The sequence below is a fragment of the Pseudodesulfovibrio thermohalotolerans genome (assembly GCF_021353295.2).
Lineage (GTDB): Bacteria > Desulfobacterota > Desulfovibrionia > Desulfovibrionales > Desulfovibrionaceae > Pseudodesulfovibrio > Pseudodesulfovibrio thermohalotolerans.
Genome location: NZ_CP120635.1, coordinates 1137568 through 1192994 on the forward strand (window position 1 = coordinate 1137568; position 55427 = coordinate 1192994).

Consider the following 55427-nt stretch of genomic DNA (forward strand, 5'->3'; position numbering starts at 1 on the left):
TGAAAGGCTTCTGCCGGGTGTGCAAGGTCTGCGACGGCCGGGCCTGCGCGGGCGAGGTGCCGGGCATGGGCGGCCTGGGAACGGGCGCGTCCTTCAAGGCCAACGTGGAGGCCCTGGAAGGCTTCAGGCTGAATATGCGGCTGCTGCATGACGCGGCCGAGCCCGATACGTCCACGACGCTGCTCGGCATCGACATGTCCATGCCGGTCATGGCCGCTCCCATCGGCGGGGTGTCCTTCAATATGGGCGGCGGCGTATCCGAAGAGGACTACATCGACGCGGTGGTCGGCGGTTGCAAGGCGGCCGGGGTCATCGGCTGCACCGGCGACGGCGTGCCGCCCTTTATTCACGAGGCCGGGTTCGCCGCTATCGCGAAGAACGACGGCCACGGCATCCCGTTCATCAAGCCCTGGGAGGGCGGGGAACTCGACGAGAAGCTGGAGAAGGCCCGCGCCACCGGCTGCTCCATGTTCGGCATGGACGTTGACGCCGCCGGACTGATTACCCTTCGCCAGATGGGCCGCCCGGTCGCGCCCAAGCCCGTTGCCGAGCTGGCGAAGATCATCGACAAGGTGCACGGCTGGGGCGCGAAGTTTGTCCTCAAGGGGATCATGACCCCGGACGAGGCCGCGTTGGCCGTTGAGGCCGGAGCCGACGCCATAGTGGTCTCCAACCACGGCGGCCGCGTGCTCGACCACACCCCCGGCACGGCCGAGGCCCTGCCCGACGTGGCCGAGAAGGTGCACGGCGACATCACCATCCTGGTGGACGGCGGCATCCGCACCGGCGCGGACATCCTCAAGATGCTCGCTCTGGGCGCGAACGGCGTGCTTATCGGCCGTCCGGTGTCCGTTGCGGCCGTGGGCGGTTTGCAGGAAGGGGTCGAGAAATACTTCGAGACCATCAGAAGCCAGCTCTCCGGGGCCATGGTTCTGACCGGCTGTGCGGACATCGCGTCCGTGGACGCCAACGTCCTGTTCTAAAGGAGGCTTCGACCCGTGATAACCACCTACCTGCTTTACATCTGTCTCGGCGCGGTCGCCGGGGTCCTGGCCGGATTGCTCGGCATCGGCGGGGGCCTGGTCATCGTGCCCATGCTCAACTTCGCCTTCGAATGGCAGAACTTCCCGGTGGAGCACATCCAGCACGTGGCGCTCGGCACGTCCATGGCCACGATCATCTTCACCTCCCTGTCGTCCATGCGCGCCCACCACAAGCGCGGGGCCATCAACTACAGCGCCTTCTGGCGGCTGGCACCCGGCATCATCGTCGGAACGTACTTCGGTTCCTGGGTCGCATCGCTGCTGTCCACCCTGTTCCTGAAGGTGTTCTTCGGCCTGTTCCTGTATTACGTGGCCACGCAGATGCTGTTGAACATCAAGCCCAAGGGTGAGCGCGAGCTGCCCGGCTATAAGGGCACCTTTGCGGCGGGCAGCGGTATCGGCGTCTTCTCTGCCCTGGTCGGCATCGGCGGCGGCACGCTGACTGTCCCTTTCCTGTCCTGGTGTAACCAGACCATGCATACGGCCATCGCCACGGCCGCGGCCGTGGGGCTGCCCATCGCTCTGGCGGGGACGACGGGATACGTGGTCAACGGTTGGTCTGTGGCGGGGATTCCCGGCCCGCACATCGGTTATGTGTACATTCCGGCCTTGCTCGGCATCATCGTGACCAGCACGCTGACCGCGCCCTTCGGGGCCAAGCTGGCGCACAGTCTGCCCGTGACCAAGCTCAAGAAGATCTTCGCGATCCTCCTGTTCCTGGTCGGCACGCGAATGCTCTGGAACGCCTTGGCGTAATCCGGGACGGACTCCAGGGGGCGACCGTTCGTCTCCATCCCGATCGTTTCGGGATCAGGCAAAAAGAAAGGGACTGCGATGCAGTCCCTTTTTCATTGCGGGCGGGGCGGCGGATTACAGGCCGTGATCCCTTTGGTGCGCGTCCAGCACGTTGTCCACATGGACGAGCTTTTCCTCGATTTTGCCGGGCTTGATCGTGTAGCGGGTGACGGTCCATTCGAGCTGGTCGATGAACTCCACGTGCCCGTAGCCGTTTTCGGGCAGGTTGTCGCGCACGGCTTCGATGAAGTCGTCGATGAGGATGTAGTGGCCCTCGTGGTCGACGCGCAGGACGTCGCCGTTGTAGTCCACCTGTTCGAAGGGGATCAGGTCCTTTATTTTTTCGAATATTTCAGGACTGATGCGATGAAAATCGCCATAGACGCGGACATCTTCCATGCTCTTACTCCATTGGGGAACGTGATGGGCAGGAATTAGGCATTCAGGCCCAGGCGGTCAACCAGGAAGCGGGATTTTTCTTCGAGATCGGCCCAGAGCATGGCCTGGTTCTCCCGGCCCAAACGGTCCAGTTCGTCGTCCGTGTACTTGGTGTCCAGCTTGAGCTTGTTGCCCATGACCTGGCCGATCTGTTTGGCCGTCTTGGATTTGGCCAGGGACGAGTGCTGCACATGGCGCACGGCCAGGCCGCCCACGTACAGGGCCGGGGTGCCGTCGAGGCTCGCGCGCAGGTCGCGGTCGAGGTCGTCGAACTGGGACGGGGTGTAGCGCAGGTCGAAGGGGCCGGTGCGTTTTATGGAGCGCATGTTGACCAGATGGCAGCAGCCCGACACGGATAGGCAGGGCCGGGTGTAGGTGAACATCCCGGTGTCGGGACTGCCCGCGCAGTTGTCGTGGACCGGCACCCGGTTTGGCAGCGCGTCGGGTTCGCCCTCGGGCGGCCGCACGGGAAAGATGTTGTAGTCCGCGGATTGCAGTCCGAAGGGCGGGACCGCCGCAGTGATCCGGCAGCCCACGGCCCCAAGGTCGTCGCGCCCCCGCGTCGGGCCGAGCAGCCGCAGAAGCCAGTCTTCGGGCAGGACGATGTCGTCGTCCAGGAATGCCGCCCAGCGCGCCTTGCGCACCTCGGGCAGGGACAAGAGCCAGTTGCGCGCGGCGGGCGCGCCCACGTTGACCGGCAATGTCTCGATATGGAATCGGTCCGCGTCGAACCGTCGGGCCGCTTGAGCGAGGACCTGGCCGGTGTGGTCGGAGGACCCGTTGTTCAAGGCGAAGACCCTGGCTCGGCCGATCTCGCTGCGCAGAAGGGATTCCAGCGTGTCAGCCAGGAGGTCCGCTTTGTTCCAAGAGTAGAGCAGCACGGCGGCTTCTTCGCAGTCCTCGGGGGATGCCGTGGGCGCGGGGCGGAAAAGATCGTGGAGCTTGAGCGTCAGATTGACGTGCCACGGGATGGCCTGCCACAGCCCGGCGAGCGCGCCCTTGGCCTCTCCGGTGCGGCCCATCCGCAGCAGCAGTTCGCCGCCCGCGTAGGCACGCCACAGTCCCCAGAGGTTCGGGTCGAGGCTCTCGACCACCGGCAGGGCTTCCTCGGGCGGCAGGCAGTGGAAAGCCCGGTCCGCCTCGAAACGCGCCCGCAAAGGGAGGGCGGCCTCGGGCCAATGGACCATGTCCAGGGCGGCCTTGGCGATCTCCGGCCTGCCCATGTGGATGAGGTCCCGCCAGATGTGGTTCAGCCAGCCAAGGCCCTTGGTCGGGTCGCTCAGGACCACGGCCAGGAAGCGCAGAATCAGGCTTCGGTCGTCCTGGCGGGCCAGTTCATGCCATGCGTCGGCGGCCTCACCTTCGCCGGGCTGCGCGGATTCGGCTGCCAGGATCATGAGGCGGGTCAGGGCGCGGTCCGCCCTGAGCCCGAGGTTCACGGCCTTGATCGCCCATCGGGCCAGGTCCGGATGCAACGGGTGCGCCTGCATTCCCCACAGGGCCATGCCCATGGCCGCGCTTCGGCAGCCCGGGTTTTCTTCGCTCAGGATGAACAGGCCGGGCAGCAGACCGGCCAGGGAGCCGGGCAGGCCCATGCCCAGTTGCCAGCCGGAAAAATGGCGCGCAAAGGCTGGCTGGACCGGGGCGCAGGACGGCAGGGTGCGGGGAATGGCGAATCGATTCATTATGGTTGCCGTTTAGCAGAAATGGGGGGACGGGGCCAGTCGGCCGGTCGGCCGGTCAGCCGGTTGGCGGCGCGAGTTTTTCGAGGTCGTCGAGGATGATTCGGGCGGCGCGGAGGGGCGCGCCGGGGTCGCCGACCATGGTGCGCAGGACGTTGAGCCCGTCCTTGACCTCCCGGTAGGCTTCGGGATCGTCCAGCCAGTTCCGGGCCGTTCGGGCCAGGTTCTCGGGCGAGGCCTTTTTACCGATGAATTCCGGGTAGATTTCTTGGCCCAGGATGAGGTTGGGCAGGGAGATGAATTCGACGTTGACGAGCATTCGACCCACCAGCTCGGACAGGGGAGAGACCTTGTAGGCCACCAGGACCGGGGTGCCGATGAGCGCGGTTTCCAGCGTGACGGTGCCCGAGGCGGCCATGATGAACTTGCACGACCGGAAGGTCTCGTACCGTTCGTCCGGGGAGACGAAGGAAACCGGGATGTCGTCGGGCCACAGGGACCGCAGCAGGGATTCGTCCATGCCCGGTGCGCGGACCAGGACATATTCGAGGCCGGGGTGGTCGGCGGCCAGCAGCCGGGCTGTTTCCGCGAATACCGGGAGCAGGGACGAGACCTCCTTGGTCCGGCTGCCGGGCAGCAGCCCCACGCGGTTTTCGTCGGGCCGCACTGCGTCCAGTCTGTCCAGGGGCAGCACGTCCATGAGCGGGTGTCCCACGTAGTCCACGTCCATGCCGTATTTCGCGTAGAAGTCCCTTTCGAAGGGCAGGATGCAGATGACCTTGCGGACGAACTTGCGCAGGAATTCGGCCCTGCCCGAACGCCACGCCCATATCTGGGGACTGATGTAGTAGTAGACCGGGATGCCGATTTTTTTGGCTATCCGGGCGATGCGGAAATTGAACTCCGGGCAGTCCACAAGGATGATGGCCCCGGGCCGGATGGCCTTGAGCTCGCTCTTGATGACCCTTAGCAGCTTGAGGATACGCGGCAAGCCGCCGAGAATCTCGGTTATCCCCACCAGGGAAATCTCGCGCATGGAGTGGCGGGGCCTGAGGCCCTCCGCTTCCATGGCCGGACCGCCCATGCCCGTGAAGGAGACGCCCGGGTCCGCCTGCCGGAGCGCTTTCATCAGTTCCGCGCCGTGCAAATCGCCGGAGGCTTCGCCCACGCTGAACCAGATGGGGCCTGATGGATTGCCTTTCTGCATGGACAGTTAGTAGCCCATGTGCGGTCCGGCCGCAAGACGAACCGGGGAATGCGCCTCTCCGGGGTTGCCATGGGGGCCGTTGCCCTGTACTACTCACACGCACACGTGAACCCTAGAACGAGGTTACATATATGATGAAAGTCGGAGTCGTCGGCCTGGGTTGGATGGGCAGAGTGCATCTGCGCAACTATACCGAAATGGCGGGCGTGGAAGTTGTCGGAGTGGTCGACGTCGATCCAAAGGCGCGCGAAGAGGTTGAAGCACAGTTCGGCGTGAAGGCCTTTGCCTCCTTGGACGAGCTGCTTGCGCACGACCTGGACGCCATGTCCATCTGCGTGCCTACCAGCCTGCACCATGAGACCGGTCTCAAGGTCATGGACAAGGGCATCAACGCCATCATCGAGAAGCCCCTTGCCGCCACCGCGGCCGAGGGCGAGGAACTCGTGGCCAAGGCCAGAGAAAAGGGCGTGGCCCTTATGGTAGGACACGTGGAACGCTTCAACCCGGCGGTTTCCCGGGTCAAGGAGCTCGTCGGCGACGACGTCATTTCCATCCAGATCGAGCGCGTGGGGCCGTATCCGCCGCGTATTCAGGACGTGGGCGTCATCAAGGACCTCGGGTCCCACGACATCGACCTCATCCGCTACCTGACCGGCTCCGAGTTCAAGACCGTGTACGCGGTCTCCTCCACCTCGCTGGGCAAGCACGAGGATTCCGCCCTCATCACCTGCGAGATGGAAAACGGCGTGCTCGCCAACATCACTACCAACTGGGTCACCCCCTACAAGGGGCGCAAGATCAACGTGGCCTGCGAGTCCAAGTACATCGCGGCCAACCTGATTACCCAGGAGGTCAAGGAATACTCGGCCTTCTCAACCTACGACAAATCCTACTCCGTGCGCGAGTGGCCGCTCATGTTCCGCGAGCCGGTCAAGGCCGAACTGACCGCCTTCCTCGACGCTCTGCGCAACGGCACCCCGGTCCCCATCACCGGAGAGGACGGCCTCGAAGTGCTCAAGACCTTTGAGCGCATCTTCGACTGCCTCGACAAATAGCGACCGGCAAGACAGACAATGCGAAAGCGCCCGCTTCCACGAAGCGGGCGCTTTTTTGCGTTATAAGGCTTCCGGCATTCGGCCGGACGGCGCCTTCGGTCAGGGCGTTTCCCGTGCTATTTCCCGGCCACGGAGTTCTTGTCGGGGGTGGGCTGCTCGGCGGGCGCGGGGACCGTGATGTAGTCCACCACGCCTGAGAGTCCGTTGACCTCGGAGGCGATGGCCAGGGCGGCGGTTTTTTGATGGTAGTCCTTGGCGTTGCCGATGAGCACGGCGTGACTGCGGATAACCTCCACGCGGAGATCGGCCCCCTCAAGCCGCCTGGTTTCGGCCAGTCGGCCGCGCAGCTCCTTGAGCAGTAGCTCGTCTCGGGCCGCGTCTCGGGCGGCCGTTCTTGACGGAGCCGCCGGGTAGAATTTGCAGGTGATGATTTTGACGCCTTCCACGGTGGCCGCCGTGCGGATGGCGTAATTCGCCTGATTGCGGCTTTGCATCTGGCCAACGAGATAGGCTCTGCCCTCGAAGACGTGTGCGGAGATATGGATGCCGTTCAGCTCAAGCCGCTCGCGCAGCCTGCGTTCGACCTGGACGTCGCGGACTATGTGCAGGCTCCCGCCGTCAATATTGTCGCGCGGCAGGTACTCGTTGGCCATGACCGCGGCGTCGTAGCCGGTCATGGCGCCTCCGGCCACTTGCACGGCGGGGTAGAGCGCGCACCCGGCGAGGAGCGCGGAAAGGAGGACGGCCAAAGCCGCCTTGTATGTGATTTCGGGCAGCATTGACCCTAAAGTATAGTCGAATATCTAGAGGTTGTCTAACACAATCGCAGCAATCATCCCTTGATGGCCAGGATATGAATCAGCCCCGCGATGGATTGACGGTCGATTATGTGGAATTCGGGCAGCCGTTCTTTGATGTCGTCCCAGTGGGTCGCGCGGATGGCCAGGATGGCCTTGTCGTGCCTGCCCAGTTCCTCGACGAGTTTGTCGTAGTTGTCGTACTCCGGGTAGTCGTGCCCCGCGTAGTAGGAGTAGATGCCCGAGTAGACCCGGGCCGAGAAGGGCGCGTAGCCGTGCTCTATGTAGTCCCGCAGGATCAGGGCCTGGCGGCGGGGGCTCATGGCGTCGTTCAGGGAGGGGGCGGCAAGCAGACCTACCGGATATATCCACAGGATCATGGCCAGCGCGCAGGTCGCGAGCGCGGCGCGGAATCCCTTGGCGCGCATGGAGAGGATGGCCGCGCCGCCGAGAATGAGCGTTCCGGCGCAGATGCCCATGCCGCGCACGGGCACCGGGATGGGGATGAGGTCGCCCGCCAGGAGCAGGACCGAGCCGAGCACGATCCACAGGCCGCCCACCAGCGTCCAGAGTCTGGCGGCCCGGGCCGCACTCATGGTCCGCAGGTCGTCGGCGATGAGGATGGCCAGCGGCGGGAACATGGGCAGGACGTAGATGAACACCTTGCCGCTCAGGCTCGAAAGAAAGGCGAATGTGACCGCGAACATGATCCAGAGCAGGGTCTTGGGGCCCGCCTGCCGCCGTCCGCCCCACAGGGTTCCCCAGAAAGAGAGGGAGAAGAGCCGTTTCACCGGAGCGGTAAACAGGGCCAGGGTCCAGGGCATCCAGGCCAGCGGGAACGCCGCGAAATACCACCAGAACGGTTCACGGTGATGGAAGGTGTGCGTGGCCCTTTCGAGAATCTGCTTGCCGAGTACGGTGTTGATGAGGAAGGCCGGGCCTTCGGCCAGCACCACGCCCGCCACCCATGCGGCGATCATGCCGAGCATGACCAGGACGCCGAGGGCCGTGCGCCGCGAGAGCAGGCGTCGGGCCTCGCCCTTGAAGAGCAGGAACAGGGAAATGTTGACCAGCGGGAACAGGAAGCCGAGCGGGCCCTTGACCAGGGTGGCCGCTCCGGCCAGGGCAAAGCCCACGACCGGCCACCAGCCTTCGTTCTTGCCGGTGTACGCGCGGTAGAAGACGGCGTGGCTCAGGATAATCAGGGCCGCGAACAGCAGGTCCATGCGCGAGTAGTGCAGCAGGGCGGCGACCATGAAGGAGGACAGCAGAATCAGGGTGGACGCCAGGGAAGTGGTCTTGTCGAATTTCAGCATCCGGGCCAGGGCGTAGGCGGCGAACAGGAAGAAGAGGCCGGACAGGGCCGCGCCCAGGAAGAAGACCTCTGGCGTATTGAACGGGGTCAGCTTGTCGAGCAGCCAGAGGAACCAGAAATAGACCGGCGGCTTGTCCGGGTACGCCTGGCCGTTGAGGGCCAGGACCATCCACTTTCCATTGAGGGCCAGGTTGTTGTAGGCGTCGGCGTAGCGGACTTCGTCGGAGAACCACAGGGCGCGGTTGTTCAGGGCGAACCAGGTTTGGGCCAGCACGGCCAGGGTCATGGTCAGCCAGGGGTGATTTTCAAGTCGGGTCCAGATGGTGCGAAGCGCGCTCATGTCATGATCTCCTGAAAAGCGAGGATTCGGCGATGATTACGGCGGCGAAACCGCCCACGCTGCCGAGCAGCCAGCCGAAGAAGACGTCGGTGGGATGGTGCCAGCCGAGATAGATGCGGGAGAATCCGGCCAGGCCGACGAACAGACCGAGCAGGACAGAGACCGCCGTGCGCGACGAACGCAGGGCCAGCGGCAGGGTCCAGCCGGTTATTTCAGTGGTGTGCCCCGAGGGCAGGGATACTTGGGCGTATCGGCCGGAAAGGGGTGCGTACCAATGGCCTTCGCCGGGGCGGGGCCTGCCGATGACGTATTTGGTGAAGTGCACGGCCAGTCCGGCGACCAGTCCCTGCACCACGAGCAGGACGAGCACGAAGCGGAGCTTTTCGCGGTCGCCCGATCTCCAGGCGAAGAAGAGCATTGCCGCGTAAAATACGTAGAAGACGGGGTTGCACCAATTGGTGACGAGCCGCATGAACGCGGCGAGCCCGGCATGGGCGGCGCGGTGGTCCTTGAAGAACAGGGCCACGTCGCTTTCGTTCGCGAACCCGGCCCAGATGACGGCCAGGATAATCAGGAGCGGCGCGGAGTAGAGCGCCCAATGCTTCAGGGGAGTACAGCTCATGCGGGTTTATAAGCCATCGGGGGAGCCCAGGCAAGCCGGGCCGGGCGCGTCCCTAGGACTCGCCGTCTCCGTCGGATGGGTATGGTTCGTGGGTGTAGCGGGCCCAGATTTCGGGGCTCGCGTTCAGTTCCTTGAGAATATCGGTCAGGGCCTTGCCTTCCTGTTTCCAGTACTTGTCGGCGTTGTCCGAGCATTCAAAGGGGATGACCAGGGTGCCGTCCTCGGTCAGAAAGGGTTTGTTCTCGTCCATGGCGGGGGACTATTCCATGGAACCGCCGCAATGACAAGCGCCGGTTGCGGCGGTCGATTCATCCGTGTTCGCGGGAAGTTGGGTGCGCCACGCCCGGATCAGGCCACGGCCTGTTCGTTCGGGGGCAGGCAGACCTTGCGGTCGATCTCGCGGACCTTCTTGAGGACGTTTTTGCTGATGCGCTTGAATTCGCCCAGGTCCTTGGCTTCGTAGGCGAACTTGGCCCGGGTCAGTCCGGCAAGGTCCACGATCTCGTTGAACAGATACGGAGCGTAGAGCGGGTCCTGTTTGATGAACAGCTCCATTCGGTTCAGCGCTTCGTGCACGCTCTTCTGGTTCGCCTTGAGGTTCTTGAAGAGCTTGGCGAGGTGCTTTTCCATGTTGTGCAGGGAGGAGGTCCACATGGGCGAGCGCGGGTCCATTCGCAGGGGCGGCGCGTTGTGTTCACAGGCGCGGAGATCGCCCAGGAACCGTTCCACCGCGCCCGGGGCCGAGGCCAGAACGCCTTGCGAATAGGCCGTCTCCACGTCCACGACCTTGGTTCCCTCGATGGGAACGCCGCCGCCGTAAAGATTGTAGACCGGGAAACCGGATTGTTTGAGGTCGTCCTCCAGTTCGCGTTTGGCGGTCATGTACTGCACCGTGGTCAGGATTTCCTCACCACTCATGTTCCTGGTGGTTTGGTGCCAGGAGCGCAGGCGCATACTGGTGGTGTGGTTGTGGTGGCCGCCCGAGTGGGACCGGCCGTTGATCCAGGCGTAGTCCTGCCCGGCCAGGAGCAGATGGGAGACGCCGCAATAGCGCAGGAAGCGCGACAGGGTGACGGAGACATTGCCGCCAGCGTCCAGGACCAGGTCGCGTTCCTTGAGGACGTAGGTGCCCACGCCGCCCACGGTCCACAGGGGCAGGGTAGGGCCGGGGTACCGCTTGAGGATCATGGGATCGATTTTCGTGGAATAGATGAGCGGCACGTCCTGGACGAAGTCCGGGTCCAGCCTCTCGAACACCTTGAGCATGGACCCGTCGTAGTCGATGGCTGCGCACAGGTGCGGCTTGATGCCGAGCGTCTGGAGGGACGGGATGGTTTGCAGGGCGCAGGTGTAGAGCACATGCCCCATCTTTTCCTTGAGCAGAGGAGCCATGGTTTCCAAGGAAGGCCCTGCGCCGAGGATGACTGCGCCCACGCCCGCGCCCCGGCCTTCCATGGGCTTGAGGCTGCCGTCGCGCATGGCCTTGGCGAAGTTGTCGATCTCGTTGCGGACCATGACGTCCTGGCGATGGCGCAGGGTGGACAGCTCCAGGGAGAAATTCTCAAGCTTGTTCTTCAGCCAGGTGGACCAGCGGGCGTATTCCGGCCCGAGCTGGCGGCTGGGGATGTCGCTCTTGAGATGGATGCTGCCGTAGACGAATTGCAGATCCAGGTTGCGGACCACTTCGGACAGGAACCGTTCGTCCGGAATCATCACGTGGAGCTTCTTGCGCTCGAAGAAAGGGCGGTAGTCGGTCTGCCCCAGGCAGGCCAGGAGCATTTCCGGCCGAGGTTCGAGGAGCATGACCTTGTGCGTGTCCGGTGTGTTGGCGAGCACGTGATTCACGCCGTACCCCAGGTTGGAGCCGACGACGAAGGTGGCCGAGGTCGTCGCCTTCTCGGGCGTCGTCCAATTGCCGTACAATCCTTGCGGGGGGAGTGATTCGAGTATTCCCTTGCCGCTTTCCATACGCCAGTCGAGCAGGCCGAATTCGTTGATGAACAGGCTGTTTCGCAGTTTGTCTTCATCGAAGGGACGGGAGGAAAGCCACTGGAAAATGGGATTTCCGGTGCGTTGCAGGTATTCGATGTTGTCTTTCAGAAACGGGTACGGATTCATGGCACGGCCTCTCATGCTCAAAAAATGGACGGTGACGAGGAGAAAATGCAGATTGTATGCCAGTTGCGTCATGCTTGTTTTTGACCTAGGGTGCGGACATCGATTTCCAATCCAAACCACATGATTTCAGGGCGCTGCGATGAACAAGAACCTGCTCGAACTGATCGGCGACACACCGCTGGTGGAGATACGCCGCCTCAATCCCAATCCGAACGTCAGGATTTTGGCCAAGATCGAGAGCCGCAATCCCGGCGGTTCCATCAAGGATCGCGTGGCCGCTGCCATGATCGAGGCGGCGGAGAAGTCGGGCGAGCTGACCGGCGACAAGATCATTATCGAGGCCACCTCCGGCAATACCGGCGTGGGGCTGGCCATGGTCGCGGCCATCAAGGGCTATCGCATCAAGCTGATAATGCCCGAGACGGCGAGCGAAGAGCGCAAGATGATCATGGCCGCCTATGGCGCGGAGCTGGAGTTGACCCCCGGCCATCTGGCCACCGACGGGGCCATCGAGCAGGCCTACCGCTATGCCCGCGAGGAGCCGGACAAGTACGTGCTCATGGATCAGTACAACAACCTGGCTTCCATACGGGCGCACTACATGGGCACCGGGCTTGAGATCTGGAATCAGACCGGCGGCGCGGTGACGCACTGCGTCATGACGCTTGGCACCTCGGGCACGGCCATGGGTATCGCGAAACGGCTGCACGAGATGGGCGACGTCTACGTGGCCGCCGTGGAGCCTTATGCGGGCCACAAGATTCAGGGCCTCAAGAACATGCTCGAATCCTACCCGCCGGGCATCTACGACAAGAACGCGCTGGATGAGGTTCTGCACGTCGAGGACGAGGTCGCCTTCGAGAACTGCCGCAGGCTGGCGCGCGAGGAGGGCATCTTCGCGGGCATGAGCTCGGGCGCGGCTCTCGGCGGCGCCTTGCAGTTGGCGGAACGGCTGGACAAGGGGCTCATCGTGGTCATCTTCCCGGACTCGGGCGAGCGATATCTGTCCACCCACCTCTACCGTCGGCGGTCCGGCAGCGGGGTGACGATTTTCGACATGGCGTCCAACGCCGACAAGATGCTCAATACCGGCAACGGGCTGGGCGCGTACACCATGGGGCCGAGCCTGGACAACCCGGACGGCCTGGATTCCTGGCGCAGGCTGGCGTTGCTCGATGTGTTCATCAGGCATCTGGCCGGGCGGGGCGTGGAGGCTGTCGGCGTGGCCGGGTTGACCGACATGGACGACCGGACCCTTGTCGCCGCCCGCGAGGAGGGCACCGACCGCGCCTCTCTTGCCGAGGCGCGCCGCGAGGCTATTCTGGAGCGCGGCCGGGCCATGGGGCTGTCGGACTCCCTGAGATTTCCCCTGTCCTCGGCGAGCAACGAGACCGCTTTGAATTTGTGCCGGAAGCTCCTGGGCAAGGGGCTGGCCTACGAGAAGCTGCGGTCCGTCTATTTCGACGTGTTTCGCGACAAGCGGTACGGCGAGATCGGCACCGTGGACATGGACAAGGTGTCCGGCGGTCGCACCGTGGACCTGGACGCCTACGTCAAGGACAATCCCCTCGACTTCACGCTGCTCAAGCGGGCCTCGCTCATGGACCTGAAGCGCGGCGAGGTGCTGGAGACCCAGTGGGGCAACGTGCGTCCGAGTTGGTTTCTGCAACACGCGGCCATGGCCCTGGACGAGGCCGAGCGCACGGATGTGATGATCGGCTCGGACAAGCACCGCTTTCCGCACTTGGAGAACCTGCGGGCCATCTGGTCCACGGCCGGTCGCGAGGTCCAGGCGTGGATGGCCTGCCAGCAGACTTCGGAAGGCGAGGGCGAGACCCTGGCGACCGTGGCCGAAAAGCTTGGCGGCTACCGCGCGGCCCGGCTCTGGCTGCTGTCCGTGTCAACCCGCAAGCCGCTGTGCGCGTCCGACGACAACCTTTCCATGTGGGCGCGCAACTGGCGCCGCATTCAGGAGGGCGCGGCAGCCCTGACGCTCGCTCTCGGCGCGCGTGGCGACACGGTGCCCAGCGATGTGAATCAGGCGGTATTCGATCTCAAGGCGGCCTTCAAGACGGCCATGGACGACGGCCTCAAGCTCCATACGTTCTGGCCCGCCCTGTTCAAGTTTGTCAAACAGGTCAATCACTGGACCGCGAGCGACGAGCTTACCGGCGCGGCGGCCGCGATCTGCCTCGACGAGCTTAAGGCCGTCGACGCCATCCTCGCCATCCTCGACCCCGCCCAGATGCCCGTTCCCCTCTCCGACCTCCCCGTCGAGGTCCAGGGCATGGTCGCCGACCGCCAGAAGGCCCGGGACGCCAAGGATTTCGCGCTGTCCGACCAGTTGCGCGACAAAGTCGCGGCGGCAGGCTTCCGAGTGGAAGACACCGGCGGCGCGCCGAGGGTGTTCAAGGCATAGGGATTATTTGCGATAGAAAAGCAGAGGGCCGTCCGAAAGGGCGGCCCTCTGCTTTCTATGAGAATTGACTGTCGACGTTATAATTTTGAATTATAGTTGTAGCTTTTTTGCGTATTCGTTTTGCATGACATTTTTTGTACTTTAATCCGGAACCGCAAGGACAAGGACTACCAGGACCACAACCATTCTTGACAGAAATTTCAAGCTCGTTTTTCCACATCAATAGCCAGTCAATAATTTCTGCTTCTTTGCCAGAGAATTCTCTAATTGGTCGAAATGATGTCTCTCCATAATTTGTGATGTTATAAAACGCGTCGATAATTAATATATAATCATCAACGAGCCTATTATTTGATATATTTTTCCTTATGTTGTTTTCTTGTCTATTCTTGTAAACTTTTTTGGTGTCAGGTAGAAATAAATTTCATTTTCTCCATCTCTATTAGGCGTGATATCGACATAATCGCCTGTTTCAGATTGCCAAATTGCATGGAATTCAGCTTCAATAAAAATTTTTGGCATTATCCATATTTTCCATCCATATATTGTACTTCCACCATTTTGTTCAATTTTTTTTTTGAACATTTAAGAAGCATTCATCAATGAGGGCATGTTTTTCTTTTTGTATTTTAATAAAAAAAGGCCTCTCAGATGATATTTCGGAACAGAAATTTTTGACTTCCTTAGTTATGCTAGGTGGTACTATTTCCATAATGTGTGCCCTTGAATCTCTGTTTTTTTGATGAAATGATTTTATTTGACTTAATGGAGAAATCACATCGCTTTCTATTGGACATTATGGGTAGCATATAGTTTGAAAAATATATAGGACTATATGTAGTTGGAAATTTATGAAGCCGAAGGCGCAAAATGGGATGGAAGGGTGCGAACCCTTCCCCGCCGGAGGCGAAGTCATTCGACAATTGCCGCGCAGCGGACTTCAAATCTTGATTTCCTCCTCCTCTCCGCAGTCAAAAAAAGAGCCGCCCCATTTGGAACGGCTCCTTTGCGTTTCGCGAAATGCGTGGCTAGTCAAACAGATACAGGAATTCACCATACCCCTCGGCTTCCATTTTATCCTTGGGGATAAAGCGCAGGGCGGCGGAGTTCATGCAATAGCGTTGGCCCGTGGGCAGCGGACCGTCCGGGAAGACGTGGCCCAGATGGGAGTCGGCGGCCTTGCTGCGCACCTCGGTGCGGGGCTGGAAAAGACGACGGTCCACCTTTTCCACGAGGTTCTCCGGGACCAGCGGCTTGGTGAAGCTCGGCCAGCCCGTGCCGGAATCGTATTTGTCCGTGCTTGAGAAGAGCGGCTCGCCACTGACCACATCCACGTAGATGCCGTCCTCGTGGTTGTCCCAGTATTTGTTGTCAAAGGGCGCTTCCGTGCCCTCATGTTGGGTGACCTGGTACTGGAGGGGCGTCAGGGTCCGCTTGAGCTCGGCGTCGCCGGGCTTGGTGAATGTGTCGTCGGAGGCCGGAGGTTCGGGCGCGGTGCGGCGGGCCGCCTCGATGACGTCGTCGGCCTCGTCGCCCCAGTGCTCGCTCACGAACCTGTCGCGGCCGGAAAAGCGGCGGTAGGTCTTGTAGCGCACCGGGTTGAGGCCGGAATATCCCTGGTGGTAGCCTTCGGCCGGATAGAAAGTGGTGAACTCGATGACGGGCGTGACCACGGGGCTGTCAAACCGGCCGGACGCGTCGAGAGCCTGTTTGGAGGCTTCGGCGATCTCCCTTTGTTCCTCGTTGTGATAGAAGATGGCCGAGGTGTATTGGAACCCCCGGTCGCCGAACGAGCCGCCGTCGTCGGTGGGGTCGAAATGCCGCCAGTAGTGGTCGAGGACCTGGCTGTAGCTGATCCGCGACGGGTCGAAAGTGACCTGCACCGACTCGCGGTGGCTGGTAAGACCGCTTGCCACCTGTTCATAGGAAGGGGTGGCCTCCACGCCGCCTGCATAGCCCGAAACGGCCTTTATCACGCCGGGCAATTTCGCCATGTCGGATTCGATGCACCAGAAGCACCCGCCGGCCAGGGTGGCCGTTTCTTGTTTCAATCTGCCGTTATCAGCCATTTTCACTTCCTCCGATGAAAAGGATGGGGTCGGTCCGAAGCCGAGTTGCAGGCCCAGGACCCCGATCAGAATTATGAATGCGAACTTGCGCTGCATGATTGTCTCCGTAATGGATATTAGTAGCCATTATCGAAATAGACTAGGTATAATTCCCGGCAAGTCAATGGCGTATGGTGGATGCAATGAGCGGACTGGGCCAATGGGAACCATTATTTTTGCCAGAAAAAGATGGATTTTTGGCTTGTTTTGGGGCAGTGGCATTGCTTCGTGGCGACAGGATGTGCATAGTGGGCGTGTCAGGCCGTCGGCCGCGAACGAATTTCGCATTCAATCACATTAAGGAGAGACCATGCCTAACCAGAACTACACTCTTTTCAGCGGCGGCGCCCAGGGTGCCGAGAACCAGTTCGGCAAGCTCGCCGAGTATTACGGCCTGTCCGAAGTGAACTACACCTTTGAAGGCCACCGCATCGAGCGCACCCGCGGCGTGCGCGTTCTGACCGATGAGGAACTGACCCAGAAGGACGTCAGCCTGACCTACGTTTCCAAGCTCCTGAACCGCAAGTTCACCAACGCCGAGAAGATGCGCAAGGTTCTGCAGACCATCATGTGGCAGGTGGATTCCAGCCAGCAGATTTTCGTTATCGGAACCATTCTGGATGACGGCACGGTCAAGGGCGGCACCGGCTGGGGAGCCGAGTTCGCCAAGATCTGCAACAAGGAGCTGTACGTTTTCGATCAGGCCAAGGACGCCTGGTCCAAGTGGGAGCACGGCGCCTGGGTCGAGGCCAAGGCCCCGGTCGTCACCGCCGGTCATTTTACCGGCACCGGCACCCGCTTCCTGGAGGAAAACGGCAAGAAGGCCCTTGAGGATCTGTTCTCCCGTTCCTTCAAATAGAGCCTTTCAGACGAACATGAAAAAGGCGGCCCGGATAGTCCGGGCCGCCTTTTTTTATTGCGTTCGAATCGAATTACATTTCGAGCTTTTTCTTGGCCTTCTTTTTGGACTGCGAGTACTTCTTCACGTCGATGTTGTACTTCTTCACCTTGTAGTTGACGATCCGATAGGACACGCGCAGGTCGCGGGCGGATTGCAGCATGTTGCCGCCGGTCTTCTTCAGCGAATCGACGAGCAGCTCCTGCTCGAACTTGGCCACGGCCTCGCCGAAGGAGAGGTTGGTGCCCGTGGCCGAGCTTTCCGCCGACTGAAGGGTGGGCGGCAGGTGGTAGGTGCGGATGACCTGCTCCTCGCAGAGCAGGACCGCGCGCTCCATGCAGTTCTTCAGCTCGCGCACGTTGCCTGGCCAGTGGTACATGACCAGCAGCTCGATGGCGGGCGTGGAGATGCGTTTGACCTCCTTGCCGTATTCGTCGGTGAAATCGGCCAGGAAGTGTTCCGCCAGGGGAAGGATGTCCTCCCGCCGCTCCTTGAGGGGCGGAATGAAGATGGGGAAGACGTTGATGCGGTAGTACAGGTCCTCGCGGAACTGGCCTTTTTCCAGCAACTCCTCCAGCGGCTGGTGGGTGGCACAGATGAGGCGCACATCCACTGTGATGGTCTGCTCGCTGCCGACCCGCTGAATCTCCTTTTCCTGGATGGCCCTAAGCACTTTGGCCTGGGCGTCCATGGACAACTCGCCTATTTCGTCCAGGAACAACGTGCCCTGGTCGGCAACCTCGAACAGGCCGCGTTTGGTCTGAAAGGCTCCGGTGAAGGCGCCTTTCTGGTGGCCGAACAGCTCGGACTCGATGAGCTCTGACGGCAGGGCCGCGCAGTTGAGCTTGATGAGCGGCTTGTCCGCGCGCGGGCTGGCCTGATGGATGGCCTCGGCCAGCAGCTCCTTGCCTGTGCCGGATTCGCCGCGCAGCAGCGCTGTGGCACGGCTCGGGGCCACCTGTGCGGACTGGCGCAATACCAGCCGCATGGCCTTGGAGGCGGCCACGAAGTCCTTGGGCGGGGTCGCTTCCGCGCCGCCCGCCATAAGTCCCTGGGAGAGCAGGTGGTTCTGGGTGGCCATCTCCTCCTGCAACTGCGCCACGTGACCGGCGATGATGCCCGCCACCACTTCAAGGAAGTCGCGGTGGGCGGCCATGTCGTCAGCCGGGATGAGGGGCACGTCCACGGACAGCGCGCCGATGACTTCGGACTCGTCCGAGCGGACGTTGATGACCGGGACGCAGATGAAGCCGAGTTTCCTCAGCTCCTCTTCGCTGCGGCCGAACGCCTTGTTCAGGAACTCGGGATCATCGGACATGCGAGGCACGCTGATGGACTGCCCGGAATTGAAGACCCGGCCGATGATGCCCCGGCCCGGCGAGTATGTGACGTCGTCGGACTGCGCGGGGCTGTAGGTCAGCGAGAGCTTCAGATTTTCGGTCTTGGGGTCCATGATGACCATGAACGCCCGGACGTATTCCATGTCCAGGGCCAGAGTCTTCAGGAGCGAGTTGAGCGCTTCCTCAAGGGTTTGTTCCTGCCTCAAGGATTCCTGAATGGTCTTCAGCGTGTGCAGATAGCCGAGATCGGAGTGGTCCTGCGTGTAGGTTGCCATTTGTATTCTCTAAGCTGTTAGCGCTTTGACGCCGAGCTCCAGCGCTTTGAGGTTCACGGCCTGAAGCTTTGCCGGGAGGTTGGCCTTGATGGCGGCCTCCAGGGCCTCGGGTCCGAAGGGCAGTTCACCGGCCGCGCAAAGCGCGCCGAGCATGGCGATGTTTCCGGACTGCACCGCGCCCGCTTCGAGGCCGATGGACTGGTTGGCCATGAAGTACGCTTTGCTTGTGCAGGCCTGAACGGCTTTTTTGATGTCGTCGATGGTCGGGCAGTCCTGCTTGCCCATGGCAACGGACAGGGGCGGCATGAACTCGGTGGACGAGACCACCAGGCCGCCCTGACGCAGATAGGGCAGGGCGCGCATGGTTTCCATGGGCTCGAACCCGAGCAGGATGTCGGCTTCGCCGTGCCCGATCTTGGGCGACTTGCACCCGATGAGGACGGTGGATTCGACCACGCCGCCGCGCTGGGCCATGCCGTGAATCTCGCCGGAGGTCACGGTCAGTCCCTGGCTGAGGACGGTCTTCGCCAGCAGGGTGGTTGCGGTCAGGGTGCCCTGGCCGCCCACGCCGGTCATGAATATGCGGATTTTCTTGGTATCGGGCATGATTAGCTGCCTCTCTTCTTGGCTTTGATGTGTCCGCAGACCTGGAGGCAGAGCATGCAGCCGTTGCACAGGATGGGGTTGACCGCGGCCTTGCCGCCTTCCTTGTACATGGCCGGGCACGCCAGCTTGTCCAGACAGTCGAAACGGCCGGTGCAGGATTCGGACACATAGGCCACCTGCGGAGCGACCTTCTTGTAGACCCGGCGGGTGAAGAGCGGGCAAGGCTCCTTGGCGATAAGCACGCGCACGCCGGACATTTCCTTGAGTTCTTCCATGGCGGCCATGGTCTTCTTCTGGTTGAACGGATTGACCGTGCGTACCTCGGCGACGCCCAGGCCTCGCACTGCGGACTCGATGTCCAGCGGATGGTCGTTGTCGCCGAGAACGGTCCGGTCCACGCCGGGGTTCGGCTGGTGGCCGGTCATGGCCGTGGTCCGGTTGTCCAGGATGACGATGAGCACGTCATGGGAGTTGAAGACGGCATTGGCCACGCCGGTCAGGCCGGAGTGGAAGAAGGTGGAGTCGCCGATGAAGGAGACCACCGTCTGGCCGGACGCCTTGGCCAGTCCGCCGCCCGCCGAGATGGAGGAACCCATGCACAGCAGAAAATCGGCGGTCTGCAACGGAGGCAGCAGGCCGAGGGTGTAACAGCCGATGTCCGAGGAGTAGACCGCGTCGTCGCCGAAGACCTTGCGGGCGGCGTAGTAGGTGCCGCGGTGCGGGCAGCCCGCGCAGAGGTTCGGCGGACGGCCGGGCAGATCGGGCAGGGAGCATTCGCAGGTTGGCACCGGCGTTTCGCCGAGCCCCTCGCGGATGACGTTCTCCACCATGGTGACGTTGAATTCGCCGTTGCGGGGCAGCACTTCCTTGCCCTTGATCTCGATGGACAGGCCATTCTGCTGGGCCAGGACGCGGAGATCGTTCTCCAGGACCGGCTCCAGCTCCTCGACCACCAGGACCGTGTTCACGGACTTGAGGAAGTCGAGGCACAGGCGTTCGGGCAGGGGGTTGGTGAAGCCGAGTTCCAGAACCTTGACCTTGTCGGTCAGGCCGGAGTTCTCCAGGGCGTCGGCCACGTAGGCTCGGCTGATGCCGGAGCAGACGATGCCGAAGCCGCCGGTGCCGGTCACGGTGTTGTACGGGGAGTTCTCGGCCTCTTCGCGCAGGGCTTCCATGCGTTCCATGAGGCGGATGTGCATGGGCCGGGAAAAGGCCGGGATGGGTACGAAATGAGACGGGTTGCGCTTGAAGCCCTCGGGCTTGGCCGGGGCCGGAGCCGGGCCGAATTCGACCGGGCCGCGCAGATGGTTCACGCGGGTGGTGGTGCGCAGCAGCAGCGGCGCGCCGTGCTTCTTGGAAATGCGCAGGCCGTCGCGGGCCATGTCCTTGGCCTCCTGGGCCGAGGCGGGCTCCAGCACGGGCATACCGCCCAGCCGGGCGTAGATGCGGTTGTCCTGCTCGTTCTGGCTGGAGTGACAGCCGGGATCGTCGGCGGACAGAAGCATCAGGCCGCCGGGCGCGCCGACGTAGCACAGGGTCATGAGCGGGTCGGCGGCCACGTTTACGCCCACGTGCTTCATGGTGCACATGGACATGGCGCCGCCCAGAGTAGCGCCGCCCGCGACCTCCAGGGCGACCTTCTCGTTGACCGAGTACTCGAAGTAGTAGTTGCCGTCGGGCGAAATGCGGTAGAGCGTGTCGGGCACTTCGCTGGAGGGGGTACCGGGGTAGCAGGTCACCACCTGGATGCCCGCTTCAACGGCGCCGCGCACGATGGCTTCGTTGCCGAGGAGCAGATGGGTGTCGCCGGGGGTGTCACCCAAGAGCGGATTTGCCATTTTGCCTCTCCTGCGGCCGGACGTCTTCGCGTTCGGCCTCTTTTTTGATTGAAGATTGGTTATTCGTTTTCCAGCTGGGAAATTTTGTACTCGATGAAGGGCTTGTCGCCGATCTTCTCGCTGTCCAGCTTCTTGTAGGCGGCCAGAGCCTCGGCCTTGTCGCCGGCGGCTTCGGCAGCCAGCGCGAGCTGACGGTAGACCGGCACCGTGTATGCCTCGGAGGCTTCCTGGGCCAGTGCCTTCATTTCCTTGAGGGCGTCGGCGCCGTGTCCGGCCAGGGTCATGGCCTTGGCCTTGCCGAGGCGGGCGACGAACTTCATCTCGCCGTCGGTCAGGCCGATCAGGTCGTTCCAGTAGCCTTCGGCTTTGGCGTACTCGCCCATGGTCATGGCGGTCTGGGCAGCCTCAAGGGTCACGGCGGGCCGGACCGAGGACGGGACGTCGCCGAGCATGGCTTCAAGTTTGGCCAGCCGGTCGGCCCCGGTGGCGGAAACCAGGATGTCGCCGAGCTTTTCCTGGGCGGTGGCGGTCGTGCTTGAATTGTAGGCCTTGAAGCCCGCGTAGGCGGCGGTCACGACCAGGATGACGCAGACCGCGGCGATGAGCTGCTTGCGGTACTTGAATGCGGCTTCGAGAACGGGGTGCAGGGATTCGGGGGTGCGCGCCTCGATATCGGCCAGCACGTCGGGTTGGACGGGATTGGTTGCAGCCATGGTTTTGTCATGCCTCCATGAGGGTGATTTTCTAGATGGGCGGGCCGGGAATCGAGGCCCGGCAACGCAGAGGGCTTGATAAGCAAAATTGTAAAAAAGGTCAAAGCCTATTTTGGAAATAGGACGGAATTCCGCCAAATAACAGGCAGCGGAAACGGGCGGTTTTTGCAAAAAATAACAAAAAAAGTAAATTGATCTGGTGCAGTCAAACCAAAGCGTATTCGGTGGATGAACACGGGAATTGACTTTGGCCCCCGCCCGAGGTTAGCAAAATGAGCCTGCCGGGACTGAATTTCATTCGTCGGCGGACGACATTTTTCAAGGAGATCGAACATGGATATTCGCGAACAGATGGTGGAGATGGGCAAGCGCGCCAAGGCGGCGTCGCGCAAGCTTTCCGCGTCCTCGGGCAAGGCCCGGCAGGACGCCTTGCTGATTCTTGCCGACCTGCTCGAATCCGAGGCCCCGGCCATCGGGGAGGCCAACCGGCTCGATCTCGACGCTGCGGCGGAGCGCGGTCTGGACAAGGCGCGCGTACAGCGGTTGACCATTTCCGAGAAGGTTCTCAGCTCCATGATAAAGGGATGCCGCGACGTGGCGGCCATGGCTGACCCCGTGGGCGAGATCGAGTCCATGGTCAAGCGGCCCAACGGGATGCTTGTGGGCCGTATGCGCGTGCCTCTCGGCGTGGTGGCCATGATTTACGAATCCCGTCCCAACGCCACGGTCGACGCGGGCATTCTCTGCCTCAAGGCGGGCAACGCGGTGATTCTTCGCGGCGGCTCCGAGGCGTTTCATTCCAACAAGTGCCTGGCCGGACTCATGCACCGCGCCCTGGAGCGGGCCGGGCTGCCTCGCGACGCGGTCCAGGTGCCGCCCACCACGGACCGCGCGGCCGTGACCGAACTGCTCAAGCTGGAGGAGTACATAGACGTGGTCATCCCGCGCGGCGGCGAGGGGCTCATCCGCGCCGTGACCAGCCAGGCGACCATGCCGGTGCTCAAGCACTACAAGGGCGTGTGCCATATATTCGCCGACGCGGGGTGCGACGTGGCCAAGGCCGTGCCCATCGTCGAGAACGCCAAGATGCAGTATCCGAGCGGCTGCAACGCCTTGGAATGCCTGCTCGTCCACAAGGACGTGGCCGACGAGCTGCTGCCCAAGGTGGCGGAGGCCATCGGTCCCAAGGGCGTGAAGTTCAAAGCGTGCCCCGGCTCCCTGCCCCTGCTCGGCGAATACGCCGAGCCCGCCGAGGATGCGGATTGGGGTTTCGAGTTCCTGGATCTGGTCATGGCGGTCAAGATCGTGGATGGACTGGACGAGGCCATGGATCACATCGCCTGCTACGGCTCCAACCACACGGAGGCCATCCTGTCCGAGGATTACGCCCACTGTATGCGCTTCATTCGCGAGGTGGACGCCTCCCTGGTGGTGGCCAATGCGACCACCCGTTTCAACGACGGGGCCCAGCTTGGCCTTGGGGCGGAGATCGGCATTTCCACTTCCAAGCTCCACGCCTACGGTCCCATGGGCATCAAGGAATTGACCAGCGCCAAGTTTGTCCTGCTGGGCGAAGGGCAAATCCGCGAATAGCCGGTTTGGGCGTATATTGATGTATTGATCGGGCCGCCCTCTGGGGCGGCCCGTTTTTTTGGCCGCCGGAGACTCCCGGGCAGGGACAGGTGCGCCTGTTCGGCTTGCGGGCTGGGCCCAACGGAGTTATCGTCATAAAATAAAGGAGATCGGCAGTGAAGATCGGCATACTCGGCGGCAGTTTCAATCCGGTGCATACCGGCCACGTGCGCATGGCGGTGGAAGTCTACGAGCAGCTCGGCCTGGACAGGGTGGAGCTGGTTCCGGCCGCCGAGCCCCCGCACAAGCGGAGCGGCGACCTGCTCTCCTTCGATCTGCGGCTGGATCTGGTGCGTAGGGCCATTGAGGGCATTCCCGGGCTGGGCGCGAATCCGCTGGAGGCGGAGCGGTCCGGCCCGTCGTTTACCTGCGACACGCTTACCTGCTACCGCACCGAGCGGCCCGAGGTCGAACTGCATTTCATTCTGGGCGCGTCCACCTTTCTGGAACTGCGCAATTGGCGTCGCGGGCTGGAAATCCCGACTCTGGCCTCACTTGTGGTGGTCAACCGCTGGGAGGCGGCGGACGCGGTGGGCGGATTCGTGGCCGAACAGTGGCCCGAGGCGGCCGCTGAGGACGAAGGCGTGTGGAGGCTGCCCGGCGGCAACGTCATTCGGTTGCTGGATATCCCCCGTTTGGACATCAAGGGAGGGCACATCCGACGCCGCTGGCTGGATCGCCGTAATTTGAGCCTGCTCGTCCCGGACGGGGTGCGCAGCCTGCTGGAGGAGCGGGCGGACGAAATCGCGCAGTGCTGGGGCGAACGCCGTCCGGCCTGATTGGAAGCCGGGCCGTTTTTTTCTTTTCTTGAGTGGGCGCGGTCGCGCTCTTACCGAATGCTGTCGTTGCCGAGCGAGGCCCGGACCGCGTCGAGGACCGTCTCCGGCGTGGTCTCGGTCATGCACTCGAAGCCTTTGGTGCATTGCCTGGCCCCATGCAGGGAGCAGGGGCGGCAGGGCAGGTCCCGTTCCAGGACAACATCTTTCGGCCCGGCCGGATAAAATCCCCAAGCCTTGGCCGTGGGGCCGAACAGGGCGACCACGGGCGTGGACACGCCGCAGGCCAGATGCATGGGGCCGGAATCGCCGGTGACCAGCAGGTCGGCTTCATGGAGCAGCCCGCAGGTCTCGCGCAGGTTCGTGGCGTTGGTCAGGTCGCGCTCATGCCCGTTGCGAAGCGGTTTTTCGTTTCTGCCCACCACGAACCAGTTTATTCCGACTGTGTCCAGCAGGGCGCAAAGCCGAAGCCAGTTGTCGGCGGGCCATTGCTTGGCCGGGTGGGTGGCGTAGGGGTGTAGGGCGACCAGCGGTTCGTTGCCCGCGATAGGGGCGAGCCGTCGGGCCGCGTCGGCCTTCTCGGCCTTCGTCAGGTAGATGCGCGGCAACACGGCTTCAGGCGCGGGTGCGGTCTCATCCAGCGCCAGGGCGTACCGTTGGGGGACGTTGAGGGCTTCGAGTCTGCGGCGGAACCGTTCGGCGCGGGTGCGTTCGAACAGGCGTCGGGTCACGCCGAATTTCGGGTAGCGGCGCACGTCTCCATGCCAGCGCAGGGCGAGCAGGCGGGAACGCAGGGTGCCGTGCAGGTCCACTAGGGCGCTTCCGGCATACTGGCGGGCCAGCTCGCCGGTGTGGCGAAACCATCCCGCGTCGGTCAGGTCCGCCTTGGACAGGCCCACGGTTCCCGCCACGGCGGGGTGGTTTTCCAGCAGGGGCAGGTTCGACTCCCTGGTCACGAAAATGAATGAGGTTCCGGCCGTTTCGTGCCAGTGGGCCAGGACGCCCGTGGCCAGCGCCACGTCGCCCATGTGCCCGAGGCGGAAGGCCACGGCGGGTTGCTCTGTTGCGCGTGAATCCATGCCCGTCCTGTTCGCCTCAATCGTCTTGGAAGTCAAGCCTGTTGCGTGTTGCGCCGGTCCGTGGCATCTGGTACATCCATCGGTAAGGTACAGTGTTCGATCCTCTCGTTTCCAGGAAGTGACAAGATTCATGGTTGAACTAATTCTCGCCGTCGGCGTGGCTGTCTTCGTGTCAGCGTTTTGTTCCGTGGCCGAAGCGGCTCTTTACTCCATGAGTTGGGCCGATATTCAGAAGCTCAAGGACAGTGGCCGCAAGTCCGCGCTTTTGCTTCATAGTCTTCGTTCGAAGATAGATGAGCCCATCACGGCCATTCTCACGCTGAACACCTGCGCGCACACCGCCGGAGCCGCCGTGGCCGGCTGGGCCTGGGCAAAATTGTACGGCGACGACACGCTTTGGCTCTTTACACTTTGCTTTACAGTAATTATTCTCATTTTCACGGAGATCATGCCCAAGACGCTGGGCGTGCTCTATTCGGACATTATCGCTCCGCCCCTGGCGCGTCCCCTTCGGGGGATGGTCTGGTTGTTCAGGCCGGTCATCGCCGTCATGGGAGTGCTGTCCAAGGCGATTAAACGCCGGGAGTCCAAGCCGGATCACACCGAGGACGATATTCGGGCCATCGTCAGCCTGACGCGTCGTTCCGGGGTGATAAAACCGTACGAGGAGACCTCCATTCGGAATATCCTCTCCTTGGACTGCAAGACGGTGCGGCAGATCATGACACCGAGGACCGTGGTTTTCACCCTGCCCTCGGACATGACCGTGGCCCAGGCCCGGGAGGAGCACCCGAATTGGCCCCACAGCCGTATCCCGGTCTTTGACGAGGACCCGGAGGATATTGTGGGCGTGGTTTATCGGCGGGTGGTGCTCGAAGCCCTCGCCGACGACAAGGACGAGCTCAAGATGGTCGACATCATGCGGCCGGTGCGTTTCGTCCTGGAGACCATCACCCTGGACAAGCTCCTGGTGCAGTTCCTGGGCAGCCGCCTGCATCTGGCTGTGGTCCTGGACGAGTACGGCGGGGTGGCCGGGGTGGTCACTTTGGAGGATGTCCTCGAAGAGATCCTCGGCAGTGAAATAGTTGACGAGACCGACCAGGTGGTGGATATGCGGGAACTCGCCCGTATGCAGAGGGATGAACTGACCCGCGCCCGCAACGGTTCGGCGGAAGAAAAATAGAATCAGCCGCGCTCCGCGCAAGGAAACATATGGCCAAGAGTTCCAACAAGATCGTGTACGCCGTCGCCCTGGTGTTGTTCCTGGGCGGCCTTTCCTATCTCATCTTTTCCGGCCTGACGCAGGATTCGGTCTATTTCCTTAATGTGACCGAGGCCCTGGCGCAGGATCGGGCCGAGATCGGCAACGCCCGCCTGTTCGGCAAGGTGTCGCCCTCCGGGCTGGCCATCGCCGACGGCAAGCTCGGGGCCGATTTCGATCTGGTGGACAAGATGCAGGGAGACAAGGCCCTGCGGGTGCAGTACAAAGGCGCTTTGCCGGACACCTTCAAGGCGGATGTCGAGGTCATCGTGGAGGGGAAATTCTCCCCGGACGGACAGGTCTTCATGGCGAGGACCCTGGTTACCAAGTGCCCTTCAAAATACGAAGAGCAGAGCAAACAGATGGAGATGCAGAAGGGACAGGCAGGTTAGTGAAATCTTTTTCACATGATTGCACCCCGGTTTATTCCTCTCTATCCCCGTTGAACTCTCCGAAGAAGCCGAGGGCCGTAGGGACACCGGAACCTCGGCCCGCTTGTCGAACTTGTCGTAAGGAGCCTCTATGCATCTGACCGGATACGTCGGTTTACTCTTTTCCCTGCTCGCCTTTCTTTTTCTCGCCGGGTTTTCCGGCTTCGCCGCCTGGTCCAGGAGGAAGGAAGCGCTGAACGTTATCGAGCGGGGGCAGTTCATCGCCGCTTGCGGCGTCATTTTTTCCACGCTCATCCTGCTGGTGGCCCTGACCTCCAGGGACTACTCCTTCCGCTACGTCTACAACAACGTGGACAACGCGCTGTCCTTCGTCTACACCCTGACCGCCCTGTGGGGCGGACGCGAAGGATCGCTCCTGTGCTGGGAGTTGATTATCGCCATATCCGGCATGATCTTCGTGGCCACGCCCGGCTACAAGTCGCTCGGGTCCGACACCAAGCTCTATTTCTGGACGTTTTTCCTGACCGTGCAGGGCTTTTTCCTGCTCCTGCTCACCGGCTGGTCCAATCCGTTCATCGAGATCATCCCGGCTCCCGGCGACGGGCGCGGCCTCAACCCGCTCCTGCGCAACCCGGGCATGATTTTCCATCCGCCGCTTCTGTTCATGGGATTCGCCCTCTACACCATACCGGCCTGCGCAGCCCTGGCCTCGTCCATCGCAAGCGAGAAGAAATCGTGGATTAAAGTGGTCCGCAACTGGAACATCCTTTCCTGGGTCTTCCTGACCGCGGGCATCATTCTGGGCGGCTGGTGGTCCTACATGGAATTGGGCTGGGGCGGCTACTGGGCCTGGGACCCGGTCGAGAACGCCTCCCTGATTCCCTGGTTCGCGGGAACGGCCGTGTTGCATACGGCCATCATCGAGTCCCGGCGCAACGCCTTGCAGCGGACCAACGTGTTTTTGATGTCCCTGACTTTCATCCTGTGCATCTTCTCCACCTACCTGACCCGGTCCGGTGTCATTGACTCGCTGCACACCTTTGGCGAGTCCGGCGTGGCCCAGCCCCTGTTCTGGGCCATGGTCTTCTTCCTGGTCCTGACCCTGATGGTCGTCTTCCTGTCCGAGCGGCCGACTCATCGCTCCCTGTCGGACTTCGTCAGCCGCCAGGGGATGCTGGTCATCGCGGCCTGGTTCCTGCTGGCGCTCGGCATGGTGGTCGCTCTGGGGACCATGTGGCCGGTTATCAGCCGGTTGTGGACCTCTTCGCCCATGGGGCTCGACGCCCATTTCTACAACCGCGTCTGCCTGCCGTTCATGGGGCTGCTGGTGCTCATCTTCTGCTTTTGCCCCTGGCTGGGCTGGAAGGGCGGCGTCCGCAACATGAAGGGGCTCGGCGCGGTGGGCGCGGTGCTGGTCATCGCCTTTGCCGGATTCTACCTGTCGGGCATGACCAACGTGCTGGCTGCCTTGACCGCCGCGGCTTCGGTGGCCGCCATCGCGGGTATCATCCTGCTGTTCTTCCTGTATCCGACCATGCGATCCTCGCGTCATTCCTGGGGCGCCTACGGCGTTCATCTCGGGCTGGTGCTGATGGCGCTCGGCGTGGCCTTCTCCGGGCCGTACAAGACCGAGCGCGAAGTGGTCCTGGCCCAGGGCGAGTCCATGGAGATCGGCGAGTTCACCGTGACGTACGCCGGTTTGCATGAGGACCGCAATGTGGGCGACATCCTGGCCCGGGCCACGGCCACCCTCGTGGTGTCCAGGGACGGCCGCGAGGTCGGTATGCTCAAGCCCGACAAGCGCATCTACAAGAACTTCACCAACCAGCAGTTCGCCGAGGCGTCCATTCTTCCGAGTTTCGGCGACGAGTTGTACGCCACGCTGCTCGGGCTTACCGAGGACGACAAGGCGAGCTTCAAGATCAGCGTCAACCCGCTTGTCAACTGGATCTGGATCGGCGGCACGATAATGTGTCTGCTCGGTTTCCTTCTGCTCCGGCGTTTGCCCCGGCCCGGCGAGGTCAGGTAGATGAGCGATTCGGGCAAACCGCTGCTCGCAGTCAAGCGGGCGGCGAAGTTCTACGGGAACAAGCTTGTTTTCAAGGAGGTCTCCTTCGAGGTCCTGCCCGGCAGGATTCTCCTCGTCGCGGGCCCCAACGGAGCGGGCAAGTCCACGCTCATGCGCATCATGGCCGGATTGAGCAAGCCGTCGGCGGGCGAGGTGACGCTTAATCTCGAACCCGAGGATATGGCCTACCTCGGTCACGCCACCTTCATCTATCCCGGTCTGACCGCTCTGGAAAACCTGCGGTTTTGGGGGGCTATGTACGGCCTGTCGCCTTCCCGCGACGAGCTTCTGGCCCTATTGGCCAGGGTGGGGCTTGAAAGGGCGGCCGAGGAAAAGGCGGGGTCGTTCTCGCGCGGCATGGCCCAACGGCTCAATTTGGCGCGTATCTACCAGGCTGACCCGAAGCTCATCTTTCTTGACGAACCCGGCACCGGCCTCGACCCGGCCTCCTTGCGACGGCTGCGCGAGGAGATCACCTCCCTGCGCGACCGGGGTGTGTCCGTGGTCTGGATCAGCCATCACGTGACCGAGGACGCGGCCCTGGCCGACGACGTCCTTGCGCTGGGCGGCCGCAAGGTGGAATACTTCGGCCCGGCTTTGGGCTTCGTGGCGGAGGGCGCATGTTGAGGCGCACGGTTCTCATTGCGAAGAAGGACCTCAAGCTTTCCTTGTCCGGAGGGCAGGGACTGGTTCAGGCGGTCCTGCTCGGCCTGTTGCTGATTTTCCTGTTTTCCCTGTCCAAGCCGCTGGACGGAGCCATCTCGCCCCAGGCCGCGGGCGCGATCTTCTGGTTGGCGTCGGCCTTCGGGCTGGTTCTGGTCTTCAATGACCTGTTCTCCATCGAGGAGGCCAACGGCGCGCGCATCGGCATTCTGGCTTCGCCCGCGCCGGTCCATGCGGTCTGGCTGGGCAAGGGACTGGCCGGGTTCGGCCTTTTGTTCGTTTCGCAGCTTGTGTTTCTTCCGGCCACGGCGGCCTTTCTGGGCCAGTCGGTTCACGGCCCGTGGTGGCTGCTGGCGGTCACGCTCTTTGGGGCCGATCTCGGGCTGGTCATCATAGGGGCGTTGCTTGGAGCGTTGTCTCAGGGGCAGGCGGCCCGGGAGTCTTTGCTCTCGGTTATCGTGTTTCCGCTTCTGCTGCCCGTGCTTCTGGCCGGAATCACCCTGTTCGGCCTGTGTTTTTCGCCCGAGCACACCATGGGATACGACAAGTGGCTCGGCCTGATATTCGCCTTCGACTGCCTGTTCGGCGGGGCCGGGCTGTTTCTGTTCCCGTTCGTCTACAGTGGGGAAGAGTAGTTATGAAAGTTTCCATTCTGGCGGTCCTGGCGGGCCTCGCCCTGGTCGTCCACCAGGCCATGATCTGGTTCTACGCGCCCATTGCCCAGTCCGGGCCGGTGCAGAAAATCTTCTACATGCATCTGCCGTGCTCCTGGTGGGCGCTGGTCTCCTTTTTCGTGGTCTTCGCGGCCTCCATACTCTATTTGTTCACCCGCAAGGCCGTCTATGACCGTGTGGCCGGAGGGGCCTCCGAGCTCGGCGTGCTGTTCGCCACCCTGACCCTTATTTCCGGGTCCACCTGGGCCCGGGCCGAGTGGGGCCACTGGTGGCTGTGGGACCCGAAGCTGACCACCGCCCTCATCATGTGGTACGTTTACGCCGGGTACTTGGTCCTGCGGAACACTCCCATGGGCCGCGACCGCAAGGCCCTTGTCTGCGCCGTGCTCGGTATAGTGGCCTTCCTGGATGTGCCGTTGGTCTTTTTCGCGGCCAAGCTCTGGGGCAGCGCGCATCCGGACGGCCTGGCCCGTCAGGGATCGGGCATGGAAGCGCGCATGTGGCACACGGTCTTTGCCGGTCTTTTCGCCTTCGGCCTGCTCTGGGGGGCCATGCTCATGACCCGAATCCGGCAGCTCGGCCAGCAGGCACGGCTCGAAGCCATGCTCGTTTGGGACGAGGAATAACCAACACGCAACCAGCTTGAGGATACAGCATGTCTGCAACCACCTACATCTTCATCGCCAACGTGGCCATCTGGCTCGGCGTAGCCGGGTATCTGGTTTTTCTGGCCTCCCGCTCGGCCGATCTGGAAAAGCGCATCCGCCAACTGGAACTTCTGGGGGGCGATCATGACGGATAGCCGCGTGCCGTTCGGCGGGAAGGCCGTCATCCTGGCCGTGTTTCTGTCTCTTGCGGCCATGTTTGCCACCAGTTTCATCTACCGCCTGAACAACCCCAATCTGTTTGTGAAGTCGCAGGCCTCGCGCAGCGTCGCCCCCGACGATCACGGCGAGGCCGGTCCCGGTCCCATGGGCGGAGCCATGAGCGGGGCCATGTCCCGCGTCAAGGAATACATGGACAGGGTGAACAAGAACCCCGAGGACGTGGAAGCTCTTGTTGGGTTGGGCAATTCTTTCTTGATGATGCGCGCCTGGGACCGTGCCTTGGAGCCCCTGGAAAAGGCCCGGCAGCTCAAGCCGGAAGACGTCAAGGTGCTCAAGGCCGTGGGTATCGCCTATTTCAACAAGCAAGAGTATGGCGAGGCGAGCGCGGCGTATGAGGATATCCTCAGGATCGACCCCGAAGACACCCTCGCGTTGTTCAATCTGGGCGTGATTTACAAGCATTTTCTCAACAAGCCCGATGAGTCCCGGGCCTATTTCGAAAAGGTTCTGGCCCTGGAAAAAGGGGACGCGGAAATGCTGAAGCTCGCCCGGGAGGAGCTTGGCAAATAGATTGGGCAATGATTTTGGGGTGTTGATGCCATCTCGTCACAGGCGGATAAGATTGACAAGAGCCTGAAAATAACTACAATATCTCATTCCGTGGCTTTATCCGCCGAAAACGGAGTTTTCGGCGGGCGTCTGCAGGTTTACACTATTGAGTGGTAACGAACCCTTATACATTTTGAGGAGAGGAAGCATGAGAGTCAAGCTGAGTCTGATTGCCGTGTGTTTCGTTTTGGCGGCCATGCTGGCGGCCTGCGGCGGCGAAGCGAAGAAGGAAGAAAATAAAGATGCCAAGGCCGATGTGGAGACCGGTGAAGTCGCCGCCCCCGCCAAGATTGTCCTCGGCGTTGCCGGCGCCCACTCCGGCGACCTGGCTTCCTACGGCCTGCCCAGCGCCAATGCGGCCAAGCTGGTTGCTCAGAAGATCAACGCCGCTGGCGGCGTGAACGGTGCCATGGTCGAAGTCGTTTCCCAGGACGACCAGTGCAAGCCCGAGCTGGCCACCAACGTTGCCACCAAGCTGCTCTCCGACGGCGTGAAGATTGTGCTCGGCCACATCTGCTCCGGCGCCACCAAGGCCGCGTTGCCCATTTATCTGGACGGCAAGATAGTGGTCATGTCTCCTTCCGCCACCAACCCCCCGCTGACCCAGTCGGGCGATTACCCGAATTTTTTCCGGACCATTGCTCCGGATGACGCCCAGGCCGCTCTGGAAGTCGCTTTCGCCAAGAGCCTCGGCCTGAAAAAGGTCGCCGTCATTCATGATAAGGGTGATTACGGCAAGGGCTTCGCCTCCTTCTGCAAGCAGTTCATTGATGCCGATCCGGCCATTGAAGTCGTCCTCTTCGAGGGCGTGACCCCCGGCGCGGTCGATTATTCCGCCGTGGTTCAGAAGATCAAGAGCTCCGGTGCCGAGGGCGTCATCTTCGGCGGCTATCACCCCGAGGCTTCCAAGATCGTTACCGGTATGCGCAAGAAGGATATGGAAATCCCGTTCATGTCCGACGACGGCGTGAAGGACGACACCTTCATCAAGGTCGCCGGCAAGTACGCCGAAGGCGTCTACGCCACCGGCCCCATGGACTTCTCCAGCAATCCGCTTTACACGGAGGCCGTCGAGGCTCACAGGGCCGAATTCGGCTCCGATCCCGGCCCGTTCTTCCCCGAAGCCTATTCCGCCGCTCTGGCTCTGCTGAACGCGGTCAAGGTCGCGGGCGGAACCGATTACGACAAGTTGATCGATGCCCTGCACAACTCCTATGTCGACACCCCGGTCGGCAAGATCAAGTTCGATGCCAAAGGTGACGCCGAGGGCGTTGGCTTCGCCGTCTACCAGGTGAAAGACGGCAAGTACGTGGAAGTCAAGTAATTGTAAGTTTCCGAAAGGAGTAGACCAGGGGACGGGCCAAAGCCCGTCCCCTGGATTTATTTAATGAACAGGAATCACGACAATGGAATATTTCCTTGAGCTGTTCATGGGTGGCCTCACCCGCGGCAGCATTTATGCTCTGATAGCCCTCGGCTATACCATGGTCTACGGCATCATCGAGCTGATCAACTTTGCCCACGGTGAAATCTACATGATCGGTGCCTTCACCGGGCTCATCGTGGCAGGTCTGCTGACCATGCTTGGGTTCCCCGGTCCCGCCATCCTGGTCATCGCCATCGTCTGCGCGATCATCTGGGCGGCCGCATACGGGTTCACCATTGAGAAAATGGCCTACAAGCCTCTGCGGAACGCCCCCCGGCTGTCTCCGCTCATTTCCGCCATCGGCATGTCCATCTTCCTGCAAAACTATGTCATGCTCGCTCAGACCTCGGACTTTCTGCCTTTTCCCGAGTTGATCCCGCATTTCGATTTCGTTGACAGGATGGGCTCCATCCTGAGCTCGGCCGAGCTGGTCATCATTCTGGCGACCGTCGCTTCCTGCGTCGGCCTGACGCTGTTCATCAAGTTCACCAAGCTGGGCAAGGCCATGCGCGCCACGGCCCAGAACCGCAAAATGGCCATGTTGGTCGGCGTCAACGTGGACATGGTCATTTCGGCCACGTTCATCATCGGCTCCAGCCTGGCGGCCGTGGGCGGCGTGCTCATCGCCTCGCACATCGGCCAGATCAACTACTACATAGGCTTTATCGCGGGCATCAAGGCGTTCACCGCCGCAGTGCTCGGCGGCATCGGCTCCCTTCCCGGGGCCATGCTCGGCGGCCTGGTCCTCGGTCTGACCGAGGCGTTCGCCACCGGATACGTCTCCTCGGACTACGAGGACGTTTTCGCCTTCCTGCTGCTCGTCCTCATCCTGATTTTCAGGCCGTCGGGCATCATGGGCAAGGAAAAGACCCAGAAGGTCTAAAAGAGATCATCGCGGCCCCCGGGGCCGCCCACCGCGCAAGGAATATATCGTGAGCAACGAAAGCAACACCATGAACCAGAGCTTCTTCAGGTTCTTCCTGACCGCCGGGTGCGACAGTTTCGCCCATGCGGTCCGGAAGTCCTTTCTGGCGGCGCTGTGGTTCGTCTTCCTTACCTTTCCAATCATGGTCATTCGGGTGAACACCATCGAAAAGACCGTGGCCTGGAACTGGCACAGGATCGGCTACGTGGCCCTGGCCGTGTTCTTCGGTTCCTTCGTCTGGCGCTGGCTGCTGGCGCGCAAGGAACTCAAGAAGGACGATTCGCGAAACGAGAGCAGGGTGGAATCCCTGTTGACCAAGTTGCAGTCCCATCCGGTCCTGAAGTATGCCGCCCTCGGACTGTTGGCCCTGGCCGCCATCGCCTATCCCCAGGTCTTTGACCTCTATCAGACCAACATCATGATTTCCTGCCTGGTCTACATCGTGCTCGGCCTCGGGTTGAACATCGTGGTCGGCCTGGCCGGTCTGCTCGATCTGGGCTACGTCGCCTTCTACGCCGTGGGCGCCTACGCCTACGCGCTGTGCAACATGCATTGGGATATCGGCTTCTGGTACATGCTGCCAGTTGGCGCGGTTCTCGGCGCGGTTCTCGGCATCATCCTCGGTTTCCCTGTCCTGCGGTTGCGGGGCGACTACCTGGCCATCGTCACCCTGGGCTTCGGCGAGATTATTCGTCTCGTGCTCGAAAACTGGGGCGATGTCACCATGGGGCCTTCCGGCATATCCTCCATCGCCAGACCCGGCTTTTTCGGCATCAAGTTCGGCGTCATCGGCTCCACCCAATACATGTACTACATCATGTTCGGCGTGCTGATTCTGACCATCTTCTGCGTCAACCGGTTGCAGAATTCCCGCATCGGGCGCGCATGGCTGGCCCTGCGCGAGGACGAGATCGCCTGTCAGGCCATGGGCATCGACAAGATGAAGACCAAGCTCATGGCCTTTGCCCTGGGCGCGACCTGGGCCGGAATGGCCGGCGTGGTCTTCGCGGCCAAGACGACTTTCATCAACCCGGCCTCCTTCACCTTCTGGGAATCGGCCATCATCCTGTCCATCGTGGTCATCGGCGGCATGGGCTCCATACGCGGCGTCATCGCCGGAGCCATCATCCTTATCCTGGTGCCCGAATACCTGCGCGAATTCGCGCAGTTCAGGATGCTCCTGTTCGGGGCCATCATGGTCCTGGTGATGGTCTTCAGGCCCCAGGGCCTGATAAGCGCCAAGCGCAAGGTCTACGAATACAAGGTTGCCGCGACGGGGGCCGCCAATGAGTAATCCAGTCTTGAACGTCAGCGCCGTGAGCAAGGACTTCGGGGGCATTCGCGCCCTGGACGACGTCGATCTCGTGGTCAACGACAAGGAAATAGTGGCCCTCATCGGCCCCAACGGCGCAGGGAAGACCACCTTCTTCAACTGCATCACCGGCATTTACACGCCCACGTCCGGGGACGTTCTCATCGATCCCTCCGCGGACGGTCATTCGCGCCGAATCAACGGCAAAAAGCCCAACATCGTGACCGAGCTGGGCATGGCCAGGACCTTTCAGAACATCCGCCTGTTCCCGTCCATGACTGCGCTGGAAAACGTTATGATCGGCACCCATTGCCGGACCAAGTCCTCCATCTGGGGGGCTATCTCGCGCAACCGGGCGACCCGCCGCGAGGAGCAGGCCGTCATCCAGAAGGCCTACGAACTGCTTGAGCTGGTCGGTCTGGCCGAGTTCGTCAACGAACTGGCCATGAACATGCCCTACGGCAAGCAGCGTCGCCTGGAGATCGCCCGGGCTCTGGCCACGGACCCGTTCCTTCTGCTTCTCGACGAACCCGCTGCGGGCATGAACCCGCAGGAGACCCGGGACCTGGAGGAGCTTATCGTCAGCATACGAGAACGGTTCAACATCTCCATCATGCTCATCGAGCACGACATGAAGATGGTCATGTCCATGTCCGACCGCATCTACGTTCTGGACTACGGGCGCATGATCGCGGACGGCACGCCCCGGGAGATCGCGGCGAATCCGGAGGTCATCAAGGCCTACCTCGGGGAGGAACACGATGACTAGGATGCTGGAACTCAAGAAGGTCAACAGCTTTTACGGCAACATCCAGGCCCTGTACGACGTCGATCTGTACGTCGACCGGGGCGAGATAATCACCCTGATCGGGGCCAACGGCGCGGGCAAGTCGACCACCCTGATGACTATCTGCGGCGTGGTCCAGGCCCGCAGCGGCCAGGTCGTGTATCAGGAAGAAGACATCACCAGGCTTGCGCCCAACGCCATCGTCAGGCAGGGAATCTGCCAGGTTCCGGAAGGCCGTTTGATTTTTCCCGAGCTGACCGTTCAGGAAAATCTCGACATGGGCGCGTTCATGCGCAACAACAAGGCCGAGATCAAGCGGGACATCGAGTACTGCTTCGACCTTTTTCCGATTTTGGCCCGGCGGCGCAGGCAGCAGGGCGGAACCCTGTCCGGTGGCGAGCAGCAGATGCTCGCCATAGGCCGCGCACTCATGGCGCGTCCCTCGCTGCTGCTTCTGGACGAGCCGTCCATGGGGCTGGCGCCGCTCGTGGTCAAGCAGATCTTCGAGATCATCAAGAAGGTCAACAGCGAGAACAACACAACCATCTTCCTGGTGGAGCAGAACGCCAACCTGGCTCTGAAGATAGGCCACCGGGGGTATGTAATGGAAAACGGGAAGGTAGTGCTCTCGGACACCTGCGACAAGCTCCTCGCGAACGAGCAGGTGAAACAGGCTTACCTGGGTCTATAACGGATCAAAACGGGGCCGGGCGATACGCTCGGCCTTGTCATATACAGTCATCAAAACGCTCTGGAGGAATGACATGAGCAAAATACTTGATAAAGCCTTAACCTTTGACGATGTGCTGCTGTTGCCGGGATATTCCAACGTCCTGCCCGATGCGGTGGACGTTTCCACCTACCTCACGCCTGAGATCAAACTGAACATTCCGCTGATCTCCGCAGCAATGGACACCGTCACCGAGTCCCGCATGGCCATCTCCATGGCCCGTCACGGCGGCGCGGGAGTCATCCACAAGAACATGTCCATTCGAGAACAGGCCAGGGAGATCGACCGGGTCAAGAAGTCCGAATCCGGCATGATCTCCGATCCCATCACCGTCCACCCCGACGACGATCTGGGCAAGGTCAAGGCCATCATGAGCGAGTACCGCATTTCCGGCCTGCCTGTCGTCAAGGGCGACCACCTTGTGGGCATCATCACCAACCGCGACATCCGGTTCGTGAGGGATGACAAGCCCCTGGTTTCCGAACTGATGACATCCCGCAACCTGGTCACCGTCCCCGAGGGCATCGACAAGGAAGAGGCCAAGCGCAAGCTGCACCAGCATCGCATCGAAAAGCTGCTCGTGGTGGATGAAGAGAACCGCCTGAAAGGGCTGATCACCATCAAGGATATCGACAAGCACAACAAGTACCCCGACGCGGTCAAGGACGGCCGAGGCCGTCTGCTCGTCGGCGCAGCCATCGGCGTGGGGGCGGAATGCCTGTCCCGCTCCGAGGCCCTGCTGCACGCCGGTGCCGATTTCCTGGTCCTCGATTCCGCGCACGGCCATTCCGAGAACATTTTGAAGTCCGCCCGCTCGCTTCGCGCCGCCTTCCCGAATCTTCAGCTCGTCGGCGGTAACGTGGCCACCTACGAGGGCGCAAAGGCCCTCATCGAAGCCGGCGTGGACACCGTCAAGGTGGGCATCGGCCCAGGCTCCATCTGCACCACCCGCATTGTGGCGGGCGTGGGCGTCCCGCAAATAACCGCGGTTATGGAAGCGGGCAAGGCAACTCGCGAGGCCGACAAGTGCATCATCGCGGACGGCGGCATCAAGTACTCCGGCGATGTGGTCAAGGCACTGGCCGTGGGCGCGAACTCCTGCATGATGGGTTCCGTGCTGGCTGGTACCGAGGAGTCCCCGGGCGAGACAATCCTGTACCAGGGCCGCACCTACAAGCAGTATCGGGGCATGGGTTCCATCGACGCCATGAAGAAGGGCAGCTCGGACCGTTACTTCCAGGAGAAGTCCAAGAAGCTCGTTCCCGAAGGCATCGTGGGCCGCGTCCCCTATCGCGGCAAGGTGGGCGAGTCTCTGTACCAGTTCATTGGCGGCCTGCGTTCCGGCATGGGCTACACCGGTTCCGCCAATATCGGTGAACTGTTTGAAAAGTCCAGGCTGGTCCAGATTTCCTCGGCCGGTCTTCGGGAGTCCCACGTCCACGACGTGACGATAACCAAGCAGTCCCCCAATTATCGGGGCGACAGCTAACCGCCGCCCCCCCGGCGCGGGAGCGTTAATTCGCCTTTTCATTTGTTCCATTGTGAATTAGAGAGAAACTCATGCACGACAATAGAGTACTTATCCTTGATTTTGGCAGTCAGTTCACTCAGCTGATCGCGCGCCGAGTGCGCGAGGCCGGGGTGTATTCAGAGATTCACCCCTGCAACGTGGACCCCGAGCGGGTCAAGGCCTTCAAGCCCTCGGCGTTGATCCTGTCCGGCGGCCCTTCCAGTGTTCTGGAAGGCGGCTGCCCCGATCTGAACATGGAATATCTCCAGATGGGCATTCCCGTTCTGGGCATCTGCTATGGTATGCAGCTCATGGCCCACAAGCTCGGCGGCAGGGTGGTTGCGTCCACCGACCGCGAGTACGGACGCGCCCAGTTCACCGCCCTGAACGACAGCGTCCTGTTCGACGGGGTCGAGGAAAAAGACGATCTGACCGTGTGGATGTCCCACGGCGACCGGGTCGAGGCGCTGCCCGAGGGCTTCCTGCCCATGGGCAAGACCGATTCCATCGAGTTCGCTGCCATGGGTGATCCTGCGCGGAAATTCTACGCTCTTCAGTTCCACCCCGAAGTGGCCCACACCACGGACGGTGCCCTCATCCTCCAGAACTTCCTGTTCAAGGTCGCCGGTCTCAAGGCCACTTGGTCCATGGCGTCCTTCGTCGACACGACCATCGATGCTCTCAAGGAGCAGGTCGGCGACGCCAAGGTTGTGCTCGGCCTGTCCGGCGGCATCGACTCCACCGTGGCCGCCGTCATGCTGCACAAGGCCATAGGCAAGAACCTGCACTGCATTTTCGTGGACAACGGGCTGCTGCGCATGGGTGAACGCGAGGAAGTCATCGGCTTCTTGGCCGAGCATTTCGACCTCAACGTCAAGATGGTCGACGCCTCGGACGAGTTCCTGGCGGACCTTAAGGGCGTCGAGGACCCGGAAAAGAAGCGCAAGCTCATCGGCTACAAGTTTATCGAGGTCTTCGACCGCGAGGCCAAGGCCATCGAAGGGGTCGAGTTCCTGGGACAGGGCACCCTGTACCCGGACGTCATCGAGTCCGAATCCTTCAAGGGCCCCTCGGCGGTCATCAAGTCCCATCACAACGTGGGCGGCCTGCCCGAGAAGATGAACCTCAAGCTGGTGGAACCCCTGCGCGAGCTGTTCAAGGATGAAGTGCGCCGCGCCGCTTACGAGCTGGGGCTTCCCGAGCACATCATCTGGCGTCAGCCCTTCCCCGGTCCGGGCCTGTCCATCCGCATCATCGGTGAAGTTACCGAGGAGCGGCTCCAGATTCTCCGCCTGGCGGACAAGATCGTCCAGAACGAGATGCAGGCCTCCGATTGGTACCGCAAGGTCTGGCAAGGCTTCGCCGTGCTCCTGCCGCTCAAGACCGTGGGCGTCATGGGCGATGATCGTACCTACGAGAACGTCATCGCGCTGCGCATCGTCGATTCACTCGACGCCATGACCGCTGACTGGTCCCGGCTTCCCTCGGAACTCCTGGCCCGCATGTCCAACCGGATCATCCGCGAGGTCAAGGGCGTGAACCGGGTGGTTCTGGACATCTCCTCCAAGCCGCCGAGCACCATCGAGTGGGAATAATCCGAGAGACTAAACCGAATATTCAGGTGAGCATATGTTTGGAATAGGCGGACCAGAGTTACTGATTATCTGCGTGGTGGCGCTCATCGTCATCGGCCCCCAGAAACTGCCCGAGCTGCTTCGGTCGCTGGGCAAGGGCGTGGCGGAGTTCAAGCGTGTCGGCAACGAAGTCAAGTCGACCCTGGATGACGAAGTCACCAAGGCCGAGACTGAGGCCCGCAAGAAGGAAGTGGACGCCGAATTGGCCCGCCGAAAGGCCGCCAAGGCCAAGGAAGAGCCCGCTGTCGAGCAGGCCGCTGAGGCGGCTCCGGCCCCCGAAGCCGAGTCCGAAGAGAAAAAGGCCTAAAGTCGAATGCGTTCCGATAAAGACGACGTCAAAGGCCCTGAAGAGGAGTCTCTTGTGGAGACCCCCGTGGAACCCGACGAGGATCCGTCCCTGGTGGACGAGGAGCCTGTCGATTCCGTTGGGGACGGAGCCGGGGATACCGCGCTGGACGCGGACGAATCCGGTGCGCCGGACGACCTGCCGGAGTCATCCGAAGAGGGCGATGGCGTGCCCGAACTCTCCGCTGCCGAGCCTTCGGAAGAGGGCGTCGATGCTTCAGAGGTTTCCGACGAAGCGGACGCGGCCGCTCCCGAAGCGGACGGCGCGGGCGGCGGCGACGGGACGGACGATCCCGCCGACGGCACGGTTCCGGCCGTGCCCGACGAGGAGCCCGAAGAGGCGCTCGACGAAGATGAAGAGGATGACGAGGACGAGGAGCTTGAGGACGGCGAAGGGGCGCAGATGTCCCTTCTTGATCACCTCGGCGAGCTTCGCGCCCGCCTGACCCGCGCCTTCATCGCCGTGGGCGTGGGCATGATCGCCTGTTATTCCTTTGCCGGGCAGATGTTTGACATCCTCATGCAGCCGATGATCGACGTCTTCCAGAAGCAGGCCGCGGCCAACCCGTTGCTCACGCCCGAGTTCTATCGGGATTTCGGCATCGTCTTCCAGAAGATGCTGACCGACAACGGCTTCAATCATCCCGAGCAAATGCAGATATTCATGGCCGCCTTGCAAAAGGCACTCATGGCGGTGGCCAAGGAAGGTCACTTCCAGTACACCTATCCTGCTGAAGCGTTCTTCGCGCATATCAAGATATCCATCGTTGCGGGCCTGTTCCTGGTCAGCCCGTACGTGTTTGCGCAGATATGGGGATTCATCGCGCCCGGGCTCTATTCGCACGAGCGCAGATGGATGGTGCCCATGGCCCTGTTCTCGGGGCTGTTCTTCACGGGCGGCGCGTTGTTCGGCTACTTCCAGGTCTTTCCCTACGCTTTCGACTTCTTTGCCGGGTTCTCCAACGAGGGCATTCAGTTCGTTCCGAAGCTCAATGAATATTTGAGTTTCTGCCTGAAGCTGCTATTCGCTTTCGGCCTGGTTTTCGAATTGCCGCTGTTCATCTTCTTCCTGGCGAGATTGGGGCTGGCGTCCTCCACCGGACTGCGCAAGAAGCGCAAATATGCCATCCTGTGCGCCTTCATTCTGTCGGCCGTCCTGACTCCGCCTGATCCCTTCACGCAGTGCCTCATGGCTGGCCCGCTGATTGTTCTTTACGAGGTCGGCGTCTGGGTGGCCTTCTTCTTCGGCAAGAAGGAGAAACGCCACTTGAAGAAGCAGGCCGAGGCCGAAGCCAAGGCCGAGGCCGAACTGGACGCGGCCGCCGAAGGCGACGGAGAGGAGCCGGTTTAATTGTCCAAACCAGGGCGGGCATCGCGAAAGCCGGTGCCTGCCCTGTTTCTTTTTCTAGTCTTTTCCTCTATGTATGGGGATAACGCTCACGTTCTACAGGAAAGGAGTGCGCCATGCGCCAGGCCACCGTGGCACGGACCACCAAGGAAACGGACATCAAGCTGACCCTGAATCTCGACGGAGAGGGTAAGGTCAAGGTCGACACCGGCATCGGTTTCGCCGACCATATGCTGACCCTGTGCGCCTTCTGGGCCGGGTTCGACCTCGAATTGACCTGCAAGGGCGATTTGGAGATCGATACCCACCACAGTCTTGAGGACATCGCCCTGTGTCTGGGGCAGGCGTTTTCCGAGGCCTTGGGCGACAAGCGGGGCATCAACCGCGTTGCCTCGGTCAAGGTCCCCATGGATGAAGCCCTGGCCGAAGTGGTTGTCGATCTGTCGGGCCGTCCGTATATCGTCTACGACGACGCGCTCCTGCCCGCCATCATCGCGGGCGACGAGAAGGACGTCTGGCGTGAATTTCTGAAATCCCTGGCATTCAAGGCAGGCATGAACCTGCACGTCAAATTTGAGTATGGCCAAAACGGTCACCACCTGCTGGAAGCGGCCTTCAAGGCCTTGGGCCTTGCCCTAGCCCAGGCGGCGACCATAGGCCGCAAGGGAGTTTCCAGCACCAAAGGGAGTCTCGACTGATGAAACGTTCCGCTGTTTTCGCCTTCCTGGGTCTTCTCTGCCTGGTATTGTTGGCCGTCGCCGGTTGCGGCAAGTCAACGCGTACCGCCGCCGTGCCGCGCCCCGAGGGCAAGCTCGCCGTGGCCGGGTTCACGAACCCCACCTACAACTGGGAGCTGTTGGCAGGCTATCTTGAGGAAGAGGGCAAGCCCGCTCCTGCCGGGACCATCGAGACTCTCGACATGATCCTGGCCGATACCCTGCACGAGCACCAGGTCTTCGACTACATTACCCCGGACGCCGTCAGGCAGTGCGAGGACGTGGTCGTTTTCGAGGATTCCGGCAAGCCAAAGGTGTCCGCTTGGAAATATTGGCTCGGCGTGGGCAAGTGCATCCAGGCCGATTATCTGCTCGTTCCCCAACTGACCACCTGGCATGAACGGGTGGGCAGCGAAATGGGCGTCGAGACTCCGGCATCCGTGGCCATCGATTTTTACCTCATCGACGTCAAGCAGGAACGGATGATCCGCTCCCGCTACGAGGAGACCCAACAAGCGCTGTTGGAAAACCTTTATAACGCCAAGAAGTACGCTGCCCGGGGCGGCAAGTGGGTGACCGCCACCCGACTGGCCCAGGACGGCATGGACGAAAAACTCATGGAACTCGGATTATGATTCTTTTTCCCGCTGTCGACATCAAAAATGGTGAATGCGTCCGTCTGGCACAGGGCAAGGAGGATGAGGTCACCGTATTCGCCTCCGACCCCGTCGCCCAGGCGCGCTATTGGGAAGACCTCGGCGCGCGCTACCTTCATGTGGTTGACTTGGACGGTGCTTTCTCCGGCGTGCCCAAGAACTTTGAGCTTATCAAGGCCATTTGTTCCGCGATAGATATTCCGGTCCAGCTCGGCGGCGGCATCCGCGATATCGCCACGGCCCGGAAATACATCGAGGCGGGCGTTCACCGGCTGATTATCGGCACCATGGCCCTTGAGGACCCGGATCTCTTTTCCGACCTCTGCAAGGCCCTGCCCGGCCGCATAGGCGTCTCTCTCGACGCGGTGGACGGCAAGCTCAAGACCAAGGGATGGGTCGAGGACGCCGGATTGACCATAGACGATGTTCTGCCCAGGCTCGAAGCCGAGGGTATCTGCTTCATCGTGTATACCGACATTGCCCGGGATGGGATGCAGACCGGCGTCAACCTGGACGCCTTAGCCGCGCTCTGTTCCAAGACCTCCGTTCCCGTCATCGCCGCCGGGGGCGTTCATACCCTCGACGACATCAAGAACCTCTATCCCTTGTCCGGCAAGGGACTGGAAGGGGCCATTTCGGGCCGCGCCATTTACGTGGGCACTCTGAACGTCAAGGAAGCCAACGCCTGGATCGACGCCCAGTAGAGCGACAAGACCATCAATAATGAGGGCATCCGCAAGCGGGTGCCCTTTTTTTGTGCACGTGTTGCGCCTGTAAGGGGCGCGATTTCCCCTGCGGCAACGGTAAAGGCGCATTATGGCGCGTCTCGGCTGGGCGCTGTCCCGCATAATCCGCGCGGCAGACGGCTTGGGGACGTGTCTGGGTTGTCAGTGCGGTTTGCGGTCAGGTCCTGAACTCACTGCCGCTTAATTTCTCATATGAGAGCGATTTGCCCGCATGAAACGTCTATCGTTCAGGTGGCCGGGAAGGATGCAGAAACGCGCATAAGGGATAGCCCTCGCGTCATGAACAGGTTCGCCGGATATCGGGCAATATAAAGGCCCCGGCTCGTTTTCGAGCCGGGGCCTTTGGTAATCGTTGTGCGTGAAATCGGACAGGAAACGGTCGCGCCGTGTCTAGTTCTTGTCCACGGCGTGCATGTACACGTCCTGCTGCGGGAAGGGAATGGAGATGCCTTCCTGGTCGAAGACAAGCTTCACCTTCTCGGTCAGCGCGAAGTAGACGCCCCAGTAATCGGAGGTCTTGCACCACGGACGGACCACGAAGTTGACCGAGGAGTCGGCCAGTTCGGACACTTCGATGGTCGGGGCCGGTTCGGCCAGGACCCGAGGCTCTTCGGACACGATGCGCTCCAGGGTCTTTTTGGCCTTGAGCAGGTCGTCGCCGTAGCCGATGCCGAAAACGAGGTCCACGCGGCGAGTGTCGTTGGCCGTGACGTTGGTGATGGTCCCGCCGAGGATGGCGGAGTTGGGCACGGTGATGACCATGTTGTCCGGAGTGGTCAGCACGGTGTTGAAGATATTGATGGCGGTGACCGTGCCGGAAACGCCGCCTGCGGTGACGTAGTCTCCCTTGCGGAAGAATTTGAGCAGGATGAGCATCACGCCCGCCGCGAAGTTGGACAGGGAGTCCTTGAGCGCCAGGCCGACGGCCAGGCCTGCGGCGCCGAGTACGGCCAGGAAGCTCGTCACGTTGATGCCCGCTTGGCCAAGGGCGGCGATAACCACCGCCGCGATCAGGGCGTAGTAGATGATGTTCCGCAGGAACGAGGCCAGGGTCTCGTCAACCTTGGCTTTGAGCATGACGCGCTGCGAGCCGTTGGCGACGGCCTTGGCGATGATTCGTCCTATGACGAATATTATCAGCGCGACGACAATGCGGAGACCGTATTGGGTCATGTAGCTGGTCAGGGTATCGGTAATTTGGGCAATATTGAATTCCATGGTTCCTCCAAAAAGCAGGGGGTATGTTTCGTCTTGGGAATGATTAGCACAAGGAGAAAAATATCGGAACAGATTTATTGAAGAGACGTGGTGGAATTTCGATTATTCGTCGCCCCATTTTCCGTTCTCTTCCACACGGATGTATTTTTGAAAGGTGTAGTAGAATCCGGCCAGTGCGTTGCATAGCCCGGCTGTGCCGTCCAGGAAGCCGAGCTTGAGCAGGTAGAGCTTGATGAATCGCATCTTGGCGTGGAGCAGGGCCCGGCAGACACCGCCTTTCCGGCCCTTTTCGCGAAGGGCGGCCGCGCCTTCCTCGGCGTAGTAGTTGATTTTGTCCATGTGCTGGCGGAAGGACTCGTACGGGTAGTGGAGGATATCCCCCGAGAGCTTCCGGCTTTCGCCGCGTGGTTCGAAATGATAGTGCGCTCCCGAGGCCGTGACGTTCATTTTGCCGGAACGGAACACGCGGAACAGATAGTCGGGATACCATCCGGAATGCTTCATGAATCGATTGAAATAGAAGGAGCTTCTGGGAACGTAGTAGCCAGCCATCCGTTCATTTTTGCCGAGGCTTTCCAGAATGTTTTGACGAAGCTCCTCAGTCAGGAATTCATCCTGGTCCAGGGAGATGATCCAGGCCGTGCCGATTTCGCCCAGGGCGAACTTGAACTGGTCCACCGGGCCGGGCCACGGCCGGACGATGACCCGCGCGCCGCATTGTTCGGCGATCTCGCAGGTGCGGTCCGTGGACTGGGAGTCCACCACCAGCAGCTCGTCGCAGAAATCGAGCGACTTGAGGCATTTTTCGAGCAGACGCTCGCCGTTGTAGGTCAGGACCAGGCCGGTCACCGTCTCGCGCATTGGGTCATTCCTCCTGATTTGCGCATGATAGCCGCTAACCTACTCCCGGTCCATCGGAAAAGAATCCGTGATGCCTGCCTCTACGGCGGGCGGGCGCGGAATACAGGCCGTTCGGTCGCGGCCGCATCCGGTTTTGGGAGCACATGAGCGGTTTGGGGATGCTGCCCGAGTCTTGCCGAGGACTCCTGGGCGGGAAGCCGGGAGGCGTCCCGGCGGCGGAAGAAACCCGGTCCCCATGGCGAGGGGACCGGGTGTTGTGTTCTGCCTTACAGTTCGGCGGGATCGTTTTCCTCGTTGCAGTCCTTGCAGGGGAGGAGCAGGTTGAGGACCACACCCGCGATGGCGCCCAGGCCGATGCCCTTGAGGTCGGTGATGCCGATGTTCAGGACCATGCCGCCGAGACCGAAGACCATGATGATGGCCACGATTATCATGTTGCGCGGCAGGAGCAGGTCGAGCTGTGCGCGGACCAGGGTGTTCAGGCCGATGACGGTGATGGCGCCGAAGAGCAACAGCATGATGCCGCCCATGACCGGCATGGGAATGGTGTTGAGGAAGCCGCCGAGCTTGCCCACGAAGGCGAGCAGGATGGCGGTGATGGCCGCCCAGGTCATGATCGCCGGGTTGAAGGCGCGGGTCAGGGCCACGGCGCCGGAGACCTCGGAGTAAGTGGTGTTCGGCGGGCCGCCGAGCATACAGGCCAGGGAGGTGGCCAGGCCGTCGCCGAGCATGGTGTTCTGGATGCCCGGGTCCTTCACGTAGTCCTTGCCGGAGATGGAGCCGATGGCCAGGACGTCGCCGAAGTGTTCAATGGCGGGCGCGATGGCGATGGGCACCACGTAGAGGACGGCCTCCCAGCTCCAGGTGGGCATGGAGAAGTTCGGAATGGCGAAAAGTTTTGCGTTTTGCACGGGTGCCAGGGAGATCAGGGTTTTGTCCATCCAGGGGCTATCCCCATGCCGCCGATCTTTCCGTCGACGGCCGAGGCCACGAAGGAATCGTACATGGAGGCGGTCATGCCGGTGGCGTCGAGGATCAGGGAGCAGGTGTAGCCTGCCGTGATGCCGAGCAGGATGGGGATGAGCTTGAACCATCCCCTGCCGAGCAGGGAGAACATGATGGTGGTCAACAGGGCGACGCCCGCCACGATCATGGACGGAATCTGCGGTTCCAGCCAGACCTGGCCGTTGTGGCCTAGAGCCATGTTCACGGCCACGGGAGCAAGGATCAGGCCGATGAGCATGATGACCGGGCCGGTGACGATGGGGGGCAGCAGTCTGTGCAGGAAGTCCGCGCCGAAGAAGCGGATGCACAGGCTGATGATTATGTACAGGACGCCTGCCGCGACCAGGCCGCACATGATTTCGGGATAGGTGAACTCGCCCTGCTGGGCCGCGAACAGCGGCGGCAGGAAGGCGAAGGACGATGCCAGGAAGACCGGCACCTTACCCTTGGTGACCACCTGGAACAGCAGGGTGCCTATGCCCGCCGTGAATAAGGCCACGTTGGAATCGATGCCCGTCAGGATCGGCACCAGGACCAGCGCGCCGAAGGCCACGAAGAGCATCTGCGCGCCGAGCAGCGCGTCCTTCGGTTTGAAATTGTACTCGGTGGAATGAACGTCGCTCATTGTTACCATCTCCTCTCTCTTGGTTGCGGAGCCCCCCGACTCCTGTGTTGCCCCGTCGCTCTCAAAAAAAGGCACGCTTCTTAGCGTGCCCTTTGCCTACTTGGTGCCGAATATCTTGTCCCCCGCGTCTCCAAGACCGGGGATGATATATCCTACGTCGTTGAGTTTTTCATCCAGCGCCGCCGTGTATATGTCGACGTCGGGATGCTCGGAGAGAATCCGTTCCACGCCTTCGGGAGCGGCGCACAGGAACAGGCCGCGGATGGACTGGCAACCCGCTTCCTTGAGCAGCTTGATGGTGGCGTTCAGAGTGCCGCCGGTGGCCAGCATGGGGTCCAGAATGAGGGCCATGCGCTGGTCGATGTTCTTGGCCAGCTTGACGTAATACTGGACGGGCTCCAGGGTTTCCTCGTTGCGGTAGAAGCCGACCACGGACGCCTTTGCGCCGGGGATCATGTCGAACACGCCGTCCATCATGCCCAGGCCTGCGCGCAGGATGGGTACCACGGTGACCTTCTTGCCCTTGATGCGGTCGATTTCGACGTCGCCTGCCCAGCCCTTGATGGTGGCCTTCTCGGTTTCGAAATCCTTGGTTGCCTCGTAAGTCAGCAACCGGGTGAGTTCGTTGGCCAGAGTTCGGAAGTGGCTGGTGGAAATGTCGTGCCTACGGAGCAGACCTACCTTGTGCCGGATCAGCGGGTGGTCAACCAGGTGTAAGGCCATTATCGCCTCTCTTTGGTAAATGGGTTCTGATAATATCTAAGGAAAGTTTCAATTGCGCAAATTTCTTTTTTCTACGTACATGCAGAGGTAGGGTCAAGGGTGAATTTTACGACAGGTGAACGTATAGTTGAGAAATGAATTTTGCTTTCCAATGATTCCCGGTATATCAAGGACTCCATGACGCAAGAGAAAATTGAGCAGCAATGGCAACGGACCGTTTCGCTCGCTGACGCGGGCATTCGCCTGGACAAGTTCTGGGGCCGCGAACTGGCCGGGGAGGGCGTTTCCCGGGGGCGGATCTCGGGCTGGATCGAGGCGGGCCTTGCAAGCGTCGACGGCGAGGTCGCGACCAAGGGAAAACAAAAGCTGGCCGTGGGACAGACCGTGACTATCGGAGCCGCCGGTCCCGAGCCGGGCGAGGCTCCGCCCGAGCCGGTCCAGGGCGACATCGAGGTCGTGTTCGAGGACGAGGATATGCTTGTGGTCTGCAAGCCCGCCGGGGTGACGACCCACCCCGCTCCCGGCGAGCCCGGCCCCACTCTGGTTAACCATCTGCTGTATCGCTGGCCAGACCTCGCGGCGGAAAGCAGCGGCATGGACGGCCAGCGGCCCGGTATAGTTCACCGGCTGGACAAGGACACCTCCGGGCTCATGGCCGTGGCCAGGAACGAGGCGGCCAGGCTGAAGCTGTCCGGGAATTTTGCCGGACGAAACGTTTTCAAGGTTTATCTGGCCCTTGTCCACGGGCGTCCCGAGCCTGCGGAAGGGAGCATCGACGCACCCATGGGCCGCCACCCGAGCCGCAAGACACTCATGGCCGTCGTGCCCAAGGGCGGCCGCGAGGCGCGCAGTGAATATCGGGTGCTCTGGACCGGGCCACGCGGGCTGGCCTCCTTGGCGGCCATACGCATTCATACCGGCCGAACTCACCAGATTCGCGTTCACATGGCCCACATCGGGCATCCGCTGCTCGGCGACGCGGCCTATGGCCCGCGCGAGAACGCCGAGTGGTCCCGCAGGTCCGACCGGCTGGCCGGGCTGGCTCCGCGCCAGATGCTCCACGCCTTCTATCTTTCGGTTCCCCATCCGGTCACGGGCGAACCCGTTACCCGGTGGCAGGAGCCGCCCGAGGACTTTCGCACCCTCCTGGCCGGACTGCCGCGCGAGTGCCTGCGGGTGGGCATCGTGGGGATGCCGGGCGGCGGCAAGTCCGCCCTGCTCAGGGCGTTGCGCGACATGGGGCGGCCCTGCTTCTCCGCCGACGAGTGCGTGGCCGAGCTGTACGGGCCGGGCGGCGACGGCGCGGCCATGATCCGGCAGCGGTACGGCGGCCGGTATACCCTGGACGGCGGCGGAGTGGACAAGCCTGGGCTGTTCGCGGCCATGTGCGAGTCCGAGCCTATCCGCCGGGAGGTCATGGACATGGTTCATCCCATGGTCCGGCATCGGTGCGAGGAATTCTTCAAGGTCCATCGGGACGAACCCGTGGCCTATGCCGAGGTTCCCCTGCTGTTGGAAGGAGGATGGCACAAGTCCGGCGCGGTGGACCTCGTGGCCGGAGTGCGCTGTCCCGAGTCCAAGCGAACCGGCGAATTGCGCGAGTTGCGCCGTCTCTCGCCCGAGACCCTGGCCGTATTCGACTCCTGGCAGTGGCCCGAGGCGGATAAGCTCGCCGCTTGCGGCCATGTGGTGGATAACGACAAGGGACTTGCCGAGCTGGCCGACGGAGCGCGCCATCTGGACGAGACGGCATTGGCCGCCTGGGACCGGCGCAATCGGGAGTTCATGAACTGGATGGACGGCCTGTGGCAGGAACTGGCCGCCGAGCTGGACGCAGAGAGGGGCAAGGCGTGATCCCCATCCGCGACAATGTGCCCCGTGTGACGCGGCCCTATGCCGTTGTGGCCATTATCGCGTTGAACGCCCTGGTATTTCTTTTCGTCGAGAGCCTGCCGCCGCAGTCCGTGGCCAGAATTTACCACTTGTTCGGGGTGGTCCCCGCCCGGTTCTTCGAGCCGGGATGGGCGGCCTGGGCAGGGTACCCGGACACCCTCGGCTGGCCGTTCCTGACCTATATGTTCCTGCACGGGGGCTGGCTGCATGTCATCCTGAACATGTGGATGCTGTGGATATTCGGGGACAATATCGAGGACGTGACCGGACACGGCTGGTTCGTGCTCTTTTACGTGCTCTGCGGACTGGCCGCCGTGGCCATGCACATGGCCTTCGAGCGGACTTCGCCCATGCCCGTGGTGGGGGCGTCCGGAGCCGTCGCCGGGATCATGGGGGCGTACATCGTGCTCTATCCGCATGGACGGGTTCTTACTCTGGTTCCCGTCTTCTTCTTTCCTTTCATTTTCCGTATCCCGGCGTCGCTGTTCCTGGGATTCTGGTTCGTCACGCAGCTTCTTTCCGGGGTGTATTCCGCGGCGGCGGGCACGGAGGAGGTCGCCTGGTGGGCGCATGTGGGCGGGTTCGTCACCGGCATCATTCTCATCCATTGGTTCCGCAGGCCCGGCCGGTGCCGCTACTGCTACAACCGCGATACCAAGGACTACGACCCGGAGAATCCGGAGCCGCCTTCCGCATAGGCGCGGTCACATCTCCCTGAATCGTTCGGCGAGACGCCATTTCTCCACCAGGGCCGCCACGGACGGAGGCACCTTGCTGCGCCATTCCAACCCGTCGCGGATGGCCGCGCGCACATCCGTGCCGTTTATGCCCTTTTGGCTTTCGGGCCGTTCCCACATGACATGGGTGTCCAGGCCGAGAGATTGGAATCGCTTCAGCTTTTCCCTGCCCCAGTCGTCGTAGATTGTCAGGTAGTACACCGCATCGCGCGGGGCGCGGTCCTTGAGCAGGTCCGGGCAGTTGATGGGAAAGGGAACCACCGAAAATTCATGTCTGCTCACCCCGGCCTCCACCAGGGCGGCTTCGATCATGGCCTTGCGTTCCTCAAAGGTGAGCGGGTTGTTCTCCCGGGCCGAGCGGTCGGGATCGGTGGCCTCATCGCGCGTGGTGGCCGCGTCTGGATTGGTCACGCCGATTATCAGCCTTTCGCACAGCCTTTTCCCCGCCAGCAGGTAGGTCAGGTGATCGTTGTGCAGGACCTGGAATCGTCCGTGGATAAAACCGAGTGGATGCATGGTCACTCCTGGGGATCGAGGATGAACGGAAGGTGGTCGCCCGGCCAGTATTCCACGGGATCTGGGGTATCGTGGATGCCTGCCAGTCGGGCGCGGTCCAGGTGGTTGAGGACCGTGAACATGAATTCGCGGCCGCGCATACAGCCGAGCGCGCCTCCGGCCACGGAAATCTCGTCGAATGCGGACGTTGTGTCCCGGCGCACGCCTTCACCAGCGAACATGAGCGGCACCGGCTCGCCCGAATGGATGAGCGCGCCGCTGCTCGGGGTGGAGTGGTCGGCGGTCACGGCCAGGAGCAGGCGGGAGTCGGCTAGGATGTCGTCCGCCACCTCGGCGAGGCCCCGGTCCAGGGATTCGATGACATGGACTTTGGCTTCCGGGTCCTTGCGGTGCGCGGCCTGGTCCGGAGTTTTGGTGTGTACGTGGATGAAATCGAAGTCGTCCGCCCGTTCCAGGGCGAGCCGCACCCGGTCGGCCAGGTCCGCTCCCGCGTCGCCGGTGTCGCGGGCCTTGAGAAATTCCATGCCCGTGAACCGGGCCAGCCCCGCGTACATGACCCCCGTGGCGATGGACAGCCCCCGCAGCCCGTATCTTTCGCGCAGGGCGGGGCAAGGCTTGAGCCGCCCGGCCCGTTGGGTGACGAGGCCGTTGGCCGGGATGTGACCCGAGCGTTCCCGTTCGCGGTTGAGGGGAAGATCGGCGAGGATGCGGTGCGCCCGGGACAGGTACGCGGTCAGGAATTCCGCCGTGCGTCGCGCCGCTGGGTCGTGGGCGTGATCCCGGAGCGGCAGGGGGCGGGGCAGCGTCCGTCCGTCCACCATGGGATTGGTGTCCGTGACGAAGGGCGAAACCTCGCCGCGCAGGACCAGGACCCCGAACAGGCCGCCAACGGGGTGAAGGGTGGCGGTCACGCCGTCGCGTTCGAAAGGGGGCAGGGCAGTGAAGAGCGTTTCTGTTTCGCCGGGCGTTGCGGGGGATTTGTCGTGGACAAGGGTAAGGCGGCCGCGCGCGTCCGGAGCGATGTGGGCGAAATGGGCGAGCAGGGCCACGTCGTCCGGGCCGAGGTCGATGCCCGCGCCCAACGCTTCGAGGGCTCCGCGTCCGGGGAATTCGCCGGGAAGCCCGCCGAACATGGCGAAGTGGGCGTTTTCCGACGGCAGGGGCTGGCCGAAGCTGGCGGCGTGGTAGAGCCCTGTGGCCGACAGGGAGGCCAGCCTGTCCATGCAGGGCGTGGCCGCAGCCTGAAGCGGGGTCCGGTTGCCGAGGACCGGGTGGGAGCGGTCGCCCAGGCCGTCGAGCAGGATGAGGATGCAGGTGTCAGGCATGGACGGCCCCGGCACTGCAATCGAGATGCCCAATGGAAACGATCTGTCTCATTAATATAATCTCATTGTAATGGCGGATTGCGGGTGTAGTATGTTCTATATGCTGATAGACCTTCATGTCCACTCCACCTGTTCGCCGTGCAGCGTCCTGAAGCCGTCCGAGATTCTCGCCCATGCCAGGGCAAAGGGACTTGACGGCGTGTGTATCACCGATCACGACACCATGTCCATTCTGACCCAATGTCGGGAGGGATTCCAGCCCGACGGGCTGCTTGTGATCGTGGGCATGGAGTACACCACGGAACAGGGCGATTATCTCGTTTTCGGCGACGTTCGGTCGCTGCCCGCAGGGCTGTCCGCCGAGAGCCTGCTCCCCCGTGTCCGCGAGTTGGGGGGCGCGGTCGTTGCCGCCCATCCGTGCCGCGTCTGGCGTCCGGCTGACCCGGCCGTCTTCGAGCTGGGGCTGTGCGGCATCGCCGAGGTGAGGAACGGGCGCAACACCGCCGCCGAGAATCAGCAGGCCCTGCAACTGGCTTCGGGGCACGACATGATCGCCGTGGCCGGTTCCGACGCCCACACCCTGGCGGAGTTGGGCCGATGTCCGACGCGGTTCACCGTGCCAGTCAACTCGGCTCACGATCTGGTGGACGCCCTCAACCGGGGGCAGTGCCGTCCCGCCGCTGCGCATCGTTCGGCGGCCTGACCTTTTCGCGCCCGGTCATCCCCCGGCCGGGCCGTCTTCCATCTTTACTTCGAGGGAATCAGGAAGGACGTGACCTTGCGCACGCCCTTCACGGACTTGGCCACCTTCACGGCCAGGGCCGCGTCAGCCTTTGTCCTGACCATTCCGATCAGGACCACCTCGCCGTTCATGACCTCCTGCTCGATTTGAGTGGAGCTCAGGTCGCTGTTGCCGATGAGTGCGGTGCGCACCTTGGCCACCAGCTCCAGGTCGGCGGTCGTGGTGTCCGATTCGGCCACGAAGTATTGGGTGACTTTCTTCACTCCCGAGGTTCCCTTGGCTGTCTTTACGGAGAAACTCCTGAACGCCGTGTCGTTGATCGCGCCCACCAGATAGACCTGTCCCAGGAAGCAATATACGTGGACCTTGAGGGCAAGAGCCGAGTCCTTGTCGGCCAGGGCCGTCTTGATGGTCAGGGATATCTTTTTGTCCGCCGCCTGATCGCCGACGCTGCGCTCGTCGCGCGCGCTTCCGTAAATGGCTCCCCAGGGGGTCCAGGCGATGGCGGAGAGGGCCAGGCAAAGGATCAGCGCGCATTGAGCGGGAGGTGTGGGGCGATGCATGGTTTTCTCCTATAAACGTTTGTGGATAACTCTGTGGAAAATTACCTTTTTGTCGTGGTTGCGGTCTTGACACCCCGCAAAGGCATATTACCTTAGGTAGGCGTTGGAGAAATTATAAAAAGTCAGCACCAAGGGATAAGATTCTAATGGAATATAGAGATTATTACAAACTCCTCGGAGTGCCGCGTTCCGCTTCCAAGGAAGAGATTGGAAAGGCTTTCAAGAAGCTGGCCCGAAAGTATCACCCCGATCTCAACCCGAACGACAAGGAAGCCGAGAACAAGTTCAAGGAGATCAACGAGGCCTACGAGGTCCTCAAGGACGAGAAGAAGCGCAAGCTTTACGATCAGTTCGGTTCGAACTGGGAGCATGGTCAGAACTTCCAGCCGCCGCCGGGCTATGAGAACGTCCACTTCAGTTCCGGCGGGGGTTTTGGAGGCGGAGGCGGAGGCGGAGGTTTCTCCGACTTCTTCGAGACCATCTTCGGCGGCGGTGGCGGCGGCGCAGGCTATCGCGGCGGCTTCCACCAGGGCGGTTTTTCGCAGGGCGACTTCGGCGGCGGTTATCAGCCGCGTCCCCGCAGGGGGGCGGACTCCGAGGCCTCTTACGAGCTGTCTCTTGAGGAGGCCTACCGGGGCGGCAAGAAGTCCATCTCCCTCCAGGAGCAGACCGCCGGGCCGGACGGCTTCCCGCGCATGACCACCAAGACCCTTGAGGTCACGGTGCCCGCGGGCATCAAGGACGGCCAGAAGATTCGTCTGGCGGGTCAGGGCAACCCCGGCATGAACGGCGGTCCCAAGGGCGACCTGTATTTGAAGATTCGGCTTATGCCGCACCACATGTTCAAGGTGTCGGAATCGGACGTCATCCTCGATCTTCCCCTGGCTCCATGGGAGGCCGCGCTCGGTACCACCGCGCGCATCCCCACCCTGGACGGGGCCGTGGAGATGAAGATTCCGCCGGGCATCGGCTCGGGCAAGAAATTGCGCATCAAGGGCAGGGGCCTCGGCTCCGGCGCCAAGAAGGGCGACCAGTACGTGCGTATCATGATCCAGGTCCCCGAGCGGCTTACCGCCGAGGAACGCGACCTGTTCGAACAGTTGCAGAAGACCTCGGCATTCAAGCCGAGAAGTTTCTAGGGGTGCGACGATGACCACGAAAAGATTGCAGGAAATGATGATGCATCTGCCGGGCCTCAATCTGCCCGAACGCAGTGAATACGTTGCCTGGGCCCAATTGGTCCAGCTGACCGCCATCCAACCCGCCGAAGTGAGCGAGCTGGTCGACCTCGGCTGGATTAGCCCCAAGAAGACCGGGGCCGAGGAATACCTGTTCCGGCTCAAGGACGTGTATCGCATCCACAAGCTCATGCGCCTGGTCCGCGACCTTGAAGTCTCGGTCTACGGCGGGTCCATTATCGTCGATCTGCTCGAACGGGTCGAAGAGCTGGAAACCGAAGTCGAGGAATTGAAAAGGTTCGTCTGACCGATATAT

The 55427-nt window shown here is 61.9% G+C and carries 56 protein-coding genes (1 of these 56 running past the window's edge); 32 read left to right on the forward strand and 24 right to left on the reverse strand.

Features of this window, described 5'->3' with window-relative positions; all coding sequences use genetic code 11:
- Both LF599_RS05165 and LF599_RS05170 read left to right on the forward strand, forming a co-directional pair.
- Positions 1–983 carry the 3' portion of an alpha-hydroxy-acid oxidizing protein gene (locus tag LF599_RS05165; protein ID WP_279522540.1) on the forward strand. The gene continues 34 nt to the left of window position 1, outside the view, so 983 of the gene's 1017 nt are visible here — the last part of the coding sequence; the start codon falls outside the window, past its left edge; the stop codon is at positions 981–983.
- Between the two features lie 15 nt (positions 984–998).
- Positions 999–1799: a sulfite exporter TauE/SafE family protein gene (locus LF599_RS05170; RefSeq protein WP_269941472.1), complete on the forward strand. Its 801-nt coding sequence runs from the start codon at positions 999–1001 to the stop codon at positions 1797–1799.
- Between the two features lie 114 nt (positions 1800–1913).
- Here the strand turns inward: LF599_RS05170 and LF599_RS05175 are convergent, their stop codons facing one another.
- From LF599_RS05175 to lpxB, 3 genes are read right to left on the reverse strand one after another with little or no spacing between them, the layout of a single operon-like run.
- Positions 1914–2237: a hypothetical protein gene (locus tag LF599_RS05175; protein ID WP_269941471.1), complete on the reverse strand. Its 324-nt coding sequence runs from the start codon at positions 2235–2237 to the stop codon at positions 1914–1916.
- Between the two features lie 35 nt (positions 2238–2272).
- Positions 2273–3961 (reverse strand): glycosyltransferase family 2 protein, encoded by a 1689-nt coding sequence (locus LF599_RS05180; RefSeq protein WP_279522541.1) that lies wholly within the window; start codon positions 3959–3961, stop codon positions 2273–2275.
- 55 nt (positions 3962–4016) lie between these two features.
- The gene (gene lpxB / locus LF599_RS05185) at positions 4017–5165 is read right to left on the reverse strand and encodes a lipid-A-disaccharide synthase (RefSeq protein ID WP_279522542.1); all 1149 of its coding nucleotides are present in this window, start codon (positions 5163–5165) and stop codon (positions 4017–4019) included.
- A gap of 131 nt (positions 5166–5296) precedes the next feature.
- Between lpxB and LF599_RS05190 the strand changes: the two genes are divergently transcribed.
- Positions 5297–6220, forward strand: coding sequence for a Gfo/Idh/MocA family oxidoreductase (locus tag LF599_RS05190; protein WP_279522543.1), 924 nt, complete (start codon positions 5297–5299; stop codon positions 6218–6220).
- Between the two features lie 116 nt (positions 6221–6336).
- Here LF599_RS05190 and LF599_RS05195 read toward each other — a convergent pair whose 3' ends face one another.
- The 5 genes from LF599_RS05195 to LF599_RS05215 all read right to left on the reverse strand — a co-directional run bounded on the left by LF599_RS05195 (position 6337) and on the right by LF599_RS05215 (position 11484).
- On the reverse strand, positions 6337–6999 hold the full coding sequence (locus tag LF599_RS05195) for a BON domain-containing protein (RefSeq protein WP_279522544.1): 663 nt from the start codon (positions 6997–6999) through the stop codon (positions 6337–6339).
- Positions 7000–7052: 53 nt separating this feature from the next.
- A complete protein-coding gene (locus LF599_RS05200; protein WP_279522545.1) occupies positions 7053–8672 on the reverse strand; it encodes a glycosyltransferase family 39 protein in 1620 nt (539 codons plus the stop codon).
- Between the two features lies 1 nt (position 8673).
- Entirely contained in the window at positions 8674–9294 is a 621-nt protein-coding gene (locus tag LF599_RS05205; protein ID WP_269941464.1) for a phosphatase PAP2 family protein, read from the reverse strand.
- A gap of 52 nt (positions 9295–9346) precedes the next feature.
- Positions 9347–9544: a hypothetical protein gene (locus tag LF599_RS05210; RefSeq protein WP_269941463.1), complete on the reverse strand. Its 198-nt coding sequence runs from the start codon at positions 9542–9544 to the stop codon at positions 9347–9349.
- A gap of 98 nt (positions 9545–9642) precedes the next feature.
- Positions 9643–11484 (reverse strand): motility associated factor glycosyltransferase family protein, encoded by a 1842-nt coding sequence (locus tag LF599_RS05215; RefSeq protein WP_319023433.1) that lies wholly within the window; start codon positions 11482–11484, stop codon positions 9643–9645.
- 67 nt (positions 11485–11551) lie between these two features.
- On the opposite strand from LF599_RS05215, the gene LF599_RS05220 reads away from it, so the two are divergent.
- Complete coding sequence (locus LF599_RS05220) at positions 11552–13831, forward strand: cysteine synthase (RefSeq protein ID WP_279522546.1); 2280 nt, start codon at positions 11552–11554, stop codon at positions 13829–13831.
- A gap of 55 nt (positions 13832–13886) precedes the next feature.
- Here LF599_RS05220 and LF599_RS18280 read toward each other — a convergent pair whose 3' ends face one another.
- The 3 genes from LF599_RS18280 to msrB form a co-directional block, all read right to left on the reverse strand.
- Positions 13887–14051 (reverse strand): SEC-C metal-binding domain-containing protein, encoded by a 165-nt coding sequence (locus tag LF599_RS18280; protein ID WP_404823734.1) that lies wholly within the window; start codon positions 14049–14051, stop codon positions 13887–13889.
- 146 nt (positions 14052–14197) lie between these two features.
- On the reverse strand, positions 14198–14416 hold the full coding sequence (locus tag LF599_RS05225) for a hypothetical protein (RefSeq protein WP_279522547.1): 219 nt from the start codon (positions 14414–14416) through the stop codon (positions 14198–14200).
- 443 nt (positions 14417–14859) lie between these two features.
- The gene (gene msrB / locus LF599_RS05230; protein WP_279522548.1) at positions 14860–15996 is read right to left on the reverse strand and encodes a peptide-methionine (R)-S-oxide reductase MsrB; all 1137 of its coding nucleotides are present in this window, start codon (positions 15994–15996) and stop codon (positions 14860–14862) included.
- Positions 15997–16249: 253 nt separating this feature from the next.
- Between msrB and LF599_RS05235 the strand changes: the two genes are divergently transcribed.
- Entirely contained in the window at positions 16250–16798 is a 549-nt protein-coding gene (locus tag LF599_RS05235; protein ID WP_279522549.1) for a hypothetical protein, read from the forward strand.
- A gap of 73 nt (positions 16799–16871) precedes the next feature.
- On the opposite strand, the gene LF599_RS05240 is transcribed toward LF599_RS05235, so the two are convergent.
- The 4 genes from LF599_RS05240 to LF599_RS05255 are packed head-to-tail and all read right to left on the reverse strand — an operon-like array spanning position 16872 to position 21609.
- Positions 16872–18452, reverse strand: coding sequence for a sigma-54-dependent Fis family transcriptional regulator (locus LF599_RS05240; RefSeq protein WP_279522550.1), 1581 nt, complete (start codon positions 18450–18452; stop codon positions 16872–16874).
- Positions 18453–18461: 9 nt separating this feature from the next.
- Positions 18462–19058 (reverse strand): indolepyruvate oxidoreductase subunit beta, encoded by a 597-nt coding sequence (locus LF599_RS05245; protein WP_269941831.1) that lies wholly within the window; start codon positions 19056–19058, stop codon positions 18462–18464.
- 2 nt (positions 19059–19060) lie between these two features.
- Positions 19061–20896, reverse strand: coding sequence for an indolepyruvate ferredoxin oxidoreductase subunit alpha (gene iorA / locus LF599_RS05250; RefSeq protein WP_279522551.1), 1836 nt, complete (start codon positions 20894–20896; stop codon positions 19061–19063).
- A 59-nt stretch (positions 20897–20955) separates the two neighbouring features.
- Positions 20956–21609: a YfgM family protein gene (locus tag LF599_RS05255; RefSeq protein ID WP_279522552.1), complete on the reverse strand. Its 654-nt coding sequence runs from the start codon at positions 21607–21609 to the stop codon at positions 20956–20958.
- 333 nt (positions 21610–21942) lie between these two features.
- Here LF599_RS05255 and LF599_RS05260 point away from each other — a divergent pair, with 333 nt between their 5' ends.
- Positions 21943–23202 carry a glutamate-5-semialdehyde dehydrogenase gene (locus LF599_RS05260; RefSeq protein ID WP_279522553.1) on the forward strand — a complete coding sequence of 420 codons (1260 nt, stop codon included), beginning with the start codon at positions 21943–21945 and terminating at the stop codon, positions 23200–23202.
- A 155-nt stretch (positions 23203–23357) separates the two neighbouring features.
- Positions 23358–24020: a nicotinate (nicotinamide) nucleotide adenylyltransferase gene (gene nadD / locus LF599_RS05265; protein ID WP_279522554.1), complete on the forward strand. Its 663-nt coding sequence runs from the start codon at positions 23358–23360 to the stop codon at positions 24018–24020.
- 50 nt (positions 24021–24070) lie between these two features.
- Here nadD and LF599_RS05270 read toward each other — a convergent pair whose 3' ends face one another.
- Positions 24071–25096: a glycosyltransferase family 9 protein gene (locus LF599_RS05270; protein WP_279522555.1), complete on the reverse strand. Its 1026-nt coding sequence runs from the start codon at positions 25094–25096 to the stop codon at positions 24071–24073.
- 130 nt (positions 25097–25226) lie between these two features.
- Here LF599_RS05270 and LF599_RS05275 point away from each other — a divergent pair, with 130 nt between their 5' ends.
- The 20 genes from LF599_RS05275 to hisA all read left to right on the forward strand — a co-directional run bounded on the left by LF599_RS05275 (position 25227) and on the right by hisA (position 43683).
- The gene (locus LF599_RS05275) at positions 25227–26279 is read left to right on the forward strand and encodes a hemolysin family protein (protein WP_279522556.1); all 1053 of its coding nucleotides are present in this window, start codon (positions 25227–25229) and stop codon (positions 26277–26279) included.
- Between the two features lie 29 nt (positions 26280–26308).
- On the forward strand, positions 26309–26749 hold the full coding sequence (locus LF599_RS05280; protein ID WP_279522557.1) for a cytochrome c maturation protein CcmE: 441 nt from the start codon (positions 26309–26311) through the stop codon (positions 26747–26749).
- 130 nt (positions 26750–26879) lie between these two features.
- Complete coding sequence (locus tag LF599_RS05285) at positions 26880–28778, forward strand: heme lyase CcmF/NrfE family subunit (protein WP_279522558.1); 1899 nt, start codon at positions 26880–26882, stop codon at positions 28776–28778.
- On the forward strand, positions 28779–29444 hold the full coding sequence (gene ccmA, locus LF599_RS05290; RefSeq protein WP_279522559.1) for a heme ABC exporter ATP-binding protein CcmA: 666 nt from the start codon (positions 28779–28781) through the stop codon (positions 29442–29444).
- A complete protein-coding gene (locus LF599_RS05295) occupies positions 29438–30115 on the forward strand; it encodes a heme exporter protein CcmB (protein WP_279522560.1) in 678 nt (225 codons plus the stop codon). Before ccmA ends, LF599_RS05295 begins: the two co-directional genes overlap by 7 nt.
- 2 nt (positions 30116–30117) lie before the next feature.
- Positions 30118–30780, forward strand: a complete 663-nt coding sequence (locus LF599_RS05300; protein WP_279522561.1) for a cytochrome c biogenesis protein — start codon at positions 30118–30120, stop codon at positions 30778–30780.
- Between the two features lie 29 nt (positions 30781–30809).
- Positions 30810–30956: a CcmD family protein gene (locus tag LF599_RS05305; RefSeq protein ID WP_272700501.1), complete on the forward strand. Its 147-nt coding sequence runs from the start codon at positions 30810–30812 to the stop codon at positions 30954–30956.
- Complete coding sequence (locus tag LF599_RS05310) at positions 30946–31551, forward strand: tetratricopeptide repeat protein (RefSeq protein WP_269941452.1); 606 nt, start codon at positions 30946–30948, stop codon at positions 31549–31551. Before LF599_RS05305 ends, LF599_RS05310 begins: the two co-directional genes overlap by 11 nt.
- A gap of 187 nt (positions 31552–31738) precedes the next feature.
- Complete coding sequence (locus LF599_RS05315; protein ID WP_279522562.1) at positions 31739–32914, forward strand: branched-chain amino acid ABC transporter substrate-binding protein; 1176 nt, start codon at positions 31739–31741, stop codon at positions 32912–32914.
- Positions 32915–32996: 82 nt separating this feature from the next.
- Positions 32997–33899, forward strand: coding sequence for a branched-chain amino acid ABC transporter permease (locus tag LF599_RS05320; RefSeq protein WP_279522563.1), 903 nt, complete (start codon positions 32997–32999; stop codon positions 33897–33899).
- A 49-nt stretch (positions 33900–33948) separates the two neighbouring features.
- A complete protein-coding gene (locus tag LF599_RS05325; protein ID WP_404823735.1) occupies positions 33949–35235 on the forward strand; it encodes an ABC transporter permease subunit in 1287 nt (428 codons plus the stop codon).
- Positions 35228–36022: an ABC transporter ATP-binding protein gene (locus tag LF599_RS05330; protein ID WP_279522564.1), complete on the forward strand. Its 795-nt coding sequence runs from the start codon at positions 35228–35230 to the stop codon at positions 36020–36022. The genes LF599_RS05325 and LF599_RS05330 overlap by 8 nt, the downstream gene beginning before the upstream one ends.
- Before the next feature lies 1 nt (position 36023).
- Positions 36024–36731, forward strand: a complete 708-nt coding sequence (locus LF599_RS05335; protein ID WP_269941829.1) for an ABC transporter ATP-binding protein — start codon at positions 36024–36026, stop codon at positions 36729–36731.
- 73 nt (positions 36732–36804) lie between these two features.
- Complete coding sequence (guaB, locus tag LF599_RS05340; protein ID WP_279522565.1) at positions 36805–38259, forward strand: IMP dehydrogenase; 1455 nt, start codon at positions 36805–36807, stop codon at positions 38257–38259.
- 71 nt (positions 38260–38330) lie between these two features.
- A complete protein-coding gene (guaA, locus tag LF599_RS05345; protein ID WP_279522566.1) occupies positions 38331–39875 on the forward strand; it encodes a glutamine-hydrolyzing GMP synthase in 1545 nt (514 codons plus the stop codon).
- 34 nt (positions 39876–39909) lie between these two features.
- On the forward strand, positions 39910–40221 hold the full coding sequence (gene tatB, locus LF599_RS05350; RefSeq protein WP_269941450.1) for a Sec-independent protein translocase protein TatB: 312 nt from the start codon (positions 39910–39912) through the stop codon (positions 40219–40221).
- A gap of 6 nt (positions 40222–40227) precedes the next feature.
- Positions 40228–41610, forward strand: coding sequence for a twin-arginine translocase subunit TatC (gene tatC / locus LF599_RS05355; RefSeq protein WP_279522567.1), 1383 nt, complete (start codon positions 40228–40230; stop codon positions 41608–41610).
- Positions 41611–41723: 113 nt separating this feature from the next.
- Entirely contained in the window at positions 41724–42305 is a 582-nt protein-coding gene (hisB, locus tag LF599_RS05360; RefSeq protein ID WP_269941447.1) for an imidazoleglycerol-phosphate dehydratase HisB, read from the forward strand.
- A complete protein-coding gene (locus LF599_RS05365; protein ID WP_279522568.1) occupies positions 42305–42958 on the forward strand; it encodes a hypothetical protein in 654 nt (217 codons plus the stop codon). The genes hisB and LF599_RS05365 overlap by 1 nt, the downstream gene beginning before the upstream one ends.
- A complete protein-coding gene (gene hisA / locus LF599_RS05370) occupies positions 42955–43683 on the forward strand; it encodes a 1-(5-phosphoribosyl)-5-[(5-phosphoribosylamino)methylideneamino]imidazole-4-carboxamide isomerase (protein ID WP_279522569.1) in 729 nt (242 codons plus the stop codon). The genes LF599_RS05365 and hisA overlap by 4 nt, the downstream gene beginning before the upstream one ends.
- Before the next feature lie 432 nt (positions 43684–44115).
- Here hisA and LF599_RS05375 read toward each other — a convergent pair whose 3' ends face one another.
- The 5 genes from LF599_RS05375 to upp all read right to left on the reverse strand — a co-directional run bounded on the left by LF599_RS05375 (position 44116) and on the right by upp (position 48157).
- Complete coding sequence (locus LF599_RS05375) at positions 44116–44943, reverse strand: mechanosensitive ion channel family protein (RefSeq protein ID WP_279522570.1); 828 nt, start codon at positions 44941–44943, stop codon at positions 44116–44118.
- Between the two features lie 102 nt (positions 44944–45045).
- A complete protein-coding gene (locus LF599_RS05380; RefSeq protein WP_279522571.1) occupies positions 45046–45804 on the reverse strand; it encodes a glycosyltransferase family 2 protein in 759 nt (252 codons plus the stop codon).
- 266 nt (positions 45805–46070) lie between these two features.
- Positions 46071–46745 carry a uracil-xanthine permease family protein gene (locus tag LF599_RS18285; RefSeq protein ID WP_404823736.1) on the reverse strand — a complete coding sequence of 225 codons (675 nt, stop codon included), beginning with the start codon at positions 46743–46745 and terminating at the stop codon, positions 46071–46073.
- Complete coding sequence (locus LF599_RS18290; RefSeq protein WP_404823737.1) at positions 46730–47434, reverse strand: solute carrier family 23 protein; 705 nt, start codon at positions 47432–47434, stop codon at positions 46730–46732. Before LF599_RS18290 ends, LF599_RS18285 begins: the two co-directional genes overlap by 16 nt.
- A 96-nt stretch (positions 47435–47530) precedes the next feature.
- Entirely contained in the window at positions 47531–48157 is a 627-nt protein-coding gene (upp, locus tag LF599_RS05390; protein ID WP_279522572.1) for a uracil phosphoribosyltransferase, read from the reverse strand.
- A gap of 177 nt (positions 48158–48334) precedes the next feature.
- Here upp and LF599_RS05395 point away from each other — a divergent pair, with 177 nt between their 5' ends.
- Positions 48335–50011 (forward strand): dephospho-CoA kinase, encoded by a 1677-nt coding sequence (locus LF599_RS05395; protein WP_279522573.1) that lies wholly within the window; start codon positions 48335–48337, stop codon positions 50009–50011.
- Complete coding sequence (locus LF599_RS05400; protein ID WP_279522574.1) at positions 50008–50748, forward strand: rhomboid family intramembrane serine protease; 741 nt, start codon at positions 50008–50010, stop codon at positions 50746–50748. The genes LF599_RS05395 and LF599_RS05400 overlap by 4 nt, the downstream gene beginning before the upstream one ends.
- Positions 50749–50754: 6 nt before the next feature.
- On the opposite strand, the gene LF599_RS05405 is transcribed toward LF599_RS05400, so the two are convergent.
- Positions 50755–51303, reverse strand: a complete 549-nt coding sequence (locus LF599_RS05405) for a nicotinate-nucleotide adenylyltransferase (protein ID WP_269941442.1) — start codon at positions 51301–51303, stop codon at positions 50755–50757.
- A gap of 2 nt (positions 51304–51305) precedes the next feature.
- Positions 51306–52628 carry an alkaline phosphatase family protein gene (locus LF599_RS05410; RefSeq protein ID WP_279522575.1) on the reverse strand — a complete coding sequence of 441 codons (1323 nt, stop codon included), beginning with the start codon at positions 52626–52628 and terminating at the stop codon, positions 51306–51308.
- Positions 52629–52728: 100 nt separating this feature from the next.
- On the opposite strand from LF599_RS05410, the gene LF599_RS05415 reads away from it, so the two are divergent.
- The gene (locus LF599_RS05415; protein ID WP_279522576.1) at positions 52729–53331 is read left to right on the forward strand and encodes a PHP domain-containing protein; all 603 of its coding nucleotides are present in this window, start codon (positions 52729–52731) and stop codon (positions 53329–53331) included.
- Positions 53332–53375: 44 nt separating this feature from the next.
- Here the strand turns inward: LF599_RS05415 and LF599_RS05420 are convergent, their stop codons facing one another.
- A complete protein-coding gene (locus LF599_RS05420; protein ID WP_279522577.1) occupies positions 53376–53933 on the reverse strand; it encodes a BON domain-containing protein in 558 nt (185 codons plus the stop codon).
- A 146-nt stretch (positions 53934–54079) separates the two neighbouring features.
- Here LF599_RS05420 and LF599_RS05425 point away from each other — a divergent pair, with 146 nt between their 5' ends.
- Together LF599_RS05425 and LF599_RS05430 are read left to right on the forward strand one after the other, a co-directional pair.
- Positions 54080–55072, forward strand: coding sequence for a DnaJ C-terminal domain-containing protein (locus LF599_RS05425; RefSeq protein WP_279522578.1), 993 nt, complete (start codon positions 54080–54082; stop codon positions 55070–55072).
- A 10-nt stretch (positions 55073–55082) separates the two neighbouring features.
- The gene (locus tag LF599_RS05430) at positions 55083–55418 is read left to right on the forward strand and encodes a chaperone modulator CbpM (protein ID WP_269941436.1); all 336 of its coding nucleotides are present in this window, start codon (positions 55083–55085) and stop codon (positions 55416–55418) included.
- The last annotated feature ends 9 nt before the right edge of the window (positions 55419–55427 follow it).

Bases quoted from the DNA above. Each gene is read 5' to 3' on its own strand.
- LF599_RS05235 (WP_279522549.1), top strand. From the start codon at position 16,250: ATGCCTAACCAGAACTACACTCTTTTCAGCGGCGGCGCCCAGGGTGCC.
- LF599_RS05225 (WP_279522547.1), bottom strand. From the start codon at position 14,416: ATGTTCAAAAAAAAAATTGAACAAAATGGTGGAAGTACAATATATGGA.
- LF599_RS05425 (WP_279522578.1), top strand. From the start codon at position 54,080: ATGGAATATAGAGATTATTACAAACTCCTCGGAGTGCCGCGTTCCGCT.
- LF599_RS05245 (WP_269941831.1), bottom strand. From the start codon at position 19,058: ATGCCCGATACCAAGAAAATCCGCATATTCATGACCGGCGTGGGCGGC.
- iorA (WP_279522551.1), bottom strand. From the start codon at position 20,896: ATGGCAAATCCGCTCTTGGGTGACACCCCCGGCGACACCCATCTGCTC.
- LF599_RS05305 (WP_272700501.1), top strand. From the start codon at position 30,810: ATGTCTGCAACCACCTACATCTTCATCGCCAACGTGGCCATCTGGCTC.
- LF599_RS05330 (WP_279522564.1), top strand. From the start codon at position 35,228: ATGAGTAATCCAGTCTTGAACGTCAGCGCCGTGAGCAAGGACTTCGGG.
- LF599_RS05395 (WP_279522573.1), top strand. From the start codon at position 48,335: ATGACGCAAGAGAAAATTGAGCAGCAATGGCAACGGACCGTTTCGCTC.
- guaB (WP_279522565.1), top strand. From the start codon at position 36,805: ATGAGCAAAATACTTGATAAAGCCTTAACCTTTGACGATGTGCTGCTG.
- LF599_RS05175 (WP_269941471.1), bottom strand. From the start codon at position 2,237: ATGGAAGATGTCCGCGTCTATGGCGATTTTCATCGCATCAGTCCTGAA.
- LF599_RS05195 (WP_279522544.1), bottom strand. From the start codon at position 6,999: ATGCTGCCCGAAATCACATACAAGGCGGCTTTGGCCGTCCTCCTTTCC.
- LF599_RS05320 (WP_279522563.1), top strand. From the start codon at position 32,997: ATGGAATATTTCCTTGAGCTGTTCATGGGTGGCCTCACCCGCGGCAGC.
- upp (WP_279522572.1), bottom strand. From the start codon at position 48,157: ATGGCCTTACACCTGGTTGACCACCCGCTGATCCGGCACAAGGTAGGT.
- LF599_RS05380 (WP_279522571.1), bottom strand. From the start codon at position 45,804: ATGCGCGAGACGGTGACCGGCCTGGTCCTGACCTACAACGGCGAGCGT.
- LF599_RS05270 (WP_279522555.1), bottom strand. From the start codon at position 25,096: ATGGATTCACGCGCAACAGAGCAACCCGCCGTGGCCTTCCGCCTCGGG.
- LF599_RS05180 (WP_279522541.1), bottom strand. From the start codon at position 3,961: ATGAATCGATTCGCCATTCCCCGCACCCTGCCGTCCTGCGCCCCGGTC.
- tatC (WP_279522567.1), top strand. From the start codon at position 40,228: ATGCGTTCCGATAAAGACGACGTCAAAGGCCCTGAAGAGGAGTCTCTT.
- LF599_RS05285 (WP_279522558.1), top strand. From the start codon at position 26,880: ATGCATCTGACCGGATACGTCGGTTTACTCTTTTCCCTGCTCGCCTTT.
- LF599_RS05300 (WP_279522561.1), top strand. From the start codon at position 30,118: ATGAAAGTTTCCATTCTGGCGGTCCTGGCGGGCCTCGCCCTGGTCGTC.
- LF599_RS18285 (WP_404823736.1), bottom strand. From the start codon at position 46,745: ATGGACAAAACCCTGATCTCCCTGGCACCCGTGCAAAACGCAAAACTT.
- LF599_RS05415 (WP_279522576.1), top strand. From the start codon at position 52,729: ATGCTGATAGACCTTCATGTCCACTCCACCTGTTCGCCGTGCAGCGTC.
- LF599_RS05220 (WP_279522546.1), top strand. From the start codon at position 11,552: ATGAACAAGAACCTGCTCGAACTGATCGGCGACACACCGCTGGTGGAG.
- LF599_RS18290 (WP_404823737.1), bottom strand. From the start codon at position 47,434: ATGAGCGACGTTCATTCCACCGAGTACAATTTCAAACCGAAGGACGCG.
- LF599_RS05315 (WP_279522562.1), top strand. From the start codon at position 31,739: ATGAGAGTCAAGCTGAGTCTGATTGCCGTGTGTTTCGTTTTGGCGGCC.
- LF599_RS05335 (WP_269941829.1), top strand. From the start codon at position 36,024: ATGCTGGAACTCAAGAAGGTCAACAGCTTTTACGGCAACATCCAGGCC.
- LF599_RS05255 (WP_279522552.1), bottom strand. From the start codon at position 21,609: ATGGCTGCAACCAATCCCGTCCAACCCGACGTGCTGGCCGATATCGAG.
- LF599_RS05280 (WP_279522557.1), top strand. From the start codon at position 26,309: ATGGCCAAGAGTTCCAACAAGATCGTGTACGCCGTCGCCCTGGTGTTG.
- guaA (WP_279522566.1), top strand. From the start codon at position 38,331: ATGCACGACAATAGAGTACTTATCCTTGATTTTGGCAGTCAGTTCACT.
- LF599_RS05310 (WP_269941452.1), top strand. From the start codon at position 30,946: ATGACGGATAGCCGCGTGCCGTTCGGCGGGAAGGCCGTCATCCTGGCC.
- LF599_RS05275 (WP_279522556.1), top strand. From the start codon at position 25,227: ATGGTTGAACTAATTCTCGCCGTCGGCGTGGCTGTCTTCGTGTCAGCG.
- LF599_RS05430 (WP_269941436.1), top strand. From the start codon at position 55,083: ATGACCACGAAAAGATTGCAGGAAATGATGATGCATCTGCCGGGCCTC.
- LF599_RS18280 (WP_404823734.1), bottom strand. From the start codon at position 14,051: ATGTGGAAAAACGAGCTTGAAATTTCTGTCAAGAATGGTTGTGGTCCT.
- msrB (WP_279522548.1), bottom strand. From the start codon at position 15,996: ATGCAGCGCAAGTTCGCATTCATAATTCTGATCGGGGTCCTGGGCCTG.
- LF599_RS05405 (WP_269941442.1), bottom strand. From the start codon at position 51,303: ATGCATCCACTCGGTTTTATCCACGGACGATTCCAGGTCCTGCACAAC.
- LF599_RS05205 (WP_269941464.1), bottom strand. From the start codon at position 9,294: ATGAGCTGTACTCCCCTGAAGCATTGGGCGCTCTACTCCGCGCCGCTC.
- LF599_RS05215 (WP_319023433.1), bottom strand. From the start codon at position 11,484: ATGACGCAACTGGCATACAATCTGCATTTTCTCCTCGTCACCGTCCAT.
- LF599_RS05210 (WP_269941463.1), bottom strand. From the start codon at position 9,544: ATGGACGAGAACAAACCCTTTCTGACCGAGGACGGCACCCTGGTCATC.
- tatB (WP_269941450.1), top strand. From the start codon at position 39,910: ATGTTTGGAATAGGCGGACCAGAGTTACTGATTATCTGCGTGGTGGCG.
- lpxB (WP_279522542.1), bottom strand. From the start codon at position 5,165: ATGCAGAAAGGCAATCCATCAGGCCCCATCTGGTTCAGCGTGGGCGAA.
- LF599_RS05190 (WP_279522543.1), top strand. From the start codon at position 5,297: ATGATGAAAGTCGGAGTCGTCGGCCTGGGTTGGATGGGCAGAGTGCAT.
- LF599_RS05365 (WP_279522568.1), top strand. From the start codon at position 42,305: ATGAAACGTTCCGCTGTTTTCGCCTTCCTGGGTCTTCTCTGCCTGGTA.
- LF599_RS05240 (WP_279522550.1), bottom strand. From the start codon at position 18,452: ATGGCAACCTACACGCAGGACCACTCCGATCTCGGCTATCTGCACACG.
- hisA (WP_279522569.1), top strand. From the start codon at position 42,955: ATGATTCTTTTTCCCGCTGTCGACATCAAAAATGGTGAATGCGTCCGT.
- LF599_RS05260 (WP_279522553.1), top strand. From the start codon at position 21,943: ATGGATATTCGCGAACAGATGGTGGAGATGGGCAAGCGCGCCAAGGCG.
- LF599_RS05375 (WP_279522570.1), bottom strand. From the start codon at position 44,943: ATGGAATTCAATATTGCCCAAATTACCGATACCCTGACCAGCTACATG.
- hisB (WP_269941447.1), top strand. From the start codon at position 41,724: ATGCGCCAGGCCACCGTGGCACGGACCACCAAGGAAACGGACATCAAG.
- ccmA (WP_279522559.1), top strand. From the start codon at position 28,779: ATGAGCGATTCGGGCAAACCGCTGCTCGCAGTCAAGCGGGCGGCGAAG.
- LF599_RS05420 (WP_279522577.1), bottom strand. From the start codon at position 53,933: ATGCATCGCCCCACACCTCCCGCTCAATGCGCGCTGATCCTTTGCCTG.
- LF599_RS05295 (WP_279522560.1), top strand. From the start codon at position 29,438: ATGTTGAGGCGCACGGTTCTCATTGCGAAGAAGGACCTCAAGCTTTCC.
- LF599_RS05410 (WP_279522575.1), bottom strand. From the start codon at position 52,628: ATGCCTGACACCTGCATCCTCATCCTGCTCGACGGCCTGGGCGACCGC.
- LF599_RS05200 (WP_279522545.1), bottom strand. From the start codon at position 8,672: ATGAGCGCGCTTCGCACCATCTGGACCCGACTTGAAAATCACCCCTGG.